Below are 55,311 nucleotides of genomic sequence, written 5' to 3'. Positions count from 1 at the left end.
AAATCCAGATCTCTAACAATTGCACTGCTTGGCGGGAATCCGAAATCGAAACGTGGTGCGCAAACCCAGCGTGACACATTCTCGCGATCAAAGCGGTTTTTCGCACTACCCCGAGGCGAAGCCCGGCATCAAAGCTGATACTTAGTGTACTTCGCCCCAGCATTCGAGCAGCCGCTAAATCTGCGCGAGAATTCCGTCGAGGTTGATCGCGGTCACGAAGGGTACGTCCAGCGCCTTGAAGAGGGCCTTGCCGCAAGCGATCTGCGCCTTCTCGGCTTCGCGGAGTGTGTTCAGGTCGCCCTTGCTCTCACTGACCAGATAGACGTCTTCTCGACCATCATACTGGCGGACGATGGCCCAGTCTGGATTATACGTGCCCAACGGCGTGGTGAATCTTGAAGCCCAGCGCAAGCTTGGCGAACACCTTTATCGCGCCGCTGATGTCGAGCGCCTTGGCGAGCTCGGCCTCAATGTTCAAGTCCGTGACGATGTGATCGAGCGGCGCGTGCTCGACCGAGACCAGTGATCGACCGACACATGGTCTTCGGGCGCGAACAGGTCCTGGGCCCACCATTCGTCCAGCGGCTTGTAGATGATGCCGTTCGTCATCATCAGCCGTTTGCCCGCCTGGATGATCGCTGTCACCGCGTCGACGAAGGCGGACGGGTTCACCGCCGCGTCCGCCAATCGACCGGACTGAACAAGGATGTCGGCCAGCGCCTTGCGCGGCAATTCGGTGCGGTTCTGTAACCCGCCCAAAAGATCGGGGACGTCGAGGTGCGTGACAGCAAGGCGTTGCGGCTGTGAAGTCCCGACCTCCGGGGTTACCTCTTCTCGCCCTATCAGCATCTCGGCCAGCTCGAAAGTGACGCGTGCTTCGCCGGGGCGCGGCATATCTCGGAGCGCTTGCGCGCATCGCGCGACCAGCGCCGGGCACGATCAATTGCATCGACCCGCCACCTCGCATCTTCTCGATGATGCCGATGCGGTATCCGGTATAGATTGTCCGTCCGCCGGAGGCCTGATCGATCCTCGGTCAGTTCGGTCCCGTCATAGACCCAGACCGACTGGCGCGACACGCCGCCCTTCATCTGCTTGGCGATCTCGACACGGGCACACGGAAGCTGGCCCTTCTTGGCCTCCACCTCCAGCAGCTTCACATAGGGCTGTTGTCAGCAAGCTTATCTAGCAGAAAAACCAATCGCGGTCATTCGCTCCGATTGCGCTCACGCGCCCCGAATCAGACGAATTCGTGCGCCGATATCACGGTGTCGTAAAGGCCGACGTCCGCTCCCTCGTGGCGGTTCAATCCAGTGTAGGAAAGACTGGCATCCTCATACCGCTTGAACTTGTAGACCGCGTCATTCATCAGTCCGCTGTTGAAGACACCCAGGCTCACCAGGAGTTCGAAATCCGGTATCCCCAGCCCGGTCACCTTTCTGAATAGCCCCGGCTCGAGTTGCGTGATTATGTCTCGCAAACACTTCTCGCGGTAATCCGTCAGATACATGAAGATCGGGATGCGCGTCGCGAACTTGACCAGCTTCGTTTGGATCTCCTTGCGAGCATTCTTGTATTCCTTCTCCTCCTCGCTGAGCTGCTTCTTTTCCTTCGCTGTTAGATCACGATCACTGGCTTCAGCCTGCGCTTTCTTTACCGATTCCGATTTGTTGATAATCGTCTCGATTTCCTGGTTGAGATTACGGAAACCTTCGATCTTCATCAGCGCTTGCATGGCGGCGTCGCTGTTCATCAGCCGCTGCAGGGTGTTGTTGTCCACATTCACCAGCAAGGCGCTCTCCCAGCGCCGCGCAAGCAGCGTGGCGGTGGTCCCGCTCATCGCCATATCGAGCACGCCGGCGGCATCGATCTGGCGCATGGAGCTGCCATCGTAAGCAAGGACAGGGAGAAAGTGGATGAACTCCTCGACCTTCTTCTCAGGATTTGTCTCATCGACATTTAGACGGCAGCTGTAGTCGGCTACCTGCTTCAGCGCGCGATTAGGTGCGAAGTCGAAGACATAGCATTCCTTCTTCACGATCTCCCGCTTCGATGAAGACACGGAATCGGGGTTCTGGATGACCCAGGGTGTCTGCACACGGAACGCTGCTTGGAAATAGCTCTCCGGGCTGGAAATGTTACGAAGCATCAGGATGCCTGTCCAAGGCTTTACGGACACACCGGTGGTCAGCTTTCCGCATGACAGCGTGATGGATTTGGACTTGAGCGGGTCATCCATGCCATCCAGAACGGGCTGGAGCGCAGCAACGCCGATGCCCGCCCGGCTGCCGGCGCAGACCATGACGTTGTAGTCATGGTAAAAGCGGTTCTGCCGCTCGGACATCAGGTTCCTCATCGCGTGGCACGACGCCACAGACGGCAAATACCAGAAGGTGTGCGACAAAAGATTAAGGAGGCGCACGTCTGAAAATGGCATCGGCGGCCGTTCGTTACCAAGCCGCAGATTGTCTACGGCCGTCTCCTCGTAGGACCCGCGGATGAGATCAAGCCAGCTCTGAACCTCGTTCTTGTATTTGAAACGTGCCCGATCGCCTTCGCCGTCGGCCGAAAAGAAAACATTGAGGTCAAACTCGTCGAACTCGCCCTGCATGGCGATTTCCCGGATCGCATCAGGCAACTGGTAGGTCAGCATCACCATTCGCGGCAAAGAGGCATATGGATTGTCTACGTCTTCCCACTGCTCCTTCGCCCGCTGTTCATCGGAATAGGTCCAGTTATAGATCTGCTCCTCAATGAACTCCCCCGATGCAATCGCGCGGAAAGGGGTTCCTGAGAGATACAGGTATGCGCCCGTGGTAATCGGCATGTTCTCCTCGGAGAAGTAGTCGAGACCATTGCCCTGGGCGAATTCCAATTCCCTGCGATCCTCGGCTTCGAACAATTCTTTCGCGTTCTCGCGCCAAGCGCCGTAATGATATTCGTCGAAGATCACACAGTCCCAGTTGGTAGCGTGAACCCACTCGTTCTTGGCCTTGATACCGCCGGCGGAGTTTTTGCCGAGGAAGTCCTGGAAAGACCCAAAGCACACTATCGGACGGGACATATCGACGTCAGCCTCGGACAGCCCCCCCCGTGACACGAACTGCCACCCCTCGAAATCGATGTGGCTTTTGAGGTCCTCTTCCCAGGCATTCTGCACGGCAGGCTTGAAGGTGAGCACAAGCACCTTGTTCCATCCCATGCGCTTCGCAAGCTGATAAGAGGCGAACGTCTTCCCGAAGCGCATCTTGGCGTTCCAAAGGAAGTGTGGAGTATGGTTGGTGCCTTCGTCATCGACGCTGGCAAAATACCGCGAAGTCTTCTCCACCGCAGCCGCTTGCTCCGGACGCATCTTAAAGTTCTGCGTACGGTTGTCTTCGTTGTCGATACCTTCACGAACCGCTAGGACGGCGGCGCGAACATCATCGACATCGCACTCGAACCATTCACCAGCGGGATTGCGGACTCCCTTTTTTCGAAGCTGACGATGGATATCATAATCGGTGAAAGAGCCTCCGTCATTCCAGACAGCACTCTCCTCGAGCACGATCTCGTAGGGCAACTCACCTGGGCGCTTGGTCGGATACTGCTGCGCTACGCGGCCCTCGACGTCGCGCGCCGTAAAACCGACCTTGAGCATGCCTTCGTAAGCAGGGCTCTTATCCCGATAGGCGTAAATTTTGGGGCTGATTTCGGGCTTGGGCGGAAAAAACGGATCAGGCATCGCCTGACTCCAGATCGAATTCCAATTCGATCGGCGCCACTGTCTCCTCAATGTAAGCGATTTCGGCCTCGGTCAGGCCGTAGCGGTTATAGAGGGCCTCATCATTCCACATACGATCGAAGGGGACCACTGGCACAAAGCTGTAGACGTCCTTGGACGCATGGACAGAAATCTTACGCAACGACACCAAGAACCGGACAAAACGGGTCTTGAGATAACTCGCGCAGCGTGATGCAGAATCCCGGTCGTCGAATCTGCCGGCCACATTGTAGGTTTCCGAACAAATCTCACCGGGGGCGATAATCTTGGGAGCGCTCAGGAACTTCGTTTCAATGGCAGCGCTGGTTCCCTGCACGGCAGACATCAACACTTTCCACTGATCGATCCATCCAGCGTTCTGCTGAACCTGGCCTCTATCAATCCAGCTGACCTTCTGTGATCCGTAGAGCTTTACTGGATCGGCCAATCCACGTCGATGAGCCCGCCCATGGAAGTTGGTCCTGAACCCGAACGGTTTTGAACTGGACACCACGGTATCGTAGGTGCCCTCCAACTCCCCGTTTTCCCTGAACGCTTTAACCTTTTCCAAGATCGAGATTGCTTCGTTGCGCCGAACCAAAACATCGTATTGATTGAGATGGCGTTCCATCGGATCGCCGAGGGGGAGGTTATCCCACATCGTCTGAACCACGCACGGACCTTGGTAATTCTTGTCGCGGAGAAAGTAGCATACGCCTCCACGGATTTTGACGCCGGGGAAGGCGTCATAGAGCTTCGGGTAGTCGACGAGCTTTTTAATCGATTTGTCCGCCAGCATCTCAGCCCGAAATCCGTCCAGGCCTTTGCCGCCGGAATACCAGCGCGCTGGGATGATCATGATCAGATAAGAGGGATTTAGCTTCTTCGCCTGCTCCACGAACTTGTGATAAATCGGGCTCGCACTTGCGTTGTGCCCGCCGTCCGAGAGTTGGTATGGAGGGTTACCAATGATGACGTCGAACTTCATGTCGAAGAGGCTTTCGGGGTTGTCAGTGTGAATGAATCCATAGGCATGCGTTTCGAGATCATTGCCACGCTCCATCACAGATTGTGAAGCACCACAGTATCTGCAGCGATTGCCATCCCATGTGTGCTCGACCCGGCTAAACCGGATGTTGCCATCTGGACCATCGAAATCGGTGCAGACGGAGAAGGGGCTGTTTGCGTTCTTGGAGCAGTAAACCGATCTACGGGCCAGGAGCGCAGTGAGCTCGGTGATAGCAATCCCATACAGCTGGTTTTTGAAGATGTGATTGACCCGCTCCTGCTCGTCTGGGAACTCCCCCTTCAGACCCTCGACTAGGCGCTTTGCGATTTCGCGTAAAAACACCCCGGATTTGGTGACTGGATCGAGGAAAGTGGCGCCGCTGTCAGACCACAGGCTCGACGGGAGCTGGTCGAGGATTTCGTTCGCTAGCTCCGGCGGCGTGAACACCTCGTCGTTGCTCAGGTTCGCCAGGCAGCTGAGGACGTCGGGATTGTAGTTGATCTCAAGCATGCGCGGCCTCAGCCAGCTTCAAGTAATGAGTTAGAGGGAATTCACGAACGGGCTTCGGGATAAAGGCCTCCTCTCCCAAATCTGAGAACAGACTGGGGCCTTCCATCGGCTGATACACCAGGAGGTGTGCCAGAGAATAATCGCGGCGCTTCACGAGGCTACCATTGACCGGAGACCACTCCGAAAAGACGATCGGTTCAGGCCGACGGCCTACGGTCGTCATCGTGAGCGCGTCACCGCAAACGATGTTACGATCCAGAACATATCTCGCCGAGGAACGGCATTCATCACGGCATTTCGGGCCGAAGCACCGCGAGTAAATGTCGTTGAAATGATCGTAGAGCCGGTCACGGCATTCAGATACGTTGTCCTCCAGCAGGTCGACGCCATAGATCGAGCCAAGCGCCAGGATGGAGTATCTTTCAAATTCGAGCTGCCCCCGTCCGTAGCGCTCCTCAACGATCTCGAGCTTCCGACGAAGGACCTCGATCAAGAAATTTCCCGATCCGCATGCTGGTTCAAGGAACCTGCTGTCGATCCTTTGCGTCTCGGATTTGACCAGGTCGAGCATGGCATTCACCTCACGTTCGTCGGTGAACACCTCCCCATGGTCAATGACCCGCTGTCTGGTCTTGATCATCTGGCCATTCCTCCTTCGCCTGGCGCGCGAGGGCCTTTCGCGAGATGCTGCGCACCTGCCTTTCCGGATGCCTCATCAAGCGACTTCGGGACCTGTAACCACTCGACACCCAGCGCCATGAAGCACTGCAAAAGGAAGACTGCGCTGAACTTGCCGCGACCTACTTTGTTCTTTACGTTCAACTCGTTGTCGCCGACACCAATGCCGGAAAGCATCTCTGCCAAAGTCGCATAGGAAATACCGCGGCGCATCATTTCGGCGCGCAGCATGTTTTTTGCGGTCTCTTCCCAGGCTTTGTCGTCGAAGATGGGCGCTGGATCGGAATCGTCATGGCTGGTCATGAAGGACGTTATAGGACCAACGGCTCAAACCGCAAAGCTCTTAGCACTGCTTCTAGTGCTGAAAGCATAGAATATGATGCATTGGCCTGTGCGCGTGGGCGTAAAGCATCGTATATAGCGCATAGAGCATCTTATACGTGGCCCAGCGCTCCCTCCTTTCCCGCGCGGCGGTCAATCTGACGATGGAAGAGGTGTACGCGCTTTCCGACGACGAGGCCCCCGATCTCTTCGTGGCTATCCGATGACCGTATGGCATCCCCACGTGTCCGGAGTGCGGGTGCAAAGAATCGTGGACGCTTATCGAAACCGGAAATGGAAATGCAGGGGACGATCACGAACGAGATCGTTGGCGAAACCAGCACTTGCTATCTGCAATATACCGTCACAATCCGCACCCATCTGCATAGCCGCAAACGGTCGTTCCGCCGCATCCTGGCTGCCACGCTGCCTTTCGCCAACGGGGTCATGGGTTTCGCCGCCTTACATCAGCGGCGTCACATCAAAAATTCCTACTCGACTCCATTCGTCTTCCAGCACCGGATCAGAGCAGCCATCCAGACAATCAACGACAGAGAACTTGAAAAAGGCCCTATCATGGAGGGGGAGGTCGAGATCGATGGCATGTTCGTGACCGGGAAGAAGGTGAAGCCTAAAAAGCCGATCACAGACGAGAAGGAGCTCGAAAAATTCTTCGACAAGTATCGCGAGACCCACACCGCATTAGTTGATCACCGCGTGTTAGATTTTGAGCGCCTTATACCCCCTAAAAGATCACGGGCGGCAACTTGACCTCCCATCAACATATCCGCCCATTGTTGCACGAGTTCTCTTCTCCGTTCCATGTAGGCGGCACGATTATATATCAGCTCGCTACCCGACATTCCTGCCGGGATGTGCGCTAGCATCAAATCGATGATGAGGCGGTCGATCACGAGGCGGTCTGAACCTGGATGCGATCGCTCCGCAAGACCATTCATCATAGTTGAAAAGGATGAACGCCATCCATGCGGAACGTGGCGTCCCTTGTAGCCGATCCGATTGTACAAATATCCTACGGCATTCTCACTCAACGGCTCCAAGCCGCTCCGCGCCCCTGGAAATACCAAGGGTCCTCTACCCGACAGACGGCGAGCAACATGCAGAACCTCGACAGCTTGATGCGACAGCGGCACGATGTGCTCGAACGCCTGATCTTCACGGAGTTCCAGCACGAGTTTGATGCGGGAAGCCGAGATACGCCACTGCGGTTTATCCGCCATCTCATCAGGCTTGTTCCAATCAATCCCCTCAAACTCGCTCCAAGGCGCGGTTCTTATCATCCCTGGTCGCTGAGCAGTCAGCGCCATCATTCTCGACGCAAGACGGGTAATCGGATGGGAAGTGGAGCAATCTACGGCGCGAATCAAAGCCTGAAGCTGATCTAGTTCCGTCAGCGCAGGCCACCGGCGTGCGGGCGGAACCGGTTTGAGGCTGACCTTCATGTCAACGGCAGGGTTCTCACGGCAGGCGCCAATGCCCTTGCCATATTTGAATATGGATGAACACCGCTGCAGCAAGCGGTGCGCGGTCTCAATGGCCCCTCGCCCTTCTACCTTCTTAAGCGTTGCGAGAAGGAGGGGCTCGTCAATATCGGTTATCGGAAGCCCTCCCAAGACAGGAAAAATATCTCGGTCCAGGCTGGTGATGACGTCCGCAGCGTGGACAGGCTTCCAGCGAGCCACTTGGTCGGCATACCATTGCCGGCCCACCTTCTCGAACGTGTTTTCCATCTGAACGACGTTGGCAAGCTTGCGCTTCTTCGCCTCGACCACTGGATCGCGGCCATCACGTAACATCCGCTTGGCGTCGTCCCGCAGATCCCTGGCTTCGGCCAACGACAGATCGGGGTAGCTTCCCAATACCAAGCGCTTCTCTTTATCTGCGAAACGGTATTTGAGCCGCCAACTACGGTGGCCTGTTTTCGTCACGAACAGGTACAACCCCCCGGAGTCGGCCAGCTTGTAGTCCTTTTCCTTGGGCTTAGCCTTGCGAATTGCCGCGTCGGTCAGCATGCCCCCAAATCTCCAATTCGATGCCCCCAAAATGCCCCCAAATAGCGTTGGCTTGGACTGGATATCGCTGGATGCGCTTGGACACGAGAATCACCTAAAATCCCGTTAATACGGGATTTTATGGATGATCTTGGATCCGGTTGGATGACTAAGTGGCGGAGAGGGAGGGATTCGAACCCTCGGTACCGTTGCCGGCACGCCGCATTTCGAGTGCGGTGCATTCGACCACTCTGCCACCTCTCCGCAGAAGGTCCGGCGCATGCCGTTCCGGTCGAGCGGCGGCCATTAGCGAATGATTTCACCCTTGCCAAGCAGCGACGAGCATTTTTCTTGTTTCGCACCGCAAGCATCCTAAATTGCGTCATATGAACGATATGATTCAGATTTTCGGACCCGATGTGACCCCCCCGCCGATCGTCCACGCCCGCTTCAGCATCGGGGACGTGGTGCAGCACCGCCTCTTCGGTTTTCGTGGCGTCGTGTTCGACATCGATCCGGTCTTCGCCAATAGCGAGGAATGGTATCAGGCCATTCCCGAGGACATCCGGCCGGACAAGCATCAGCCCTTCTACCATCTGCTCGCTGAAAATGGCGAAAGCAGCTATGTCGCCTATGTCAGCCAGCAGAATCTGGTCGCGGACGACAGTGAGGAACCTGTCGACCATCCCGCCATTTCCGGCATGTTCGGCACCTATGCGAACGGCAAATATCAGCTCCGCCCGCTGCATCGGCACTAGGCGCGGCCTCAAGGCGGGCAGGGCGCTGATCGGCCTTGCCCTGCTGCTGGGGTCCGGCGGCCTGCTGCACGCCGCCACGCAGGCGCCGGCGCTGAAGGTCAATCCCGACCCCAGCTTTCCTTTCTCGCGCGAGATCGAGGCATTCGCCAGGGCCAATGAGGCCGGTCCCCCGATCACCGACGCCACCCTGTTCCTGGGCAGCTCCAGCATCCGCCTGTGGGACATAAGCGGCAGCTTCCCCGACATCGGCACCGTCAACCGGGGCTTCGGCGGCGCGACCACGCCGGATGTGCTGCATTATTACAAGCGCCTGCTGCCCAAGGCGAAGCCGCGCTCCATCCTCGTCTATGTCGGGGAAAACGACCTGGCAGCAGGCGCCACCCCGGCCGAGGTCGCGAACAACGTCCTGACCCTGCTCAGGCAACTCCGATCCGACTATCCCAAGGCGCATATCGCCTATCTGTCCCTGAAGCCCAGCCCGATCCGCTGGACGCTGTGGCCGAAAATGGCCGCGGTGAACATGACGGTCGCGGCACGGGCGCGGGTGAGCCGCTTCGATTATCTGGATGTCGGTCGCGTGCTGCTCGCCCCGGATGGCCTGCCCGATGCGTCGCTGTTCCGACCCGACGGGCTGCATATGAACCCGCGCGGCTACACGCTCTGGACGCGGCTGGTCGACGCCTATCTGGATGCCGCCGCCGCAGCCGACCTGAAACCCGGCGCCTCCTCCTGACGCCTCTGCGCGCACTTTCCGATTGATCCAAGGCCAAGCAACATTATTACCGGACGCTGATAAAACAGCCGCAGGCAAGGGGACAGACGAGTGACAAGTGATTCGGCCAAGGCGGCCCCCATGGCGGAGCTGACGCTTCGCGGCGTCATATTGGGCGCGCTCATCACCCTGCTGTTCACGGCGGCCAACGTCTATCTGGGCCTGAAGATCGGGCTGACCTTCGCCACCTCCATCCCCGCGGCCGTCATTTCCATGGCCGTGCTGCGGCTGTTCGCAACCGGCACGATCCTTGAAAACAACATAGTGCAGACCATCGCGTCGGCGGCGGGCACGCTGTCGGCCATCATCTTCGTGCTGCCCGGCCTGGTCATCATCGGCTGGTGGCAGGGTTTCCCCTATTGGCTGAGCGCCTTCACCATCGCGCTGGGCGGCATATTGGGCGTCATGTATTCGGTGCCGCTGCGCCGGGCGCTGGTGACGGGGTCCGACCTGCCCTATCCCGAAGGCGTAGCTGCCGCCGAAGTGCTGAAGGTCGGCGCGGGATCGCGCGAGGGGCTGGAGGAGAACAGGCGCGGCCTGGCCGCCATCGTCGCCAGCTCGATCGCCGCCGCGGCCTTCGCCATCCTCGCCAAGACGAAGCTGATCGCGGAGGAGGCCGCGACCTTCTTCAAATTCGGCGCGGGCGCATCCAGCGTCTCCACCAGCTTTTCCATGGCGCTGATCGGCGTCGGGCATCTGGTCGGCCTGTCGGTCGGCATCGCCATGTTCTTCGGCCTGCTGATCAGCTGGGTCGGGCTTGTCCCCTATCTCACCGCGCCGCTCGCGGCCGGCGCCGATCTGGCCGATCTGGTCGGCACCACCTTTCGGATGAAAGCGCGCTTCATCGGCGCCGGCACCATCGGCATCGCGGCGATCTGGACCCTGCTCAAGATATTGGGACCGATCGTCAGCGGCATCCGGTCGGCCATGGCCGCGGCGAAGGTCCGCAAATCGGGCAATGCCGGCCTGCTCGACCTTACGGAACGCGACCTTCCCATCGGCATCGTCGGCGGCACCATAATCGCTTCGCTGCTGCCGATCGCGGTGCTGCTGTGGATCTTCGCGCAGGGCGGGCCGATCGCGGCCAACCCGGTGCCGATCATCGTGCTGACGCTGGCCTATATCCTGGTGGCAGGCATCGTCATCGCCTCGGTCTGCGGCTATATGGCGGGGCTGATCGGCGCGTCGAACAGCCCCATCTCCGGCGTCGGCATTCTGGCGGTGCTGGGCGCCTCGCTGATACTGGCGGCGATCTACGGATCGGGCGGCGACCCGAAACAGGCACAGGCGCTGATCGCCTATGCGCTGTTCGTGACCGCCATCGTCTTTGGCGTCGCAACCATTTCCAACGACAATCTCCAGGACCTGAAGACCGGCCAGCTTGTCGGCGCGACGCCGTGGAAGCAGCAGATCGCGCTGGTGCTGGGCGTGATCTTCGGCGCGCTGGTGATCCCGCCCGTACTGGACCTGCTCAACAGCGCCTTCGGCTTCGCGGGCGCGCCGGGCGCCAAGGCGACCGCCCTCCCCGCCCCGCAGGCTGCGCTGATCTCCGCCCTGGCGAAGGGCGTGCTGGGCGGCGATCTCGACTGGGGCCTGATCGGCTTCGGCGCAGGCATCGGCGTGCTGGTGGTCGCCATTGACGAACTGCTGGGCAAGGCGGGCAAGCTGCGCCTGCCACCCCTGGCCGTCGGCATGGGCATTTATCTGCCGATGGCGCTCACCCTGCTGATCCCGGTCGGCGCGGTGATCGGGCATCTCTACAATCGCTGGGCGCTGCGCCAGTCCAACCCCGAATTTGCCGAGCGCATGGGCGTGCTGATGGCGACCGGCTTCATCGTCGGGGAAAGCCTGTTCGGTGTCGCCTTCGCAGGGATCGTCGCGGCGACGGACAGCGACGCGCCCATGGCGCTGGTGGGGGAAAATCCGTGGGCCGTGGTGCTTTCGGTGATCGCCTTCTTCGGCATCATCACAGCGCTATATGCGCGGTTGCGGCGGTGGGCGAGTGCCCCCTTGGGGTGAAGCTTACCGCCGCCCGTGGGAACCGGGATGACAGAATAGGGGGGGCCGCCTCAAGGCCGCCCCCTCTCCCTCAAGCCTCCGCCGGATCAAAAGTTGAACCGGATGCCGCCCGTATAGCGACGGCCGAAGCGTTCCCACTCGATCGTCTGGTTGCTGCTGTCGGGCGCCTGCACGCCGCTGGCACGCAGCAGGCTGCCCGGGTCGGAGAAGCGGCGGCCGGGATGGTTGAGCAGGTTCGAGGCGTCGAAGTAAATCTCGAAATTCTTCGTGATCGCATAGCGCGCCGAGAAATCCAGCTCGTCGTCCGAGTCCCAATAAGTGTCGCCAGCGTCCGCCAGCGTATCGGAAACCGTGTCCAGCCATTTGCTGCGGTTCTGATATTGCAGGCGGATCGACAGGCCGTATTTCTCATAATATCCGCCGATATTGTAGACGAAGTCGGACGTGCCCGGCAGGCGCACTTTGCGCGCCGGAATGCCCTCGACGGCAGGCTTTTCGACCTTGCTGTCATTGAGGGTAAGATTGGCCGAAATACCGAAGCCGCCCATGAAGGAAGGAAGACCCAGATTCTCCGTCCAGGGTTCGAGCTGGAGCTGCGCGGCGGCTTCCATGCCATAGATGCGGCCCGAACCGCCATTGGTGATACGGGTGTAGCCATAGTCGGAGCGGTCGATCCCGCCGGAATTGAGGTCGGTCAGGCCATAGGTGCGCCGCTGATTATACAGCACGTCCTCGACATGCTTGTAGAACAGGCCGACCATCAAATAGCCCTGAGGCTTCACATACCATTCGAAATAGGTATCGACGCCATAGGCCCGTTCCGGCTTCACATCGGGGTTGCCGCCCGAAATCACGCGGTCGCTGTCGTTCACGACGAAGTTCGGCCGCATCTGATCATAATCGGCGCGCGCCGCACCGCTGTTGAAGGAGAAGCGCAGCTTCTTGCTGTCGTCGATATTGTAATTGATGTGCAGGCTGGGGAATGCCAGCGTCTGGCTGGATTCCCGCGTTTCCGGCGTGGAAACCGCCGGTCCGCTGACAGGCGTGACCGTGGCGATCGCAAAGCCATGGTTCTTGACATGCTCGACACGCACGCCGCCCACGACCGAGCCCCAGTCGTAGTGGACAGTGCCCATCAGGAAGCCGGCGAGCACCTCTTCCCGTACCCTGTAGTTGTTTCCGGTGTTGGGTGCGAAGGCATAAGCCGCCTGCGCCGCTTCGGAAGCCGCCCGCATCTTGTCGGTATCGAAATAGCGGAAGGTGTAGCCCATGGGGATCTTGCCCAGGAACTTCCGGTCGATCGAGAACTGGTTGTAGTCGGTCGGCAGGACGGTCGCGGCCTGCGCGGCATTCAGCGTGATCTGCTGCTCGTCGGCGGTCTTGGTGCGGCGGTCATACTGGAACCCCGCCTTCAATGTCGCATGCTCCAGCTCGCGCGCCACAACCAGGCGGCCGGTATAGGCCTTGGTCGTGTCCACCGCGTCGAGGACGGTGAAGCCTGAAAGCGGCTTGGTGAAATCGTCGACCGCCGTGACCTGCGCGCCCGCCGTGTAGCGCGTCGGGCTGGCGAGTTGCAGCGTGCGGTAGAGCGTCAGGCGCGAAAGATTGGGATCGCTGAAGTCATAGGCCACGGTCGGCCGCAGCGTGCGCGTGCTGGGGCTGTCCCAGGTCGCTTCGCCGACGATCGATCGGTCGTCCTTGGATTCGGTGTAGTTGCCGACCCAGCTCAGCTTCCAGCCATCGGCAAATTCATGATCGCCCGCCAGCGTGTTGGTGAAGATCGACTGGCGGAAAGCGCGCAGGGTCGAGCGCTGGCGGATGTCGATGCCATAGATCGTGCCCTTCTGCGGCGTGTTGCCGATGCAGACATCCGCATAGCCGGTGGTGGTCGGCGTGGTGTTCACCGCGGTCGGACAGGCGGCCGAGCCGTTCGACAGGTCCGACTGGCGGTCGTCCAGGTCGAAGCGGTAATTGTCCCGCGCTTCATCGTCGGTGAAGATGGTGTAGACCGACCGCAGCGAAATGCTGTTGGCCTCGTCCGGTTTCCAGTCGACCCGGCCCGAAACCGACCAGTTCTTGCGCGTCAGGCGGTACAGCTTGTTCTCCGCCTCATGCGCCCAGAAGCGGGTGGCGTTGCCGGGGCGCTGGTCCTGCGACACCCGCTCATAGTCGGTCTCGAAATTGTCCGTGACCATGTTGCGCTCATAATAGCTGCCTGACAGCAGCACGCCGATTTCACCGATGCCCGTCTGGAATCGGTCGGAAACGACCAGCGCGCCTTCATATTCCTTCTTGTCGCCCAGTTCGGCAAAGCCAAGGCCGCCCTTCCCCGCCAGATGGAAGCCGTCATAGTCGAAGGCCGAACGGGTGATGACGTTCACATTGCCCGCGACCGTCTCGCCCGGCATGTCGGGCGTCACCGCCTTGGACACGATGATCTTGCCGGCAATGGCGGACGGGATGGAATCGAAGCGGGCGTCGCGGCCCTCGGGGCTCACCACATTGATGCCGTCGAACGACAGGGTGGTCCAGGTCTTGGGCGCGCCGCGCAGGTTGATGTAGCGGGCCTGGCCCTGGTCGCGCTCGACGCTGATGCCCGGCAGACGGCTGGCGGCCTGGGCGATATTCTGGTCGGGCAGGCGGCCCACGGAATCGGATGCGGCGACCGTGACCAGCGAGTCCCAGTTCTTCTGGATTTCCAGCGCGGCGGCTTCGGATTCAGCGATCGGGCGGGTGCCGGTGACGACGATCGCTCCCATATCCTCTTCCGCGGCAGGAACCTGCGCCATGGCTTGGGTCGACGCCAGGGCCCAGCCGGCTATGCCGCAGGCCAGAGCCAGACGAACGGACGGCACGCCGGCGCGCTGCCGGATGAAACTATGCTGCATATGATCCCCCTGTTGGAACGGCCTTGTCGAATAGGCTTGGCGGGGCACCTAGATCGGCGGGAATACAATCGCGTGAAATTATGGTGACAGAACAGTGACATGCCGGGCGATATTCCGGCTGTGCCTGTCACATCATCGTCATGAAGCGCGTCCAAGAGGCGCCGCGAACGGGGGAACTTCATGACGAGACCTTTATCCGTCGCCCTTTGCGCGACTCTTCTGCTCGCCGCTTGCGCCGCGCCAGCGCCCGAACGCCCGCTGGCCCAGCGCATCGCCAACGCCACTCCAGCCGCGACCGTCACCGCGCGCGGGGAAACCGCCCCGGTCGGCACCCCCAATGCCGACGCGGCGGACGATCCGGCGATCTGGCGCAACGCCGCCGATCCAGGGCAAAGCCTGATCGTGGGCACCGACAAGAAGGCGGGGCTCTATGTCTATGGGCTGGACGGCAAGACCCGCGACTTTCTCGACGCGGGCCGGGTCAACAATGTCGACCTGCGGGACGGTGTGGGGATCGCCGGTCAAAGCGGTATATTGGTGGCCGCCAGCGATCGCAACGACCTTGCCCATGCGAAGCTGGCCCTGTTCCGCCTCGATCCCGCCACCGCGAAACTCTCGGCGCTCGGCAAGGTCGATGCCGGGCGGGGCGAAGCCTATGGCGTCTGCCTCTATCGCGCGGCGAGTGCGACCTACGCCTTCGTCGTGCTGAAGGACGGCACGGTGAACCAGGTCGCGCTCGACATGTCCGACGCCACGCCCAGGGGCAGCATCGTCCGGACCTTGAAGCTTGGCTCCCAGGCGGAGGGCTGCGCGGTGGATGACCGCACCGGCATGGCCTATGTGGCGGAGGAGGATGTCGGCCTCTGGCGCTTCGATGCCCGCGCCGGCGGGTCCGCGACGCCCGCCAGGATCGCCGCGGCGGACGGCAGGAACCTCGTCATGGATGCCGAAGGCGTCGCCATCGCGCCGATGGGCGAGAAGGACGGCTATGTCCTCGTCTCCAGCCAGGGGGACAATGCCTATGTCGCCTATCGCCTGAGCGACCACAGCTATGCCGGCCGCTTCCGCGTGGTCGACGGCGCCATAGGCGGGTCGGAGGAAACCGACGGCATCGACCTGATGCTGGGCGATTTCGGGCCGGACTATCCCGGCGGGCTGTTCGTGGCGCAGGACGGCCACAATGCAACCGCGGCCCAGAATTTCAAGCTGGTCGCATGGGACGACATCGTCCGGGCGCTCGGCCTCGCCCGCTGAAAGCTTCCCCGGCTTGCGCAGGGGGCGTGCAAGCAAGACGCCCCCCTACTTTCGTCGCCATTGCACTCCCGCGCCAACGGCGCGACAATCCCCCGAAAGCCGGGGAGAGAAGGATGCCCATCACAGAAAAATATCGCGCCAGGACCATGTCGGCGGCTGAGGCGGCCGCACTGGTCCCGGACGGCGCGAAGATGGTCGTCGGTCTCGGCGTCAGCTACCCGCCCGCGCTGATGGATGCGCTGGCCGTCCGCGTCCGCTCGGGCGATCTCACCGGCGGCACGCTTTACTGCATGCTCGCCTGCGCCGCGGCCAGCGAGTCCATCCTCGCGCCCGACCTTCACGACCGCATCCGCCATGTCAGCCTGTTCCACGGTGGCGTCGAACGGGGGAACGACGCCCTGCGCGCCGGCAGCGCGCAAGGCCTGGTCGAAACCCTTCCTGTGCAATTCCACCAGATACCGCGCATCCTGACCGAGCATCTGCGCGTCGATACGCTGTTCGTCACCGTTTCGCCCATGGATGCCGACGGCTGCTTCAGCCTGGGCACCAACACCGATTACGCACTGATGGTCGCGCGCAGCGGCGCGCGGCTGATCGTGGAGGTCAATCCCGCCATGCCCTATGTCCATGGCGACTGCAAAATTCCGCTCTCGGCGGTCACGGCCATCGTGGAAAACCATGTCCCCCTGGTGCAGATTCCGCCCCTTCCGCGCACGCCCAATGACGATGCCATCGGCGCGATCATCGCCGGCATGGTGGAGGACGGCGCCTGCCTGCAAATGGGCATCGGCGCCGTGCCGGACGCGGTCTGCGCCGCGCTGATGGATCATCGGAACCTCGGCATCCATACCGAACTGCTCACGCCCGGCCTCGTCGGCCTGATCAAGGCCGGCGTGGTCGACAACAGCGGCAAGAAAATCCATCCCGGCCGCTCGGTCTTCACCTTCGCCATGGGCGACCAGGGCCTTTACGACTTCCTGCACGACAATCCGGCGCTGGAGGCGCATCCGGTCGAGCATGTGAACGCGCCGCACATCATCGCGCAGAACGACAGGGTGATTTCAGTCAACGCCACGATTCAGGTGGACCTCAGCGGCGCCTGCAACTCCGAATATATGAACGGCCGCCAATATAGCGGCACCGGCGGCCAGCTCGATTTCGTGCGCGGCGCCTATGCGTCGAAAGGCGGCCGGTCGATCATCGCCTGCCACTCGACGGCGGCCAAGGGGACGGTCTCGCGGATCGTGCCATGGCTCGACGGCCCCGTCACGACGCCGCGCACCGACACCCACATCGTCGTCACCGAACATGGCTGGGTCGACCTGAAGGGGAAGACGCTGTCGGAACGCGCCCGCGCGCTGATCGGGATCGCCCATCCCGATTTCCGGGAGGAACTGGAACGCGGCGCGTTCGAGCGGCGGTTGCTGTAAGAATTCCTCCCCATCGAAAGATGGGGAGGACCAAAAAAAGGCGGTGGATCGCTCCACCGCCCCCCATCTCACTTCCTGGCGAACCAGGCGAGCAGCGCAGGCTTCAGCCGCGCCCGCGTCTCGATCCGCGTCTTGATCGCGGCGATGGAGCGATCCACCACCTTGCGCGATTCCGGCGTCAGATATTGGGTCGCATAGGCGTCCAGCTTCGTCACCATCGCCGGATCGGCGGAGTTGCCGCCCAGCCGCGCAATCGCCTGGCTCCGCGCCGACACGTCGATCATCGCCTCATATTGCTGGCGGTGCGCCAGCACATAGTCGACGGCAAGCATCGAATGCTCCCCGCCCACGGCGGAGATGATCGCCGCGCTGGTCGTCTTGCCCGGCTCGTCCGTCATGGCGAGGTCCAGCGCCTTCTTCGCCAGCGCCTCATCCTTGGCGACGCCCAGCAGCGCGAAGACCGTGCTCTTTTCGAGGTCCGTCTTCGCCCCATTGGCCATGGCGCGCAGCCTGTCCCAGGTCGCGGCGTCGGCATTCTCGGCAATGATCCGCAGCCAGACATTGCGCAGCGGCCCGTCCAGCGCCGCCGGATTGCCGGCCAGCGCGGCGAAGCGCCTGTTCGCCTCCGCCACCACGGCCTTGTCGCCCATGCCGCCCAGCGTCGACACCAGCGCCGACCGCAGGACCGGCACCTGCGGATTCTCGCCCGGCCTGGCGTCGAAACCAACGGTCGCCAACACAGGGCTCAGCTTTTTCGAGGCATAGGCGGCAACCCGCGCCTGCGCGGCCTTGTCGCTCTCCAGCATCATATGGGCGCTGTCGAGATAGTCCGGCACCTCCGCCAGCACGGCGGGGCTGGCCGTCGCGGGCACGGCGTCGATCAGGTCGAGGGCCAGTCCCATGGGCTGATAGCCGCCCAGACCAAGCTGGAAATTGTCCGCCAGCAGGCCGATCTGGTCCATGGAGGCGAGCTTGGTGAAGTCCTTCGCAAGGGCCTTCACATTCGCCTCCGGATAGAGCGAGCGATAATAGCCCGTCTGCCCCGCATTGATGATATAGGCGCCGCAGCCCGGCAGCGTGACCTGCGCCGAGCCATTGAGGATCAGCCGCTGCTGCGCCCCGCCGCCCGCTTGACCGATAGCCTGGGCCATCACCGGCACATTCCATTTGAGCGGCACCTTGTCCTTGCGATCGCGGCTGAACTCGCCCTGCGAAAGCGACAGGATGGTCGAACCGCCCTGGCACTGGGCGCTGTCCACCTTCACCAGCGGAATGCCCGGCTGGCTGGTGAAATCATGCGCGATGCCCACCACGCCCTTGGCGCCCGCGCCCTCGACCGCTTTCCAGAGGTCGTCGGTCACGGTGTTCCCATAGGCATGCTGCTTCATATAGGCGCGGATGCCCGATCGCCACGCATCCTCCCCGGCAAAGCCCTCCAGCATGGTGATGACCGCCTCACCCTTTTCATAGGTGATGTCGTCGAACGCCTGGTTCACCTCATCGACGGTGTGGATCTTCTGGAGGATCGGGTGGGTCGTCGCCAGCGAATCGAGGCTCATCGCCCGCTCGCGGCCATTGACGCGGGAAAGCAGCATTTCCCATTCGGGGTTGAGCTTGTCCGTGACCTTGGTCGCCATCCAGCTTGCGAAACCCTCGTTCAGCCAGAGGTCGTCCCACCAGGCCATGGTGACGAGATCGCCGAACCACTGGTGCGCCATTTCATGCGCGACGATGGAATAGATGGTCCGCCGCGTGCTTTCCGACGTGAAGCGCGGATCGACCAGCAGCGCGCGTTCGAAGGTGAAGATCGCGCCCCAATTCTCCATGGCGGAGAAGAACTGGCTCTGTCCCGGCCCGGCGACATTGTCCAGCTTGGGCAGCGGGAAGGGCACGCCGAAATAGTCGTTATAATAAGGCAGGATCGCCGCCGAAGCGTCGAGCGCGAGTTGCGCCTTCCCCGTATTCCCCTTGCCGGTGATCACGCCGACCTCGGTCGCGCCCGCCTGTTTGGTGGCGCGCTCCAGTTCGCCCAGACCAAAGAACAGCAGATAGGAGGACATTTTGGGGCTGGTGCCGAAAGTCACCAGCTTCTTCCCCGATCCGGCGTCGCTGCTGCCCTTGACCGGCATGTTGCTGACCGCAAGCTGGTCGGCGGGGATGACGGCGGAAAGGTCGAAGGTCGCCTTGTAGCTCGGCTCGTCGAAGCTCGGCACGAAACGGCGGGCGTCGGGCGCCTCGAACTGGGTGAAGAGGGCGCGCTTCGCCTGACCCGCATTGTCGGTATAATCGAGCGCGAACAGGCCATTCGCCTGCGTATTGATGATCCCCGCATAGTCGATGGCAAGCTTGTAGCTGCCCGGCTGGACCGGCTTGCCGAAGTCGAAGGTGACGGTCTGCGCGTCGGCGTCGATCTTCGCGGTTCCCTTTACCGCCTTGCCCTTTGCGGGAGTCAGGGTGACGCTGCTCACCGTCAGGTCGGCGGCGTTCAGCACCAGCGCAGGCATCGCCTGCGTCACGGTGACGTCGATGGTCGTCTTGCCCGTGAACTTCAGATTGGCCGCATCGGGGGTGACGGTGATGGCATAATGGCTTGGCGCGGCGCCACGGGGCAATTGGGTGGTCACGCCCGCGGCGGGTCCGGCAGGCGCCGTCTGCGCCAGCGCCGGCATCGCCATGGCAAGCGGCGCGGCCGCCAGCATCAGCGGAAGGATCTTCGAAAAGGACATGAGGTTCGCAACTCCGACAGGTTGGAACGGCGCGGCAAAAGCTTCGCGCCAGGATGACAGGGGGATCGCCCCTTTCGCTTCACCGGTCAAGCCGGGCGTCCCACCGATGATGTCGTTGGTCGAATGTTGTTGTTCGTTTGTCAAACAAAGAGCTTCGTCATCCCAGCGAAAGCTGGGATCTCAGGCCGCTACGCGATGAAGTCGGACAAATCCCGCCACTCAGGATTGCTCTGCTCGATCAACTGAAGCTTCCAATCCCGCTTCCAGGCCTTCAGCGCCTTCTCCCGGGCGATGGCGTCATCGACCCGGCCATGCTCCTCGGCCAGCACCAGCCGATGCAGATTATATTTGCGACAGAAATCCGAACCCATGCCGCGACGGTGCTGATCGACGCGAACGGCAAGGTTGGTGGTAATCCCTACATACAACACGCCACGGGGCTTGTTTGTCATGATATAGGTCCAGCTTCGCCTCGCGGTCACGCATTGCCTCCTGAGATGCCAGCTTTCGCTGACATGACGACAAGGGCGGCTCAACCCCGCCCGCGATAGCCCGGCACATCCTGCGACGGCAGCCATAGCCCCGCCGGCGGCTCGCCCGATTGCCAGAACACATCGATGGGAATGCCCCCGCGCGGATACCAGTATCCGCCGATGCGCAGCCAGATCGGGTTCATCTCCGCGAACAGCCTCTCCCCGATCCCGACCGTGCAATCCTCATGGAAGGCGGCATGGTTGCGGAAGGAGCCCAGGAACAGCTTCAGCGACTTCGATTCGACGATGGTTGCGGCGGGCGCATAGTCGATCACCAGATGGGCGAAGTCCGGCTGCCCCGTCACTGGGCAGAGCGAGGTGAATTCCGGCGCGGTGAAGCGCACCAGATAGGGCTTTCCCGGCCGGGGATTGGGCACATAGTCGAGCACGGCGTCTTCGGGACGCGCAGGCAAGGCACTGGCCTGGCCCAGATGAAGTGGAGTCGGCATGTCAGTCATGGCAGGCCATCTACGCCATTGCACGGCAGATGTCATCGCCGCGCCTCTCTTGCCTTTCGTTCATGGCGGGTTCACTTGGGCGGATGCCTTGGCTGCCACCCATGGGGTTCCGCTTCTCGCTTCTGTTCGCCGCGCCGCTGCTGCTGGCCACGCCTGCCTTCGCCCAGCAGGAAAATAGCGCCGATCCGGTCTTCAACCTGCCTCGCACCCAGCCGCAGACCCAGACCAATCCCAATGCACAGGGGCCGGAACTGGACGTGTTTCGTGGCGCGCCCACCACGGTGACGCCGCCGCCGGTCGTCGCGCCGACGATCCAGCTTCCGCCCATCGCCGCCCCGGCGCCTGCCCAGCCGCAGCCGCAAAGCCAGCCCACCCGGCCATCCTCCCGGCCGGAGCGCGCGCCGCAAGCTGCACCGCAAGCTGCACCGCAGAGCCAGACCCCGGCCGAAAAACCCGCCCCCGCGGAGACGCCTCCGCCGCCATCCCCCATCGAAAACCAGAGCCTCCCCCCTGCCGACAACGCCACCGTCCCCAGCCCGACGCCGGCGCCGCTGGGCCCGCCTCAGCAGCCCCCCGCCCCCACATGGCCCTGGATCGCCGCCGCCGCAGCGGTCGCCGCCGTCCTGCTGATCGGAGCCCGCTTCCGGCTGCGCCGCCGCAAGCAGGGCGCGGCGGAGGAACCGCCCTACGAAGCCGAAGCCGCGCCGCCGCCCGTGCCGGCTACACCCCCGCCGCAAGCCAAGGCAATGCCTGCCCCGCCCGAACCCAAGCCCGCGCCCGACGATGCCGACCGCCCATGGATCGATCTCGCCATGGACGTGCAGGCCGCCCGCCTGACATTGCTGGGCGCGACCATCGCCTACCGGCTGACGCTCCACAATCGCGGCAGCCGCACGGCGGAGGACATCCTCGTCCGCAGCCTGATCGCCAATGCCGATGCGCAGCAACAGGCGCTGTTCCAGCCATTCTTCGCGGGCGAAACCGGCCTCCCCGTCCATTCGGTGGTATCCATCGCGCCCGGCGAGACGCAGAAGCTCAGCGGGGAAATGCGCCTGGACGCACAGGCGATCGCCGCCATCCCCATGGGCCAGCGGGCCCTGCTGATCCCGCTGATCGCCTTCGACGCCCGTTATAGCTGGACGGGCGACCGCGAAGGCACGGGACGCAGCGGCAGCGTCTTCATCGTCGGGGAAGAACAATCGCCCCCGGTCGAGCGCCTCTCCCCCTTCCGCCTTGACCTTGGCCCGCGCCAATACCGCACCCCCGGCAGCCGCGCGACCGCGCTCAACCTCTCCAGCTAAGGCCAATCGGCCCTTCCCACCTCCGCCCGCCGCTCCTAGAATGGCTCTGCGCCACCCATGCAGGTGGCCGAACGAGCGAGGGAGCAAGGGCACGCATGGACATATTGGTATCGACCGACTGGCTTGAGGGAGAATTGGGCAAGCCCGACCTCCGGATCGTCGACGCCAGCCTGTTCCTTCCCGGCGTGCCCCGCGATCCCGGGGCCGAGTTCGAGGCCGTCCATATCCCCGGCGCCGCGTTCCTCGACCTGCCAAGCCTGGCCGACGCGGAAGATCCGCGCCCCGGCATGCTGCCGACCGACGATTTCATGACGGAGCGCTGCCGCCGGCTGGGCATCGACGCGGACAGCCGGATCGTCGTCTATGACAACAGCCCCACCCACAGCGCGGCGCGCGGCTGGTGGATGATGCGCCTCTATGGCGTGGGCAAGGGCGCGGCGATCCTCGACGGCGGCCTGCCCAAATGGCTGGCGGAGGGACGGCCGACGGAAAGCGGCATGCCGGCGCCACCGCCCGGCAATGCCGTTGCGAAACGCGCCGTCGGGCAGGTCCGCACCAAGGAGGATCTTCTCGCCAACCTCGAAAGCCAGGCCGAACAGGTGCTCGACGCACGCGGCGCGGCACGCTTCACGGGGGAGGAGAAGGAGCCCCGCCCCGGCATGGCGTCGGGCCATATTCCGGGCAGCCGCAACATTCCCTCCTCCGCCTTCTATCATGCCGACAACAGCATGAAGCGGGGCGAGGACCTTCGCCGCCTGTTCCTGGACGCCGGGACCGATTTCGACCGTCCGATCATCACGAGCTGTGGCAGCGGCGTGACGGCGGCGATCCTGCTCGCGGGCCTCGAACTGCTCGGCAAGACCGACGTCACCCTCTATGACGGAAGCTGGTCCGAATGGGGGCTGGACCCGGCCACGCCGAAAGCGACCGGCCCCGCCGCATGAGCCAGGATGCCGACAAGCGGCGCGACCGCAAGCCCCTGACCCAGATCGCACAGGCAGGCCGCAAGCCCGAATGGACGGGCATGCCGGGCCAGCCCGGCGGCATCGTCAACCCGCCGGTGTGGCGGGCCTCCACCATTCTCTACGACGATGTCGCGCATCTGCGCAGCGCGGCGGGGCGCAGCACGCATGAACGCCTGTTCTACGGGCGCAAGGGCACGCCAACGGCATGGAGCCTGTCGGACGCCCTCACCGAAATGGAGCCGGGCGCCGAAGGCACCATGCTCTACCCATCGGGCGTGGCGGCCATCGCCTGCGCGCTGATGGCGGTGCTGAAACCCGGCGACCAGCTCCTGATGGTCGACAGCGCCTATGATCCGACCCGCAATTTCTGCGAGCAGATGCTGCGTCCGCTCGGCATAGAGACGGTCTATTACGACCCGGCCGTGGGCGCCGGGATCGCGGACCTCATCACCGACGCCACCCGCGCCATCTTCCTGGAAAGCCCCGGCAGCCTGACCTTCGAGGTGCAGGACGTTCCCGCCATCACCGCCATAGCCCGCGACCGGGGCGTGGCGACCCTGATCGACAACACCTGGGCCACGCCCTGGTTCTTCCCGGCGCTCAGCCATGGCGTCGACATCAGCATCCTCGCCTGCACCAAATATATCGTCGGCCATAGCGATGTGATGATCGGATCGGTGACGGCCACCCCAGCCTTCTTCCCGAAAATCCGCCAGACCGCCTATCTGTTCGGCCAGATGACCAGCCCCGACGACGCCTGGCTCGCCGCGCGGGGCCTGCGCACCCTGGGCGTCCGCCTCAACCAGCACCAGGCGAGCGCCCTGCGCATCGCGCAATGGCTGTCGCAGCAGCCCGATGTCGCCCGCGTCCTCCACCCGGCCCTGCCCTCCTGCCCCGGTCATGCCCTGTGGCAACGCGATTTCACCGGCTCCAGCGGCCTGTTCAGCTTCGTCCTCAAGGGCGGCGATGAAAAGGCCCGCGCCGCCCTGATCGACGGTCTCGCCCATTTCGGCATCGGCTATAGCTGGGGCGGCTTCGAAAGCCTGGCCCTGCCCGTCGATCCTGCGCGCTACCGCACCGCCACCGCCTGGCAGGCGGAGGGGCCGCTCGTCCGGCTCCAGATCGGGCTGGAGGACAGCGACGACCTGATAGCCGATCTCGACGCGGGCCTTGCCCGCTTCCGGGCCATGCGCGGATGACGCCGGGCTTGCCCGATCTCCTGTCCCTGTTGCCGGGCGATCCCGCCATCGTCCATCCCCTGGTCGCGCTGGCGCTGGCCGTCGCCATCCATCTGGTCGCCAGCGCCGTCGCCCGGTTCGCCTCGCCGCGCCTGCGCCACCGCTTCCGCGCCCTGGGGGAGGCGCTGGCGGGGCATCTGCGCCCGATCCTGCGCCACGCCATCGCCGCCCTCGTCATGGCCCTGGCCGTCGCCTTCTGGCCGATCGGGGACTTCGCCCATCTGATCCTGAGCGCCGCGCTCGCCCTGTCCCTCTCGCTGCTGGCCGTCCACATATTGCGCAGCCTCGCCATAGCGCGCCTTGCCGTGCTGCCGATCGCCCTGCTGCTGTTCGTGATGGTCCTTTCCGGCAGCAGCGGCGGCTTCGCCCCGGTGGCGGACATGCTGGACGGCGTGGGCCTCGACCTCGGCAGGCGGCGCGTCACCCTGCTCGGGCTGGTCAGCATGGCCGCGATCTGCGTCGCGCTGTTCGCCCTGGTCCGCCTGGCCAACCGCATCGTCGGACGCAGCATCAGCCGCGCCCATGGACTGGACGCCACGCAGAAGCTGCTGGCGCAGAAGCTGGCCGCCATCGTCGTGGTCGTCGCCGCCTTCTTCATCGGCGTCGACCTGCTGGGGATAGACCTCACCGCCTTCACCGTCTTCTCCGGCGCGCTGGGGCTGGCCGTGGGTTTCGGCCTGCAGAAGACCTTCGGCAATCTGATCGCCGGGATCATCCTGCTGATGGACCGATCGATCAAGCCGGGCGACGTCATCGTCGTGGGCGACAGCTTCGGCTGGGTGAACAAGATCGGCGTGCGCGCCGTCAGCGTCATCACCCGCGACGGCAAGGAACATCTGATCCCGAACGAAAACCTGATGACGCAGGAGGTGGAGAACTGGTCCTATTCCGACCGCAACGTCCGCGTCCGCATCCCCGTCGGCATCGGTTATGACAGCGACCTGAAGCTGGCGCAGGAACTGATGCTGCGCGCCGCGCAGGAAAGCCCCCGCGTGCTCCGCAATCCCAAGCCCAATGTCTGGCTCACCGCCTTTGGCGAGAACCGGGTCGAACATGACATATTGGTGTGGATCAGCGACCCGGAAAGCGGCGTCGGCAATGTGAAGTCCGATGTGCTCGGCCGGCTCTGGCTGCTGTTCCGCGAACATGGCATCACCATCCCCTATCCGCAGCGCGTCATTCACGCGGCGCGGGATTCAGCGCCCCTTTTCCCCTAGCCGGCCAGTCCCGAATTGCGGCGAAAACCGTGCGCGGCCGCGCCCGGTGCCATAATCATGCCTGATTTTGTTGCAGACCAGCAACATTACAGCAGCAAACTTCATCGACCAGCAATAAAATCTTGTGCGCCGCAGCGGGGAAAGGCATCCCTCCTTCGTTGAGGCAACCCGGTCCATCCCGTGCAGGGCGATAGAGATCCGGGACCATGACGCAGGTGGGACGATCGCAGATACCATCAAGGGGAAATCATATGCGTAAGTCCATACTCGGCCTCTCGGCCCTTGCCCTTGCCGCCATGTCGGCACCGGCCTTCGCTCAGGACGAGCCCACTCCGGATCTCACCGTGACCGGCAACGCTGCCGTGGTCACGGATTATCGCTTCCGCGGCATTTCGCAGACGGACAAGCGCTTCGCATTGCAGGGCGGCCTCACCGTGACGCACAGTTCGGGCTTCTACGTCTCGACCTGGGGCAGCTCGATCGATGACTATGTCGCCGCTGGCAGCGATCAGGAACTTGACCTGATCGCCGGTTACTCCAAGACCGTCGGCGCGGCCACGTTCGATGTCGGCGTACTCTATTATTACTATCCCGGCTCGGGCGGCGGCAACACCGACTTCGTCGAGCCCTATGCATCGATCAAGGGCACCTTCGGCCCGGCGACCGCCAAATTGACCGCCAACTATGCTCCCAAGGCCAAGGCGCTCACCGTCGACGGCGTTCACAAGGAAGACAATCTGTACCTTGCCGGTGACCTGTCGGCCAGCATTCCGAATTCCCCGCTGGGCGTGTCGGCACATCTGGGCCACAGCTTCGGGCCGAGCTATCTCGTTCCCGTCGGCAAAGGCTATACCGACTGGAGCATCGGCGCGACCTACACCTGGAGCCATTTGACCTTCGGCGTCAGCTATGTGGACACCGACACCCATTTCCGGCCGAATGCTGGCGCTGGCAACTTCCGCGATGCCGCCAGGGGCGGCGTGGTAGGTTCGGTTACCGCGTCCTTCTGATCGCACGACAAGTTACGAAGGGCCGCGATCCATTTCGGTCGCGGCCTTTTTTTGTCCTTTGCAGCTCGCCTGCATGCAGGTCGCAACCTATAATGCGCCGATGACCGCCCTTTCGCTCATCCTCATCTTCCTCGCGACAGTCGTCGCGATGGAGGGCTTCGCCTATGTCATGCATCGCTGGGTGATGCACGGGCCGGGCTGGTTCCTGCACGCCAGCCACCATCGGGAACGCACCGGCCGCTGGGAAGCGAACGACCTCTATTTCGTGATCTTCGCCATGCCCTCCATCCTGCTGCTGCTGGGCGGCGTGCAGTGGCAGTGGGGCGACTGGGCGACGGCGATGGGCGCCGGCATCGCGGCCTATGGCGCCATCTATCTCGGCTTCCACGACATCATCGTCCATCGCCGCATCGGCCATCGCCACGTCCCCCGCTCCGCCTATATGAAGCGGATCGTCCAGGCCCATCGCCTGCACCATGCGGTGGAGACGAAACAGGGCTGCGTCAGCTTCGGCTTCCTCGTCGCGCCAAGCCCGGAAGCGTTGAAGCGCACACTCGCGCGGAACGGCAAGGCGGGGCTGCGCGCCGCCAAGGGCGCTTTGGAGAGCTGAACGGGCGAACGGAAGCTGCCCCGCCTTCTAAGCACTTCCCACTCCGCCGAAACCCCGGTAAGTGCCGGCAATGGCTTCGCATCCCGCGCCCATTGCGCGTTCGCTTTTCGTCTTTTCGATCTTCTATGGCGGCATGGTCTGCATTGCGGGCGTGCTCGGCAACAAGCAGGTGACGCTGGGGCCGCTGTCCGCCATCGGTCCCTGGTTCGGCCTTGGTCCGCTGGCGGTGGAGGCAGGCATATTCGCCTTCCTGCTGCTGGTGACGATTTCCAGCGCCGTGGCGGAACTGCATGGCCGCGCCGTCGCCAACCGGCTGGTGCAGGTGGGCTTCCTGCCGCTGATCGCCTCCATATTGCTGTCCATCGTCGTGCTGTCCGTGCCCGCCGCCAGCGACATGGACCCGGCAAGGCGCGACGCCTTCGCGCTGATGATGGGCGGCACGCCGCGCATCTGGCTGGGCGGGATCATCGCCTATGGCATTTCACAGACGCTGAACGTCACCCTCTTCGCCGCGCTCAAGGGGCGGGAGGGCAGCCGCCTGCTCTGGCTGCGCGCCGCGGTCGCAAGCATATTGTCGCAGATCGCGGATACCCTGCTCTTCGTCTCCATCGCCTTTTACGGCGTGTTCCCGATCGGAGAGCTGCTGCTGGGCCAGATGCTGGCGAAGATCACGCTGTCGGCGCTGCTGGTGCCGCCCGTCATCTATGCGCTGGTCGCGCTGGGGCGGCGGCTGGATCGTTAGCTTGCGGCTGGGCGCATAGTGCCCTATGCGCCCGCGCATGAACAGCAAGCACGCCCCCGATCCGGCGCTCCTCGCCAAGGCCGAAACCCTCGTCGAAGCATTGCCCTATATGCAGCGATATGCGGGCAAGACCTTCGTCGTGAAATATGGCGGCCATGCCATGGGCGATCCGGAGGCGGCGCGCGATTTCGCGGAGGATGTCGTGCTGATGAAGGCGGTCGGCATCAATGTCGTCGTCGTCCATGGCGGCGGACCGCAGATCGGCGCGATGCTGAAGAAGCTGGGCGTCGAATCGCAGTTCGTCGGCGGCCTGCGCGTCACTGACAAGGAAACCGCGCAGATCGCGGAAATGGTGCTGGCCGGATCGATCAACAAGGAGATCGTGGGCTGGATCTCCGGCGCTGGCGGCCGCGCGGTGGGCATTTCGGGCAAGGATGGCGGCCTGGTCCTCTGCGAAAAGGTGCTGGGCAAGCGGGAGGCGGACCCCAATTCCGGCATAGAACGCAATGTCGACCTGGGCTTTGTCGGCGATCCGGTGCGGGTCGACCGCAGCATCCTCGACACGCTGACGCAGAACGGGATCATTCCGGTGGTCGCGCCGGTAGGCATCGGCGCGGACGGGCACACCTACAATGTCAATGCCGACACCATGGCGGGCGCCATAGCGGCGGAATTGCAGGCGGCGCGCTTCTTCCTCCTCACCGACGTGGCGGGCGTGCTGGACAAGCAGGGCCAGTTGCTGACCGATCTCGACCCGGCGGCGATCCAGGGACTGGAGGAGGACGGCACCATCAGCGGCGGCATGATCCCGAAGCTGGAAACCTGCGTCCGTGCGGTGGAAGGCGGGGTGGACGCCGCCGTCATCCTCGACGGCCGGGTGCCGCATGCGATGCTGCTGGAAATCTTCACCGATCGCGGTGCGGGCACGTTGGTGCACCGGTGATCGGACGGTAAGGCCATGTGCTCCCGCCCGCGCAGGAGCACACTCATCTGCCTCTTCAACGTCCCTTGAGAAGCAGCGCCGGATCGGCCCAATGATAGCGCTGCTCCGGCAAAGTGCGCCCATCGGGACCGGCTTTGGCCGTATTTTCCACCACCAGCCCGCCGCGATGCCCATAAAATCCCCTCGCCGCATGATTGTCGGCATAGCACCAGAGGTACAGGCCGCTTCCGGGGAAATGCTCCAGCGACCATCGGGCCGCCTCGGCCAACAAGGCGCTGCCCAGCCCCTTGCCCCTGGCGTCCGGCAGGGCATGCAGATTGTCGACCAGCGTGCCCCAGCGCGGATGATCCGCGCCGACCAGGCAGGCGAAGCCGACCGGCCGCCCCTCCTCTTCCACGACGATGATCCGCTGTGTGGGCGCTGCTTCGGCCAGCCGCCGCCTCCAATGCGCCAACCGCTCCGCCTCGATCCCGCCCGCCAGATAGGCCGGGTCCATGAAATGCGCATAGGCGCTGCGCCAGCTTGCCACATGGCAGGCGGCGATCAGGGGAGCGTCCTCAGGCGTGGCGTCGCGAAATTCCATGGGGCGGGGTATAGCGGCGGGGCTGGCGAAATCCATGCCGCTGGCCGAACGGGCCTTGCATCTGGTGGAATAATCCCCCACCGCGCTGGCGATGCGGGCATCCCCTCGGCTCCATCGGCTTTGCTTTCCGCGATTTCCGGGCCGTCTGATGTTCCATCCGGCTTGAAATCGCTCTAGAGCGAATGCCCATCAGTTCGGAGATCGCATGGCCTACGCCCTCTATCAGATCATCGTCATCCTGCTCGATGTGCTGTGGTGGATCATCATCATCCAGGCCATCATGAGCTGGCTGATCGCCTTCAACGTCGTCAATCTCTCTAATGATTTCGTGCGCACCGTGATGGTCGCGCTGGATCGGATGACGGCGCCCATCTACAATCCCATCCGCCGGGTGCTGCCGGACCTGGGCGCGCTCGACCTGTCGCCCATGGTCGTGCTGCTGGGCATTCTCATCATCCGCCAGGCCATATTGCCGCCGCTGTTCGGGCTGGTGTGACGGTCTGGAGCCGGGACGGCGACGATCTCCTCCTCTCCGTCCGCCTGACGCCGGGCGCGACGCGGGAGGAGGTCGGCGGCGTCTGGACGGACGACAGGGGCGCGGCGTGGCTGAGCGCCCGCGTCCGCGCCGTGCCGGAAAAGGGCAAGGCCAATGCGGCGCTGATCGCGCTGCTGGCGAAGCGGCTGGATTGGCCCCGCAGCGCGATTTCGCTGGAATCGGGCGACACCAACCGGCTAAAGCGGCTGCGGATCAAGGGGGGCGGTGAAGCGTTGGCCTATGGCCGGCTCTCCACCATTATCGAAGAACAGGGTGAAGCATCATGACCATCGGCAAGATCATCGACGGCAAGGCCTTTGCGGAGACGCTTCGCGGCAAGGTCGCGGACGGGGTCGGCGCTTTCATAGCGAAGACGGGACGCAAGCCAGGTCTGGCCGTGGTGCTGGTGGGCGAGGACCCGGCCAGTTCCGTCTATGTCCGCAACAAGGGCAAGATGACCGTCGCCGTGGGCATGGAAAGCATGGAGTTCAAGCTGCCCGCTTCCATAGGCGAGGAGGAATTGCTGGACCTGGTCGAGGAACTGAATGCCGACGACCGGGTGGACGGCATCCTCGTCCAGTTGCCGCTGCCGTCGCACATCAACGAAGCATCGGTGATCGGCACGATCGATCCCGCCAAGGATGTGGATGGGTTCCATGTCGTCAATTCGGGCCTGCTCGCCACCGGGCAGGAGGCGCTGGTGCCCTGCACGCCGCTGGGCTGCATCATGCTGCTGAAGGATGAGCTGGGCGACCTTTCCGGCCTGGAGGCGGTGGTCGTCGGCCGCTCCAACATCGTGGGCAAGCCGATGGCGCAATTGCTGCTGGCGGAAAATTGCACGGTCACCATCGCGCACAGCCGCACGCGGGACATCGCCTCGGTGGTGCATCGCGCCGACATCGTCGTCGCCGCCGTGGGCCGGGCGGAAATGGTGAAGGGCGAGTGGATCAGGCCCGGCGCGACCGTGATCGACGTCGGCATCAACCGCGTCACCGATACGGATGACGGCAAGAGCCGGATCGTCGGCGACGTCGCCACGGCCGAGGCGCTGGCGCATGTCCGCGCCATCACCCCGGTGCCGGGCGGCGTCGGGCCGATGACCATCGCCGTCCTGCTGCGCAATACGCTGGTGGCGGCGCATGCGCGGGCCGGACTGCCCAAGCCGGAGGGGCTGTGAAGGCGCGCGCCGCGCTTCTTGCCCTGACATTGCCGGCGCTGGTGGGCGCGCGCCCGCCCATGCGTTATCAACCCGATCCCAGTTCCGTGTTCGCCGCCGAACTCGCCTTCAACCGGCTGGCGCAGCAGAAGGGGCAATGGACCGCCTTCCGCGCAACGGCGGCGGACGAGGCGGTGATGTTCGTGCCGCAGCGGGTGCTGGCGAAGCAATGGCTGAAGGGCCGCGCCGATCCGCCCGCCCCGGTAAGCTGGACGCCGTCGGCCATCTATGTGTCCTGCGACGGCAATCTGGCGGCCAGCACCGGCGGCTGGAAGCGGCCGGACGGATCGGTCGGCTATTTCACCACCATCTGGCAACGGGACAGGAAGGGCGAATGGAAATGGATCATGGACCATGGCGACACGCTCGCCAGCGCCCGTGAAGCGCCCGAATTCCTCATCGGCAAGGTCGCGACCTGCAAGCGCGGCCGCGCCGGCGACGGCCCCCGGTCGGCCGTTCCCCCTCCGGATCGCAAAACGGGCGGGATACAGCCGGTTCCCGGCGACGAAAGCCTGAGCTGGAGCGCAGAAGCCGCCCCGGACGGCAGCCGCCGCGTGACCGTGCGCATGTGGAACGGCACCGGCTATGAAACGGTGATCGACGACAGGGTGGCCGCGGCGCCATGACGGAACTGTTCATCTCCGCCTTCGTCACCCTGTTCGTGGTGATCGACCCGCCGGGCTGCGCGCCGATCTATGCCAGCCTCACCACCGGCGCGACGCAGATCCAGCGGCGCGGCATGGCGATCCGCGCCGTGGCCATCGCCGCAGGCATCCTGCTGCTGTTCGCGCTCTGGGGCAAGCAGTTGCTGGGCGTGCTGGGAATAGAGCTGGACAGTTTCCGCATCGCGGGTGGGATCATGCTGTTCATCATCGCCATGGACATGGTGTTCGAAAAGCGCACCCAGCGGCGAGAGGACCGGGCCCAGAAGATCGCGGAAACGCCCGAGGTCGAGGATGTTTCGGTCTTCCCCATGGCGATGCCGATGATCGCCGGGCCGGGTTCGATCGCCACGGTCATGCTGCTGATGTCACGGGCGGAAGGGCTGAGCGAGCGGCTGGTGGTGATCGGCGCGGTGGTCGTGACGCTGGTGCTGATGCTGGGGTCGCTGCTGGCGGCGGGGCCGATCATGGCGCTGCTCGGCGCCAAGATCGAAGCGGTGATCACGCGGCTGCTGGGCGTCCTGCTGGCGGCACTGGCCGCTCAGTTCGTGATCGACGGGCTGAAGGCCAGTTTCTAAAGCGCACCGCGTTAAATCGGGCGCGGGCAGGAGCCGGTCGACACGTCTGGACCGCGCAGACGGAAGAAACTTCAGCCGCCCGTCGCCCAATGACGGAATGGACTCAGCGGCTCCACCGGGCCCAGATCGCGGTGGGCAGCATCAATCCGCGCGCCTCTTCGCGCACCGCCAGTTCGCCCGCTTCCACGGTGCCCGGCAGATCGGCAAAGGCCTGGCGCAGCAATTCCCCGATGGCCAGCGCCGACATGCGCACGGCATAGACGGTCAGGAACAGAAAGCGGCTGTCCGCATCCAGCAATTGCCGGCAATGGGCGATCAGCCCCGGCAGATCCTCCTCCAGCCGCCAGACCTCTCCATCGGGCCCACGGCCATATTTGGGGGGATCGAGCAATATGCCGTCATAGCGCCGCCCGCGCCGCACCTCGCGCGCGACGAACTTCGCCGCATCGTCGACGATCCAGCGGACCGGCCGGTCCTCCAGCCCCGACAGCGCGGCGTTGGCCCGCGCCTGCGCCACCGACTTCTTGGAGGCATCGACATGCACCATCTGCGCGCCCGCCGCCGCCATGGCCAGCGTGCCGACGCCGGTATAGCCGAACAGGTTCATCACCTGCGCCTGATCCCCGGCGCTGACCTTGTCCGCGACCTTGCCGCGCATCCAGTCCCAGACCGGCGCCATGTCGGGAAAGAAGCCCAGATGGCGAAAGGGCGTGCAACTCGCCTGAAACGTCACCTCGTTCCAGCGCAGGGGCCAGCCTTCGGCCGGCACGGGGCGCTCGTAGAACCAGCGCCCGCCGCCCTCCTCGTCGGAACCGGGGACGAATTCGCCGTCGGCCTGCCAATCGTCCTGCGCGGGCGCCCACATCGCCTGCGGCTCCGGCCGGATGAAGCGGTGACGGCCATAGCGCTCCAGCTTCCGCCCATGACCCGAATCGATCAGGCCATAGTCCGGCCAGGGCTCACCGATGAGGGTCTGAAGGTTCACCTCAGCCCCTCGGCGTCGCCCGCTCCGCGACATAGGCCGTGACCGCGTCGAAGGTGCCGGGCAGCTTGGCATAGGCCTCTTCCCGCGCGAACAGATCGCCCACGCGCGAAGGCAGCGAGGGGCGGATTCCCGTGGCCCGCTCGACCGCCGTGGGGAACTTGGCCGCATGCGCCGTCGCCAGCGTGACCACCGGCACCGCCGGGTCGAGGTCGATCGCCCGCGCCGCCGCCAGGCCGACCGCGCTGTGCGGATCGATCACCTGCCCCGCCGCGTCATAGGCCCAGCGCATCGCCATGGTCATGGCGTCGGCATCGACCCGCGCCGACGCGAACAGCGCCGATGCGCCGTCCCGCTGCGCATTGGTGAGGCGCATCGCCTTGCTCGCCTCGAATCCCTTCATCTGCTCCGCCAGCGCCCTGCCGTCGCGCCCGCCCGCGTCGAACAGCAGCCGCTCGAAGTTCGAACTGACCTGAATGTCCATGCTGGGGGTGGCGGTCGCCACCACCTGCCCCTGGCTATAGTCACCCTCCGACAGCGCGCGGTGGAGGATGTCGTTGACGTTGGTCGCGACCATCAGCTTCGCGACCGGCAAGCCCATCTTCGCCGCGACATAGCCCGCGAACACATCACCGAAATTGCCGGTGGGGACGGAGAAGGCGATGGCGCGTTCGGGCGCGCCCAGACGGACCGCGGCGTAGAAATAATAGACGACCTGCGCCATCAGCCGGGCCCAGTTGATGCTGTTCACCGCCGACAGGTTGAAACGGCGCGCGAAGCCGGCGTCGTTGAACATCGCCTTCACCAGCGCCTGCGCGTCGTCGAAGCTGCCGTCGATGGCGATATTGTGGACATTGGGCGCCAGCACCGTGGTCATCTGCCGCCGCTGCACGTCCGACACGCGGCCGTCCGGATGCAGCATGAAGATGTCGATCTTCTCACGTCCGGCGACCGCATCGATCGCCGCCGATCCGGTGTCGCCGGAGGTCGCGCCGACGATGGTCAGATGATCGTCCCGACGCGACAGGAAGCGCTCGAACAACTGGCCCAGCAGTTGCAGCGCCACATCCTTGAACGCCAGCGTCGGCCCGTGGAACAGCTCCAGCAGCCAATGCCGGTGGTTGAGCTGCACCAGCGGCGTCACCGCGTCATGGCTGAACCGGCCATAGGCGGCGGTGCACAACTCCCGCAATTCCTCTTCGCCCAGCGATCCGGCGACGAAAGGCGCCATGACCCGTACCGCCGTTTCGACATAGGAAAGGCCCGAAAGCGCGCGAATCTGGTCTGCGGAGAAGCTGGGCCAGCTTTCCGGCACATAGAGACCGCCATCGGACGCCAGCCCGGCCAGCGTCACATCCTCGAACCCGAGCGCAGGCGCGCTCCCTCTGGTGCTCACATAGTGCATGATGGGGTAGCGCGGTAACGCCGGACGCGCCTTCGGGCAAGCATTAAGGTCGCGGCGTCCGTCTGCGCAACGCGAGGAGGTAGATGACCGCCGCGATGCCGGCGAAGAAGAACCATTGCACGGCATAGGCCAGATGGTTGTTGGGCACGTCGGCGGCGGTGGGCGGCGCCAGCGGCTTGAGACCCGGCACCGGTTCTCCGGCGATCAGCATGGGCCGCAAGGGCATGGCCCGGCCGCCGATCCGCGACAGGAGCGAGCGGTGATCGGGTTCCTCCCCGATCCAGCCGCGCATCTGACCGCCCTGCCATTGGGGCTTGGCGTCCGGCGTCCTGGCGACGCCCGCCGCCACCAGCACACCCGGCCCCTCGATGCCCGTCGCGCATTCGGCAATATAGCGGTAGCCGACCGATCCATCGGCGGCCCGCCCGGCTTCGCTGCGCCAACGGACGACGCGAAGGCAGTGGGCGGAGGAGCGCCGGAACAGAAGTTCGGGCGGCACGGGCGGATGGGCGGGAAAGGCGATGGCAGGCTTGGACGGATTCGCCGCGACCAGGCTCAGCGTCGCCTCCTTCTCCGCCCGGCGTTGAAGCTGCCAGACGCCAAGACCGATCATCACCAGCACCGCCGCCGCGACAATCAGCGTCGGGACAAGAGGCAGGCGGCGGCTCATGCCTCGCGGTCCCCGGCGGTCAACCGTCCCTCGCGCGCCTTGTTGCGATATTCCAGGATGAGCAGCGCGCCCTTCGCCACCCGCAGGCTGCCGATCACGGCCAGGACGGTCAGCGGCGTCCAGAGCAGGATGTGCAGCCAGAGTGGCGGGTGGACCTTCAATTCCAGCATCAGCGCCATCGCCACCATCAGCGCGCCGATGATCAGTGTCAGGAAGGCGGCAGGGCCGTCCCCGACATTGAACTGGCCATAGTCCAGCCCACAGGACCGGCACGAAGCGGCAAAGCGAACGGGCCCCGCGAACAGCGTCGACGCGCCGCATCGCGGACAGGCGCCCATGGCCGAAGCGATCAACAGCGGCTGCGGCATGGGGGATTGGGGATCTGGCGAGGACATGGGGTCAGGCATAATGCCCGCTGCCGAAAAAGAAAACGGCCGGAACAGGTCCGGCCGTCTTTCGCAAATCCATCGGCGGAAGGATCAACCGCCGTGGACCGGCGCGCCCCAGCCGCCCCAGACATAGATGGCGACGAAGAGGAACAGCCACACCACGTCGACGAAATGCCAGTACCAGGCAGCCGCCTCGAAACCGAAATGCTGGCGCGGGGTGAAGTCGCCCCTGTGCGCGCGGATCAGGTTCACCAGCAGGAAGATGGTGCCGATCAGCACGTGGAAGCCGTGGAAGCCCGTCGCCATGTAGAAGGCGGAGCTATAGGGGCTGCCGCCGAAGGGGAACGGCGCATGGGCATATTCATAGGCCTGGATGGAGGAGAAGAGGACACCCAGGATGACCGTGAGCGTCAACCCCTTCTTCAGCCCCTCGCGGTCGCCGTGGATCAGCGCATGGTGCGCCCAGGTGACGGTCGTGCCCGAGCAGAGCAGGATCAGCGTGTTGAGCAGCGGCAGCTCGAAGGCGTTCATCACCTCGATGCCCTTCGACGGGAACAGGCCCTCGATCGGCGCCAACTGGCTGGGGAAGAGCGAGAAGTCGAAGAAGGACCAGAACCAGCCCACGAAGAACATGACTTCCGACGCGATGAACAGGATCATGCCGTAGCGCAGGTGAAGCTGCACCACCGGCGTATGATCGCCCGCATGCGCCTCCGCGATGACATTGGCCCACCAGCTGTACATGGTGAACAGCACACCCGCGACGCCGATCAGGAACACCCAGCCGCCGCCGGCGGGCAGCGCATCGGGATGCATCCACATGATCGCGCCGAAAGCCATGACCAGCGCCGACATGGAGCCGAAAAAGGGCCAGATGCTGGGCGGAAGAATATGATAATCGTGGTTCTTGGCGCCTGCCATGACGTTTCTCATCCCCGTTCGCGTTATGATTGTGCCTTAGCTTGGCTTCTTGTCCTGCTCAACAGGATAGAAGGTGTAGCTGAGCGTGATTTCCTGCGTGTCCTTATTGTCGGCGTCCGTCAATATCTTCGGGTCGACATAATAGATCACCGGCATGCGCACCTGCTCCCCCGGCTGCAGCGTTTGCTGGGTGAAGCAGAAGCACTGGATCTTGGTGAAATAGGCGCCCGCCTGGAGCGGCGTGACGTTGAAGCTCGCGGTCCCCGTCACCGGCTTGTCCGACATGTTCTTCGCTACAAAGATCGCCATGTTGCGCGCGCCGACCGTCACGGTCTGGGTGCGGCGTTCGGGATGGAACTGCCACGGCATGCCCGGCGCCACATTGGAATCGAAGCGGATCGACATGCGGTGGCCCACCGCTTCCCTGACCTGCACATCGGCGGCCGCCCGCTGCGTGGTGCCGCCGAAGCCGGTCTGCTCGCAGAAAATGCGGTAGAGCGGCACGGAAGCGAAACCCAGGCCCAGCATGGAGAGACCGACGCCCGCCATGCCGATCATGGTCCGCCGGTTGCGGCGGTCCCGGTCGAAAGGCGATGGCGGCAGGCTCGCCATCACTGGCCGCCGCCGATCTTGGCGATGGTGATCGCGTAGAAAAGGATGACCAGCGCGCCCAGCAGCACGCCCGTCACGATGGCGCGGGATTTCTGCCGCGCGCGGACCTGCCGGTCTTCCTCGGGGGTCATGCGGCCACCCAGCGGTCAACGACCACCGCGCCGAAGAGGAGGAAGAGGTAGAGGACCGAATATTTGAACAGGCGCTTTTCCGGGGTCATGCGCGCGGGATCGCTCTCGCGCCGGCGGAACACCTGAAAGGCCAGGGCCACGAACAGCGCCGTGCCGAGCAGGGCCGTGGTGCCATAGATGGGCCCGGTAAGGCGCAGCAGGACCGGCGCCATGGCGGCGACGGCCATGATCGCGGTGTAGAACCAGATCTGGCGCCGCGTCGCCACCTCGCCGGACACGACCGGCAACATGGGAATGCCGGCGGCGGCATAATCCGTCTTCACGAACAGGGCCAGCGCCCAGAAATGGGGCGGCGTCCAGAAGAAGATCAGCATGAACAGCGCAACCGGCAGGGCGCCGATGTCGCCCGTCACCGCCGCCCAGCCGATGACGGGGGGGAAGGCGCCCGCCGCGCCGCCGATGACGATGTTCTGCGCCGTCCTGGGCTTGAGCCAGATGGTGTAGACGAAGACGTAGAAGAGGATCGACACGGTCAGCACCGCCGCCGCCAGCCAGTTGGTCGCGACGCCCATCAGCAGGACCGAGAAGAAGGAGAGCCCAACACCGAAATGCAGCGCCGACTGGCGGTCCATCCGCCCGGCCGGCAGCGGCCGGTTGGCCGTGCGCTTCATCTTCGCGTCGATGTCGGCTTCATACCACTGGTTGAGCGTCGCCGCGGCGCCCGCGCCCAGCGCGATGCAGAGAATCGCCGTGAAGGCCAGAACCGGGTGGATATGCCCCGGCGCCGCGAGCAGACCGCACAGCCCGGTAAAGACGACCAGCGTCATCACCCTGGGCTTGGTCAGCGCGACGAAGTCCCGCCAGTGCGCGGGAATCACAGGAGCCGAACCTTCGGTCATGATCGGCGTGCTTGCCATAATCTCCTCATGCGGTAACCCGGCGCGACGGCCGCGCCGGGATCGCCCTGATTCCGGAATTGGCGGCCTTTACGCCAATCCGGGCGTCCCGGCAAACCGGAACGCCCTTGCCTGCGGTCAGTCGATGACCGGCAGCGTCTCGAACTGGTGGAAGGGCGGCGGGCTGGACAGGGTCCATTCCAGCGTCGTGGCGCCTTCGCCCCACGGATTGCCCTCCGCCTTCTTGCCGGCGACCAGCGACCAGACAAGGTTGACGAAGAAGATCAGCATGCCGGCCGCCATGATCTCATAGCCGTGGCTGGCGACCTTGTTCCAATAGGCGAAGGCTTCCGGATAATCGGGATAGCGGCGCGGCATGCCCGACAGGCCGAGGAAGTGCATCGGGAAGAACAGCATGTTCACGCCGACGAAGAACACCCAGAAGTGCAGATGGCCGAGGAACTCGTTGTACATCCGGCCCGACATCTTCGGGAACCAGTAGTAGAAGCCGGCGAACAGCCCGAACACCGCGCCCAGCGACAGCACATAGTGGAAATGCGCGACCACATAATAGGTGTCGTGCAGCACGTCATCCACGCCGCCATTGGCCAGCACCACGCCGGTGACGCCACCCACGGTGAACAGGAAGATGAAGCCCAGAGCCCAGACCATCGGGGTCTTGTAGCTGATCGACCCGCCCCAGATCGTCGCGATCCAGGAGAAGATCTTGATGCCGGTCGGCACCGCGATCACCATGGTGGCGGCGGTGAAGTACATCTTCACGTTGACCGACATGCCGGTGGTGAACATGTGGTGCGCCCAGACGACGAAACCGACGACGCCGATCGCGACCATGGCGTATGCCATGCCGAGATAGCCGAAGACCGGCTTGCGGCTGAAGGTCGAGACGATCTGGCTGATGATGCCGAAGCCCGGCAGGATCATGATGTACACTTCGGGGTGGCCGAAGAACCAGAAGAGATGCTGGTACAGTTCCGGATCGCCGCCGCCGGCGGCATCGTAGAAGGTCGTGCCGAAATTACGGTCGGTCAGCAGCATGGTGATCGCGGCGGCAAGCACGGGAAGCGCGAGCAGCAGCAGGAAGGCGGTGACCAGCACCGACCAGACGAACAGCGGCATCTTGTGCAGGGTCATGCCCGGCGCGCGCATGTTGAGGATGGTCGTGATGAAGTTGATCGCGCCCAGGATCGAGCTGGCGCCCGCGATGTGCAGCGACAGGATCGCCATGTCGACCGCCGGCCCCGCCGAGCCGCTGGTGGAGAGCGGCGCATAGACTGTCCAGCCGGTGCCCGCGCCGTTTCCGGTGCCGCCGGGCACGAAGGTCGAGCCGAGGAGCAGGACGAAGGCGGGGATGAGCAGCCAGAAGCTGATATTGTTCATCCGCGGGAACGCCATGTCCGGCGCGCCGATCATGATCGGCACGAACCAGTTGCCGAAGCCGCCGATCATCGCTGGCATCACCATGAAGAAGACCATGATGAGGCCATGGGCGGTGATCAGCACGTTCCACAGGTGATAGGCCTGGTCCAGCGTCGCTTCGGGACCGTCGCTGAACTGCGCCCAGGTCTGGAGATACTGGATGCCCGGCTGCGCCAGTTCGGCGCGCATCAGGCCGGAAATCGCGCCGCCGATGATGCCGGCGATGATCGCGAAGATCAGGTAGAGCGTGCCGATGTCCTTATGGTTGGTCGACATGAACCAACGCTGGAAGAAGGCCGGCTTGTGGTCGGCGTCATGATGCTCATGAGCATGATCGCCGTGATGATCTGCGGTAATGGTGGTCATGGCGTCTATGCCCTTACATCAAAGCTTGGCGGCAGGAGCGGCGGCGGGCGCGGCGGCTTCGGCCGTGGCCGCGGGTGCGGCGGCCTTCAGCGTGCCGCCCTGCGACAGCAGCCACTGGTCGAACTGCGCGGGCTCCAGCGCCTCGATCGCGATCGGCATGAAGCCGTGGCGCGCGCCGCAAAGCTCGGAACACTGGCCGTAATAGACGCCCGGCTTCTCGATGGTGAAGCTCTTCTCATTCAGGCGGCCCGGCACCGCGTCCATCTTCACCCAGAGCGAGGGGACCGCGAAGCTGTGGATCACGTCGGCGCCGGTGATGATCAGCTTGATCGGGCGGCCGACCGGCAGGACCAGACGATTGTCGGGCGCCAGCAGATAGGGCTCGCCATTCGCCTCCGCCTTGTCCTTGGGCAGCATGTTCGAAACGAATTCCGGAATGCCGTTGTCGGGATATTCATAGCCCCAATACCATTGATAGCCGGTGACCTTGACGGTCAGCGCATCCTTGGGGGCGGGCTTGTACTGGTCCGCCAGCAGGCCGATCGACGGCACGGCGATGGCCAGCAGGATCACGACCGGCACCACGGTCCAGATCACCTCGATCACCGTATTGTGCGATGTCTTGGACGGCGTCGGATTGGCGCTGCGGCGGAACCGGACCATCACATAGAGCATCAGGACCAGGACGAAGATCGAGATGATGGTGATGATCGGCACCAGCATCACGTCATGCAGCCAGCGCGCCGTGTGCCCGGTGGGCGAGAACTGCTTCTGGAGGGTGATTTCGCCCGGCATCGGCATGCCGATGCCCGGAGTGGGCTTCATCCGGGGCGGCGCGGCCACCTTCGCCGCGGGCGCGGCATCCGCGGCGGACGCCGCTGCATTGCCGGCCGAATCGGCGGCCGCGGCTTCGTTCCCGGCGGCTGGAGCCGCGACGGCGGCATTGTCCTGGGCCAGTGCCGGACCGTTCATGGCGAGCGTGGGCGCAAAGGCCAACAACCCGGCGAGAACGAGCGATTTCACCTTGTTCATAAGCGTCTTCTTACCCCGTAACCCCTTGGCGCCGCTGCAACGAAGACACACGCATACACGTCCCCCCCGCCCGTATCGGTCTGCCGCGGCTTATAAGCATCTTTTTTTACGCCTCAAGCTTCCACAACCAGATTTTCTTCGCTGTTGCAACGCCTAGTTGGTGAGCCTATCTCGCTCTCCGCGCACAGGGGCGCGATCATGGGGCGACCCATGAAGGGTAAGCCATGGATCGAAGACACGGATGACCGACGAGGAAGTATTAGCGGAATTCAGGGCTGCGGGCGCGTTGCTGGAGGGGCATTTCATTCTGTCCTCGGGCCGCCGCAGCGCCAATTACCTGCAGTGCGCGCGCGTGCTGATGAACGCGGAACGCGCGGGGCGGCTGGCGCGCGCCACGGTGCAGAAGCTGCCGCGCGAACTGCGGCAGGAAATCGACCTGGTGGTCTCCCCTGCCATGGGCGGCCTCATCATCGGCCATGAAATCGGCCGCGCGCTCGACAAGGATGCCGTATTCCTGGAACGCCCCGAAGGCACGTTCGAACTGCGCCGCGGCTTCGCCATCGCGCCGGGGCAGAAGGTGCTGATGGTGGAGGACGTCGTCACCACCGGCCTCTCCTCCCGCCAGGCGATAGAGGCGGTCGAGGCGGAGGGCGGCATCGTCATAGCGGAAGCCGCGCTGGTCGACCGTTCCGCTGGAGAGGTGGAGCTGGGCGTGCCCTTCTATCCGCTCGTCAGCATCAACTTCCCGGTCTACGACGCCGATCAGGTCCCGCCCGAACTGGCGGCGATCCCGGCGATCAAGCCCGGCAGCCGGAAGCAGTAGCCCATGTCCCGAACCCCCGCTCATCTGCGCCTGGGCGTCAACATCGATCATGTGGCGACCATCCGCAACGCGCGCGGGGGAACGCATCCCGATCCCGTCAAGGCCGCGCTGCTGGCGGCCAAGGCGGGCGCCGACGGCATCACCGCCCATCTGCGCGAGGACCGGCGGCATATTCGCGACGAGGACATCGCCACGCTGATGGCGGCGCTCACCGTGCCGCTGAACCTGGAAATGGCGGCGACGCAGGAAATGCTGGGCATCGCGCTCCGGCATCGGCCGCACGCCGCCTGCATCGTGCCGGAAAAGCGGGAGGAGCGCACCACCGAAGGCGGGCTGGACGCGGCCGGGCAGATCGACGCTCTCGGCCCGATCGTCGATGCGCTGGGCAAGGCCGGCGTGCGCGTCAGCCTGTTCATCGAGCCCGATGCCGCGCAGATCGAGGCGGCCATGCGCCTGGGCGCGCCGGTGGTCGAGCTGCACACTGGCCGCTACGCGCATCTGGAGGGTTCCGAGCGGGCGGAGGAACTGCGCAGGCTGGCCGATGCGGCGGCGCTGGCGGCCAAGAACGGCATCGAACCCCATGCCGGCCATGGCCTGACCTTCGACAATGTCGGGCCGGTCGCGGCGATCCCCCAGGTCGCCGAACTCAACATCGGCCATTTCCTGATCGGGGAAGCGATCTTCGGCGGGCTGGAGAGCAGCATCCGCGAAATGCGCCGGCAGATGGATCTGGCCCGTTGATCGTCGGCCTCGGCTCCGACCTCTGCAATATCGAGCGGATCCAGAATTCGCTCGACCGCTTCGGCGAGCGGTTCGAGAATCGCGTGTTCACCGATGTGGAGCGGGCCAAGGCCAACCGCCGCCCCTTCACCAGGGCGGGCACGCTCGCCAAGCGCTTCGCCGCCAAGGAGGCTTTTTCGAAAGCGGTCGGCACCGGCTTCAACCGCGGCGTGTTCATGAAGGACATCGGCGTCGTCAACGGCCCCAGCGGCGCGCCGACGCTGCACCTGACCGGCGGGGCGCTCGCCCGGCTGGAATCGCTGGTTCCCGCCGGGCATCGGCCGGTCGTTCACCTGACGCTCACCGACGATCATCCATGGGCGCAGGCCTTTGTGATTATCGAAGCCCTGCCGTTATAAGCGTCGCACCTCTCCAGCCGGAAATCCTCCCATGACGGCAGCCGACATGACCGAAAACGAATCCGCCCCGTCCGAACAGCCCAGCCCGGCTTCCGAACCGGAAAAGGCATCCCTCGACTGGTGGCACGAGGCGAAGAGCATCGCCCTGCTGATCCTGGCGGTGCTGGCCTTCCACAGCTTCGTCGCCAAACCCTTCTACATTCCCAGCGAATCGATGATGCCGGTGCTGTTGAAGGGCGACCGGCTGGTGGTCAGCAAATATCCCTATGGCTGGTCCTATGTCTCCCCCAGCTTCCACCCGCTGCCCTTCCTGAAAGGCCGGATCTTCGGGCGCCTGCCGGAGCGGGGCGACATCGTCATCGTCTCTCCGCAGAACAAGCGGGAGGATTATATCAAGCGGGTCATCGGCCTGCCCGGCGATATATTGGAGGTGCGCGGGGGCCAGGTCGTGCTGAACGGCGTGCCCGTGCCGCAAAGGGTGCTGAAGCCCATCCGCATTCCCGTGGACGGCAACGCGCCCTGCCCGCCCATGCAATTTCCCGGCGCGCTGGTGACGGACGCCAACGGCAAGAGCTGGTGCGAACTGCCGGTGCGGCAGGAGGTGCTGCCCAATGGCAGGAGCTACGTCACCATCGACATGGGGCCAAGCACGCTCGACTGGTACGGGCCAGTGCGGATTCCGGCGAATCACGTTTTCCTGATGGGCGACAATCGCGACAACAGCGCCGACAGCCGCGCACCGCTGGAGGAAAACGGACTGGGCGGGCCGGTGCCGTGGGAGGCCATTGGCGGCCGGGCGGAATTCATCACCTTCTCGCTCGACGGCGATGCATCCTGGAACCCGCTGAGCTGGCTCCATGCCTTCCGCGGTGGCCGCGCGGGGAACAGCCTGCGCCCGGCGAGCGTTACCCCGCCGAAATAAGCATTTCACGATAGGGGCTTGGGTTGAGCGGGACGAAAATCCACATAGAGGAACCCGGCCCCAGCGAGTTGCGCAGCCCGCTGGTCCAGCATGAGATAAAGCGGGCCGGCGTGTGGTTCGCCATCGGCATCGCCATCGCCCTGCTCGTCCTGCTGGCGCAGCCCATCATGCTGATCATGGGCGCGCTGGTGCTGACGACGATGATGGACGGCGGTACGCGGCTGCTGGGCCGGGTGCTGCCCATCGGGCGCGGCTGGCGGCTGGCCATCGTGCTGATCGCCGCCCTCGCCTTCCTGGTCTATACCTTCTACCTGACCGGATCGAGCCTGGCGGCGCAAGCGCAGGCGATGCGGGTCATCGTGGAGACGCAGGTGAACCGTATCGGCCAGTGGCTCCAGCAACTGGGCGTCACCACCACGCCGGAGGATTTCAAGAGCCTGGCGCAGCAGGCGATGAGTTCGCTCGGCCGGGTGACGGCGGCGGTGGGCACCATGGTCGGCGCAATCACCAGCGGCGTGATGATGCTGGTGCTCGCCATCTTCATCGCGATCGAGCCCAAGCTTTACGAGCGCGGCGTCGCCTGGATGCTGCCGATGGACAAGCGCGGCCGCTTCTACGCCATTGCCGACAGGATGGGCTGGACCTTGCGGCGGCTGATGTTCGGCCGGCTGATCGGCATGGCGGTGGAAGGGGTGGGCACCTGGCTGCTGCTCTGGGCGGGCGGCGTGCCGATGGCGGGGCTGCTGGGCATATTGACCGGGCTGTTCGCCTTCCTGCCCAATATCGGGTCGATCATATCGGGCGTGCTGATCGTGCTGGTCGGCTTTTCCGCCGGCGTGGATGCGGGGCTCTACGCTTTCGGGGTCTATCTGGTGGTGCAGATCGTCGACGGCTACCTGATCGTGCCCATGGTGGCCAAACGCGCCACCGACCTGGCGCCCGCGCTCGTCCTTGCGGCGCAAATCCTCTTCGGCGCGCTGTTCGGGATCATGGGACTGTTCCTCGCCGACCCCATCGTCGCGATGATCAAGGTCTATCTGGAGGAGCGGTCGAAAGCGCTGGAGGCGGAGAATGACAGGAGCGCGGCGGTTCCGGTCGCAGGATAGATGGTCCCCGCGCCTTACCCCTGCATTAGCGGATCATGGCACGGCCTGAACCGGGCTCCCGTCTCCGCAGCAGCGGGTTGCAGATGGACAAGGCAAATCCGCCAGGAAAAAGGGCCGGGAAAATCCCGGCCCCTTTTTCGCTTTTCGACTGTTGCCGACCTTATTGGCCCGGCACGCCCTGCGGCATTCCGCCCTGCTGCTGCATCATCTGCTGCATGCGCATGATGTCCGCCTTGGACTTGAAGTCATGCAACTGGACGTCGAACACCAGCACGGAATTGGCCGGGATCGGCCCCGCCGCCTGCTCGCCATAGCCAAGCTGCGGCGGAATCCACAGGCGATACTTGCCGCCCTTCTTCATCTTCTGCAGACCTTCGGAGAAGCCGGGAACCACGCCGTCCACCGGCATGGCGGTCTGCGGATTCTCGTCGAACACCGTACCGTCGAGCAGCGTGCCCTTATAGCCTACCAGCGCCACGTCGGCGGGCGTCGGGCTGGGACCGGCGCCTTCCTCCAGCACCTTGAACTGCAGGCCCGATTCGGTCGTCACCACGCCCTCTTCGCCGCCATTATGCGCCAGGAAGCTGGCGGGCGAAGGCTTCACGCCCTGCTGCCCGGCCCAGGCCAGGCCACCGGCCGCCAGCGCCACCACGGCGACACCCACCCAGAGCCGCGTCAGCGACCCCTTGGCGATAGGATGAAGGGGAACGGCCGTGGTCGACATGGCTTAAGCCTCGCAAATTGGTGCGGGTGATGTTTTCTGTCAGCAGAGGGACGGGACGATCGGTCGACCGTCCCGACAAAGGCGGTCCTTAACGGACGCCGTCGCGCTCGGCGCGCTTGCGCTCCAGCTTGCGGGCGCGGCGAACGGCGGCAGCCTTTTCGCGCGCGCGCTTTTCGGACGGCTTCTCATAGTGACGGCGCAGCTTCATCTCGCGATACACGCCCTCGCGCTGCAGCTTCTTCTTGAGCGCGCGCAGGGCCTGGTCGACATTGTTGTCGCGAACGATGATTTGCATAAGCCAGTCAAACTCCAGTCGAAAACGGACGGATCGCCAGGAAACATAACCCTTCCCGACGGGCCGCCCGAATGAAATAGCGGTGAGTCGCCGCAGGTCACCCTGCGCCGTGTGGGGCGCGCCCTACCAGCAGAGTCGCGCAAATTCAACCCAAAAGCCGTTTTTCTCGACAGGGGCGCGGGACAGGCAGATAGTCGCCCCATAAACAAGGAGGAGGATCGCCATGGCAACTGCCGCCAGGACCACGGGCCAGCGCCCCGACATGTCGGCCACGGAATGGGCCGCGCGCCAGCAACTCGCCGCCTGTTACCGCATTTTCGACCATCTCGGCTGGTCGGAGCTGATCTACAACCACATCACCCTGCGCGTGCCGGAGGAGGAGAACGCCTTCCTCATCAATCCCTTCGGCCTGCTCTATGGCGAGGTGACGGCGTCGAACCTCGTTAAGATCGACATGGACGGCCATGTGCTGGACGGCAGCCCCTATCCGGTGAACCGCGCCGGCTTCACCCAGCACAGCGTCTTCCACCGCCACCTGCCCGACGCGCATTGCATCATCCACACCCATACCACCGCCGGCATGGCCGTCAGCGCCACGCGGGAGGGGCTGACGCCGACCAATTTCTACGCCGCCGCCTTCATCGGCCGAATCGCCTATCATGACTTCGAAGGCGTCACGATCCGGGCGGAGGAAGGGGAACGGCTGATCGCCCATCTGGGCGAGCGGCGGATCATGATGCTGCGCAACCATGGCACGCTGGTCATGGCGCAATCTCTGCCGGAAGCCTTCCTGATCCAGTGGATGCTCCAGCGCGCCTGCGAAATCCAGGTCGCGACCGGCGCCGCCGGAACGCCGGTCGACATCCCGCCGGAGGTCATCGCCGTGCACCAGCGCGACCTCAGCGGCGTGCAATTGCCGCTCGGCCCGGGCGTGCCCGATTTCGAAGCGATGGTGCGCAAGATCGACCGGATCGATTCGAGCTGGCGGGACTAGACGGTTTCGACCACGGCTTCTTCCTTCGGGAGGGGCGGGCCCGCCAAAGGGTGGCCAAAACCAGGCAGGCCTGCCAGACCTCACCTGATTACAACAGCCTATCGCCGCTTGCTCCCCGCGCCATATTTTCGCATGTTCCACCCCATGCCCGCGATCCGCCCCGAACGGTCGATCTTCCTGCTGCTGTTGGCCTTGCTGATCGTCGGGCTGGCGTTCGGCAGCACCTATTGGCTCTATGCGGTGCAGCAGCGGGTCAACATCTGGGTTCAGCACACATTGCGCGTCGAGAACCAGCTTTCCGCGCTGCTGCTCCACGCGCAGGAGGCCGAAAGCGCGCAGCGGGGCTTCATGCTGACGCGCAAGGATTCCTTCCTCGGCCCCTATGAGGTCTTCCGCGGCCAGTGGCGGCAGGAACTGGCCGCCCTGCGCATGGAGGTGCGCGACAATCCCCCGCAGGCCCGATCGGTGGAGGAGCTGGAGGAGTTGCTCGACGACCGCCTGTTCCTGATGCGCACGGGCATAGAAAGGCGGCGGCGGGGCGAGGTCGTGCCGGCGGGCGACTTCGATGCGGGCATGGTGACGATGGCCCGCATCCGCGCGCTGGTCGCGACGATGCGGGCGCGGGAAGCGCAGCTGCTGAAGGGCCGGACGGCCAATGACAACCGCCTCAGCACCATGGTTTCGGCCGGGCTTGCCGTGTCCGCCGTGCTGATCACCCTGTTGGGCGCGGTGGCGCTGCGCACCGCCTATCGCCGCGTGGCCGAGGCCACCGAAAGCCAGCAGGCGCTGGCCGACATCAACCGGCGCCTGATGAGCGAGGCGCGGGACCGCGAAACGGCCGAGGGGCAATTGCGCCAGATGCAGAAGATGGAATCGATCGGCCAACTGACCGGCGGCATCGCCCATGACTTCAACAATATGCTCGCCATCGTCATCGGCTCGCTGGACATCGTCCGGCGGCGGCTGGCGCCGGACGCCGACACCCGGGTCGTCAGGGGCATCGACAATGCGACCGAAGGGGCGCAGCGCGCCGCCCAGCTTACCGCCCGGCTGCTCGCCTTTTCCCGCCAGCAGCCGCTCGACCCGCAGCCGACCGACGTCAACAAGCTGGTCGGCGGCATGTCGGAACTGCTGCGCCGCACCATCGGGGAGAGCATCCGGGTGGAAACCGTGCTGGCGGGCGGGCTGTGGCGCGCCAGCATCGACGCCAGCCAGCTCGAATCGGCCATCATCAACCTCTGCGTCAATTCGCGCGACGCCATGCCCATGGGCGGCCGGCTGACGATCGAGACGGCCAATGCCCATCTCGACGACGCCTATGCCGCGGTCCATGGCGATGTCGCGGCCGGCCAATATGTGATGGTATCCGTCACCGACAGCGGCACCGGCATGCCGCCCGAGGTGGTGGAGCGCGCCTTCGACCCCTTCTTCACGACCAAGGGCGTGGGGAAGGGCACCGGCCTCGGCCTCAGCCAGGTCTTCGGCTTCATCAAGCAGTCGCGCGGCCATGTGAAAATCTATTCCGAACCGGGCGAAGGCACGGTCATCAAGATCTACCTGCCGCGCCATTACGGGCCTGAACCGGCCGCCGGCACCCTGATGGCGGCGCCTGCCGAACTGCCCCGCGCGCGGGGCGAAGAGATCATCCTGGTGGTGGAGGACGAGGAACGCGTCCGGCACATGTCCGTCGATTCGCTGCGCGAGCTGGGCTACACCATCGTCCAGGCCTCCGACGGCGAACAGGCGCTGGCGATGCTGGCGATCCAGCCGCGCATCGACATGCTGTTCACCGACGTCGTCATGCCCGGCATCAACGGGCGCGTGCTGGCCGACCGGGCGCGGGCAAGCCATCCCGGCCTCAAGATCCTCTACACCACGGGCTACACCCGCAACGCCATCGTCCACAACGGCATGCTCGACCCCGGGGTCTCCTTCCTCGCCAAGCCCTTCACCCTCGGACAGCTGGCGGTGAAGGTCCGCCAGGTTCTGGACGCCGAGCCTGCGCAAGCCTGACTGATCGAGATTATGGACAGGGGAGATCGGGGAACATATGACGAACATTCATGGCCACCCTCTCCACCCGACAGAAGCTGGAAATCCTTGCCGACGCCGCCAAATATGACGCATCCTGCGCGTCGTCCGGCACGGCGAAGCGCGACAGCGCGTCGGGGCGGAAGGGCGGCATCGGCTCGACCGAGGGGATGGGCATCTGCCATGCCTATGCACCCGATGGCCGCTGCATTTCGCTGCTCAAGATCCTGCTGACCAACAGCTGCATCTTCGACTGCCATTATTGCATAAACCGCCGGTCCAGCGACGTGCGGCGCGCCCGCTTCACCGTGCGGGAAGTGGTCGACCTGACGCTCAGCTTCTACCGCCGCAACTATATTGAGGGGCTGTTCCTTTCCTCCGGCATCATCCGTTCGTCCGATTACACGATGGAACAGATGGTGGCGGTGGCCCGCAGCCTGCGGGAAGAGCATGATTTCCGCGGCTATATCCACCTCAAGACCATTCCCGACGCCGATCCGGAACTGGCGCATCAGGCGGGCCTTTATGCCGACCGGCTGTCGATCAACGTCGAACTGCCCACCGAGCAGGGGCTGCGCAGTCTGGCGCCGGAGAAGGACAAGGACCGGATCGAAAGCGCCATGGCGGGGATGCGCGATGCCATGGAGGACGGGTCGGACGCCAGCCGCCGCTACACCCATGCGCCGCGCTTCGCCCCGGCCGGCCAGTCCACCCAGATGATCGTCGGCGCGGACCAGGCGGACGACCGCGCCATCATCCGGCGCGCGAGCTCGCTCTACAGCCGGCACAGGCTGCGCCGCGTCTATTACAGCGCCTTCTCGCCCATCCCCTCGCCCAGCAGCGTGCTGCCCTTGAAGCGTCCGCCGCTGATGCGCGAGCATCGGCTCTACCAATCCGACTGGATGATGCGCTTCTACGGCTATTCGGCGCAGGAACTGGAAAGCGCCACCGATCCCGTCACCGGCTGCCTGCCGCTCGACATCGATCCCAAGCTCGCCTGGGCGCTGCGGCATCGGGATTCCTTTCCGGTCGACGTCAACCGCGCCCCGCGCGAAGCGTTGCTGCGGGTGCCGGGGCTGGGCGTGAAGGCCGTGGACCGGATCGTCGCCAGCCGCCGCCATCGCCGGCTGCGGCTGGACGATGTCGCGCGGCTGACGCAGAGCATCGCCAAGCTGCGCCCCTTCCTGGTCGCGGCCGACTGGCGGCCGGTGCATCTGGCCGACCGGCTGACCCTGCCCATGGCGCCGCCGCCCGCGTCGCAATATGAGCTTTTTCCGTGAGTCGCGCGCATTTTGCCGTTGATCGGACGGGCGGTTCATGTTTTCCTTGTCCGACGCAAGGAAAGGGCCCGGTTTTTGGCGACGAAGTGGAACGATGGCGCAACCCGCCGCACGGGCCATGCCCAGCGGATGAGCACCCATCTGGCCGCCGCTCTCGTCATCTTCTGCCTGCTTCAGATCTTCATCGTCGCCAGGATGGGCGGATCGCTGCTGCTGCATCTCGGCATCATCGTGGCGATCGGCGGCTTTGCCGTCGCGGCGCGGGGACTGGAACGCCGCTGGGAGTTGCTCGACCGCAGCGGCCTGCCCGCGCACAGCCTCGATCTTCGCTTCCGCCGCGATCTGGTGCAGCTCTGGTCCGCCAGCATCGTCGGCGGACTGCTCTGGATTCCCGTCGCGATCATCTTTCGCGCACTGTTCGGCTGAACCCAAAGCCGCGGTCCATCGTTGTTCCTTCTGCAAGAGAAGGAGCATGCCCCATGGCCGACAGCAGCATTTTCGACCGGTTGAAGCAGGACCATGACGCCCATCGGCAGCTGTTCGACAAGATGGCCGATGCGAAGGACGAGCCGGATCGGCTGGAAAAGCTGTTCGAACAGTTCCGGGTGGAGGTGACCGCCCATGCCGCGGCGGAGGAGGAAACGCTCTACGCCACCATGCTGGCGCGGCCCGACCTGCGCGAAGATGCCCAGCACAGCGTGTCGGAGCATAAGGAGATCGACGATTATCTGGAGGAACTGGAAGACCTCCCCTTCAACGGCGATGAATGGAACCGCGTCTTCGCCCAGCTCAAGAAGCGCTACCTCCACCATATCGACGAGGAAGAGGAGGAGATGTTCCCCGACGCGGCGAAGGAACTGACCGCGGAGGAGGAGCAGAAGCTGGCGGCGCTGTTCGCCCGGCGCAAGCCAGCCGAACTGCAACGCGCCGAAGCGGAGACGAATGACTGAAGGCGCTCCTTCCATGTTCCCGCGAAGCCGGGAACCCGGCCCAGATACCGGCCCAGACACCGGCCCGGCGCTCCACGCCCAGGGCAGCCATGCCGAACCATGTATCGCGCAAGGCTGAACGGCCCGGATGATTTCGACGGCTGGCGCGACGCGGCCCGCGCCTTGACGCTGGCGGGCATCGCGCCCGCCGACATCGTCTGGCAGGACGGCGAGGGCGCTGGCGACCTCTTCGCCGCCGACGAACCGCTTCCGGTCGCAAGCGGAGCCGCCTTCTCCGTCCCGCGCGCCTTTGTCGAGCTGGCGGAAACGGCGATCCTGCACCGCGACCCGGAACGTTTCGCCCTGCTCTACGCCTTGCTCGCCCGGTTGCGCGACCGCCCCGCCAGCCTGGAAGATCGCGCCGATCCACTGGTCCGGCGCGTGGAATCGCTGGCCAAGGCCGTGCGGCGCGACATGCACAAGATGCGCGCCTTCGTCCGCTTCCGCGAACTGGCCGATGCGCAGGGGCCGCGCTTCGTCGCCTGGTTCGAACCGGACCATCATATCGTCCGCGCCAATGCCGGATTCTTCGTGCGGCGCTTCGCCTCGATGCGCTGGTCGATCCTGACGCCCGAACTCAGCATCCATTGGGACGGCGAGGCGTTGACCGAGGGACCGGGCGCCACGCGCAGGGATGCGCCGGGCGACGATCCCGTCGAGGACATCTGGAAGGGCTATTATGCGGCGATCTTCAATCCGGCACGGCTCAAGGTCGGCGCGATGCTGTCCGAAATGCCCCGGAAATATTGGCGCAACCTGCCAGAGGCCGCGCTCATTCCCGAACTGGTGGCGGGCGCCCAGACAAGGGAGGCGGCCATGATCGCGACCCCACCCAAACCCGCCGCCCGCCGGGGGAACGCGGCCACGGCCTGGAGCGCGCTGCGCGAGGAGGCGATGGGCTGCACCCGCTGCCCGCTCTACCGCGACACGACGCAGACGGTGTTCGGGGAGGGGCCGGCCGATGCGCCGCTGATGTTCATCGGGGAACAGCCGGGCGATCAGGAGGATCTGGCCGGGCGCCCCTTCGTCGGGCCGGCCGGGCAATTGTTCGACCGCGCGCTGGAAGAGGCCGGGATCGACCGCCGGCGCGCCTACATCACCAACGCCGTCAAGCATTTCAAGCATGAGCGCCGGGGCAAGCGGCGCATACACCAGACGCCCGAAACGCCGGAAATCCAGGCCTGCCGCTGGTGGCTGACGCAGGAGCTGGAGCTGGTCCGCCCCCGGATCATCGTCGCGCTGGGCGCCACGGCGGGGCGCGCGCTGCTGGGGAAGGCGGTGACGATCAGCCGGGTCCGTGGCGCGCCACTGGCGCTGGAGGGCGGCGCGCAGGGCTGGATCACGGTACATCCCAGCTATTTGCTGCGGGTGCCCGAAGAGACGCGCAAGGCCGAAGAGAGAAAGCGCTTCGTAGAGGAGTTGCGGGAGATTGGAGAACGGGTGAAGGCGCTGGTCTAGAGCATCGTGCGCAAAAGTGGGAACCGGTCTTGCGCGGACCCATCCTGTTCCTGCGAAGACAGGAGCAGGATGATGCAAGACGTTAGAGCAAGCCCAGTTTCGACAACTCCCCCAGCAACCGCGTCGGCATGGCGTCCAGATCGTTCGCCTCGCCCTCGCCCAGATCGGGCGGCGCGTCCTTGCCTTCCAGATAGCGCCAGCCCTGATGCGCCCGCTTGGGCAATGCGCGCACCGGGATCAGCCGGGGCTCCAGCCTGATCCAGTAACGGCCCTGCCCGGTCTCCTGAAAGCCCAGCAGAGGACTGCGCCCGACAAGCTGATGCCCATGAATCCAGAAGAGCGAACCGCCCGTCAGTTCATCGACCCGCTTGGGCAGATAGCGCGTCGTCAGCCGCGCCTCCTCCGCATGGCTTTCCAGCCAGGCGCGAAGCGTCGCGGGACTTTCGCTCCGAAAGGCGATCTTGGTCAGGTGAAGCGGCATGGCACGAAGATGGGCGCTGGCTGGCCGATTACAAACCCCAGACCGTGGCAAGGCCAAGGAAGGAGAAGAAACCCATCACATCGGTCATCGTCGTCACGAACACCGCCGATGAAACGGCCGGGTCGATATTCATCCGGTCGAGCGTCACCGGCACCAATATGCCGGCCAGCCCGGCGACCAGATTGTTGATCAGCATGGCGAGCGCGATGACGATCCCCAGATCGTGATTGCCGTAGATGAAGCCCACCGCGACGCCGATCAATATGCCGAGCGCGGTGCCATTGGCGCTGGCGATGCGGAATTCGCGCACGATCTGCCGGATGGTGTTGGAACTGGTGAGCTGGTTGGTGGCGAGCGCGCGCACGGCGACCGCCATGGTCTGCGTCCCCGCATTGCCGCCCATGCCCGACACGATCGGCATCAGCACGGCGAGCACCACATATTTGGAGATGGTCGACTGGAACAGCCCGACCACCGACGCCGCCAGGATCGCCGTGCCCAGATTGACCACCAGCCATTGCAGGCGCGTGCGCACGGTTTCCAGGATCGGCTGGTTGATGTCGCCCTCGCCCGCGCCCGACAGGCGGAGTATGTCCTCGCCCGCCTCCTCGGAGATGATGTGGACGATGTCGTCGACCGTGATCATGCCGACCAGCCGGCCGCTGCCGTCCACCACCGCGGCGGAGATCAGCGCATATTTCTGGAAGCGCAGCGCGACCTCCTCCTGGTCCATGTCGACCGGGATCAGGGTCTGTTCGCGCTTCATCAGGTCCGCCATGGCGACGCTGCGCGGGCAGGTCAGCACCCAGCTCAATTGGCAGGTGCCGATCGGCTTGTGCGCTTCGTCCACGACGAAGATTTCCCAGAAATCGGTCGTCAGGTCGCGATTGTCGCGCAGATAGTCGATCACCTGCCCGACCGTCATATGCTCCGGCACCGCGACCAGGTCGCGCTGCATCAGGCGGCCGGCGGACTCCTCGGGATAGGAAAGCGCGCTTTCGATGGCGGCGCGGTCCTCCGGCTCCATCGCGTCGAGGACGGCCTGCTGGTCGGCCTCCTCCATATCCTCGATGATGGCGACGGCGTCGTCGGTGTCGAGTTCGGCGGCGAACTCCGCCACCTGTTCGGGCAGCAGCGCGTCCAGCAGGTCGTCGCGCACATAGTCGTTGAGTTCGGACAGAACCTCCGCGCCGACCAGGTCGCCCAGCGCGGCCGCCACCTCCCCGCGCCGTTCGGACGGGGTGAGTTCCAGAAGGTCGGCAATGTCGGCCGGGTGCAGCGGCGACACCAGTTCGCGCGCCCGTTCCCTGTCATCCGCCTCCACCGCATCCAGAACGGCGTCGACGAATTCGCCCTTCAGCCGGTCATCCTCATCATGGCGGGATTCGACCTGCTCGGCGGCAACATCCTCAAATTCGTCCGGCCGGGGTTCGGCCGTATCGGCTCGCTCGCTCATCGCGTCCCCTACTGTCCGGTTCCTGTAACATTTCGCTGCTTTTGCCCATGCCCGTCACA

58 protein-coding genes and 1 tRNA gene (1 of these 59 only partly in view) are annotated in these 55,311 nt (G+C 64.5%); 31 read left to right on the top strand and 28 right to left on the bottom strand.

What is annotated here, in order from left to right; translation table 11 throughout:
- Positions 1-74, top strand: partial view of a helix-turn-helix transcriptional regulator gene (locus TZ53_RS27845; RefSeq protein ID WP_335339083.1) — the final stretch only. It extends 319 nt beyond the left edge of the window; only the last 74 of its 393 coding nucleotides appear in the window; its start codon lies beyond the left edge, outside the window; the stop codon is at positions 72-74.
- Positions 75-174: 100 nt separating this feature from the next.
- On the opposite strand, the gene TZ53_RS12185 is transcribed toward TZ53_RS27845, so the two are convergent.
- The 7 genes from TZ53_RS12185 to TZ53_RS27360 form a co-directional block, all read right to left on the bottom strand.
- The gene (locus tag TZ53_RS12185) at positions 175-381 is read right to left on the bottom strand and encodes a restriction endonuclease (protein ID WP_044661435.1); all 207 of its coding nucleotides are present in this window, start codon (positions 379-381) and stop codon (positions 175-177) included.
- Positions 382-474: 93 nt separating this feature from the next.
- Positions 475-894: a hypothetical protein gene (locus TZ53_RS26760; protein ID WP_145902197.1), complete on the bottom strand. Its 420-nt coding sequence runs from the start codon at positions 892-894 to the stop codon at positions 475-477.
- Entirely contained in the window at positions 843-1,160 is a 318-nt protein-coding gene (locus TZ53_RS12175; protein ID WP_044661433.1) for a hypothetical protein, read from the bottom strand. Before TZ53_RS12175 ends, TZ53_RS26760 begins: the two co-directional genes overlap by 52 nt.
- Before the next feature lie 80 nt (positions 1,161-1,240).
- A complete protein-coding gene (locus tag TZ53_RS12170) occupies positions 1,241-3,724 on the bottom strand; it encodes a GIY-YIG nuclease family protein (protein WP_044661432.1) in 2,484 nt (827 codons plus the stop codon).
- A complete protein-coding gene (locus tag TZ53_RS12165) occupies positions 3,717-5,261 on the bottom strand; it encodes an Eco57I restriction-modification methylase domain-containing protein (protein WP_044661431.1) in 1,545 nt (514 codons plus the stop codon). Before TZ53_RS12165 ends, TZ53_RS12170 begins: the two co-directional genes overlap by 8 nt.
- Positions 5,254-5,901, bottom strand: coding sequence for a restriction endonuclease subunit M (locus tag TZ53_RS12160; protein ID WP_044661430.1), 648 nt, complete (start codon positions 5,899-5,901; stop codon positions 5,254-5,256). Before TZ53_RS12160 ends, TZ53_RS12165 begins: the two co-directional genes overlap by 8 nt.
- Complete coding sequence (locus TZ53_RS27360) at positions 5,898-6,242, bottom strand: DUF6471 domain-containing protein (RefSeq protein WP_044661429.1); 345 nt, start codon at positions 6,240-6,242, stop codon at positions 5,898-5,900. Before TZ53_RS27360 ends, TZ53_RS12160 begins: the two co-directional genes overlap by 4 nt.
- Positions 6,243-6,560: 318 nt before the next feature.
- Here TZ53_RS27360 and TZ53_RS12150 point away from each other — a divergent pair, with 318 nt between their 5' ends.
- Positions 6,561-7,031, top strand: a complete 471-nt coding sequence (locus TZ53_RS12150; protein WP_157009802.1) for a hypothetical protein — start codon at positions 6,561-6,563, stop codon at positions 7,029-7,031.
- Here TZ53_RS12150 and TZ53_RS12145 read toward each other — a convergent pair.
- Both TZ53_RS12145 and TZ53_RS12140 read right to left on the bottom strand, forming a co-directional pair.
- Positions 6,971-8,293, bottom strand: a complete 1,323-nt coding sequence (locus TZ53_RS12145; protein WP_044661427.1) for a tyrosine-type recombinase/integrase — start codon at positions 8,291-8,293, stop codon at positions 6,971-6,973. The genes TZ53_RS12150 and TZ53_RS12145 overlap by 61 nt on opposite strands.
- A gap of 153 nt (positions 8,294-8,446) precedes the next feature.
- A tRNA-Ser gene (locus TZ53_RS12140) sits at positions 8,447-8,536 on the bottom strand.
- Between the two features lie 122 nt (positions 8,537-8,658).
- Here TZ53_RS12140 and hspQ point away from each other — a divergent pair.
- From hspQ to TZ53_RS12125, 3 genes are all read left to right on the top strand, one after another.
- The gene (hspQ, locus tag TZ53_RS12135) at positions 8,659-9,030 is read left to right on the top strand and encodes a heat shock protein HspQ (RefSeq protein ID WP_025549362.1); all 372 of its coding nucleotides are present in this window, start codon (positions 8,659-8,661) and stop codon (positions 9,028-9,030) included.
- Entirely contained in the window at positions 8,987-9,763 is a 777-nt protein-coding gene (locus tag TZ53_RS12130) for a GDSL-type esterase/lipase family protein (protein WP_044661426.1), read from the top strand. Before hspQ ends, TZ53_RS12130 begins: the two co-directional genes overlap by 44 nt.
- 120 nt (positions 9,764-9,883) lie before the next feature.
- The gene (locus TZ53_RS12125) at positions 9,884-11,821 is read left to right on the top strand and encodes an OPT family oligopeptide transporter (protein WP_373886354.1); all 1,938 of its coding nucleotides are present in this window, start codon (positions 9,884-9,886) and stop codon (positions 11,819-11,821) included.
- 86 nt (positions 11,822-11,907) lie between these two features.
- On the opposite strand, the gene TZ53_RS12120 is transcribed toward TZ53_RS12125, so the two are convergent.
- Complete coding sequence (locus TZ53_RS12120) at positions 11,908-14,709, bottom strand: TonB-dependent receptor (protein ID WP_044661424.1); 2,802 nt, start codon at positions 14,707-14,709, stop codon at positions 11,908-11,910.
- A gap of 180 nt (positions 14,710-14,889) precedes the next feature.
- On the opposite strand from TZ53_RS12120, the gene TZ53_RS12115 reads away from it, so the two are divergent.
- Together TZ53_RS12115 and TZ53_RS12110 are read left to right on the top strand one after the other, a co-directional pair.
- The gene (locus TZ53_RS12115; protein ID WP_044661423.1) at positions 14,890-15,963 is read left to right on the top strand and encodes a phytase; all 1,074 of its coding nucleotides are present in this window, start codon (positions 14,890-14,892) and stop codon (positions 15,961-15,963) included.
- 113 nt (positions 15,964-16,076) lie between these two features.
- Positions 16,077-17,393 (top strand): acetyl-CoA hydrolase/transferase family protein, encoded by a 1,317-nt coding sequence (locus TZ53_RS12110; RefSeq protein WP_044661422.1) that lies wholly within the window; start codon positions 16,077-16,079, stop codon positions 17,391-17,393.
- A gap of 68 nt (positions 17,394-17,461) precedes the next feature.
- Here the strand turns inward: TZ53_RS12110 and TZ53_RS12105 are convergent, their stop codons facing one another.
- From TZ53_RS12105 to queF, 3 genes are all read right to left on the bottom strand, one after another.
- Positions 17,462-20,119, bottom strand: a complete 2,658-nt coding sequence (locus TZ53_RS12105; protein WP_044663004.1) for a M1 family metallopeptidase — start codon at positions 20,117-20,119, stop codon at positions 17,462-17,464.
- A gap of 188 nt (positions 20,120-20,307) precedes the next feature.
- The gene (locus TZ53_RS12100; protein ID WP_037482640.1) at positions 20,308-20,571 is read right to left on the bottom strand and encodes a GIY-YIG nuclease family protein; all 264 of its coding nucleotides are present in this window, start codon (positions 20,569-20,571) and stop codon (positions 20,308-20,310) included.
- An 80-nt stretch (positions 20,572-20,651) separates the two neighbouring features.
- The gene (gene queF, locus TZ53_RS12095; protein WP_025549356.1) at positions 20,652-21,110 is read right to left on the bottom strand and encodes a preQ(1) synthase; all 459 of its coding nucleotides are present in this window, start codon (positions 21,108-21,110) and stop codon (positions 20,652-20,654) included.
- Positions 21,111-21,211: 101 nt separating this feature from the next.
- Between queF and TZ53_RS12090 the strand changes: the two genes are divergently transcribed.
- From TZ53_RS12090 to argB, 8 genes are all read left to right on the top strand, one after another.
- Entirely contained in the window at positions 21,212-22,411 is a 1,200-nt protein-coding gene (locus TZ53_RS12090) for a hypothetical protein (RefSeq protein ID WP_044661421.1), read from the top strand.
- A 95-nt stretch (positions 22,412-22,506) separates the two neighbouring features.
- A complete protein-coding gene (locus TZ53_RS12085; RefSeq protein WP_044661420.1) occupies positions 22,507-23,355 on the top strand; it encodes a sulfurtransferase in 849 nt (282 codons plus the stop codon).
- The gene (metC, locus tag TZ53_RS12080) at positions 23,352-24,575 is read left to right on the top strand and encodes a cystathionine beta-lyase (protein WP_044663003.1); all 1,224 of its coding nucleotides are present in this window, start codon (positions 23,352-23,354) and stop codon (positions 24,573-24,575) included. The genes TZ53_RS12085 and metC overlap by 4 nt, the downstream gene beginning before the upstream one ends.
- Entirely contained in the window at positions 24,572-25,831 is a 1,260-nt protein-coding gene (locus TZ53_RS12075) for a mechanosensitive ion channel family protein (protein ID WP_044661419.1), read from the top strand. Before metC ends, TZ53_RS12075 begins: the two co-directional genes overlap by 4 nt.
- A gap of 251 nt (positions 25,832-26,082) precedes the next feature.
- Positions 26,083-26,841, top strand: coding sequence for a TorF family putative porin (locus TZ53_RS12070; protein WP_044661418.1), 759 nt, complete (start codon positions 26,083-26,085; stop codon positions 26,839-26,841).
- A 100-nt stretch (positions 26,842-26,941) separates the two neighbouring features.
- Positions 26,942-27,451: a sterol desaturase family protein gene (locus tag TZ53_RS12065; protein WP_044663002.1), complete on the top strand. Its 510-nt coding sequence runs from the start codon at positions 26,942-26,944 to the stop codon at positions 27,449-27,451.
- Positions 27,452-27,521: 70 nt separating this feature from the next.
- Complete coding sequence (locus TZ53_RS12060) at positions 27,522-28,193, top strand: queuosine precursor transporter (RefSeq protein WP_044661417.1); 672 nt, start codon at positions 27,522-27,524, stop codon at positions 28,191-28,193.
- A gap of 25 nt (positions 28,194-28,218) precedes the next feature.
- Positions 28,219-29,136 carry an acetylglutamate kinase gene (argB, locus tag TZ53_RS12055; RefSeq protein ID WP_044661416.1) on the top strand — a complete coding sequence of 306 codons (918 nt, stop codon included), beginning with the start codon at positions 28,219-28,221 and terminating at the stop codon, positions 29,134-29,136.
- Positions 29,137-29,191: 55 nt separating this feature from the next.
- On the opposite strand, the gene TZ53_RS12050 is transcribed toward argB, so the two are convergent.
- Positions 29,192-29,719, bottom strand: a complete 528-nt coding sequence (locus TZ53_RS12050) for a GNAT family N-acetyltransferase (RefSeq protein ID WP_044661415.1) — start codon at positions 29,717-29,719, stop codon at positions 29,192-29,194.
- A gap of 205 nt (positions 29,720-29,924) precedes the next feature.
- Between TZ53_RS12050 and TZ53_RS12045 the strand changes: the two genes are divergently transcribed.
- Genes TZ53_RS12045 through TZ53_RS12025 form a run of 5 tightly spaced genes read left to right on the top strand, consistent with a single transcriptional unit; the run spans position 29,925 to position 32,710 of the window.
- Positions 29,925-30,215, top strand: coding sequence for a YggT family protein (locus tag TZ53_RS12045; protein WP_007688568.1), 291 nt, complete (start codon positions 29,925-29,927; stop codon positions 30,213-30,215).
- Positions 30,212-30,541, top strand: a complete 330-nt coding sequence (locus TZ53_RS12040) for a DUF167 family protein (RefSeq protein ID WP_025549347.1) — start codon at positions 30,212-30,214, stop codon at positions 30,539-30,541. Before TZ53_RS12045 ends, TZ53_RS12040 begins: the two co-directional genes overlap by 4 nt.
- A complete protein-coding gene (folD, locus tag TZ53_RS12035; protein WP_044661414.1) occupies positions 30,538-31,431 on the top strand; it encodes a bifunctional methylenetetrahydrofolate dehydrogenase/methenyltetrahydrofolate cyclohydrolase FolD in 894 nt (297 codons plus the stop codon). The genes TZ53_RS12040 and folD overlap by 4 nt, the downstream gene beginning before the upstream one ends.
- Entirely contained in the window at positions 31,428-32,096 is a 669-nt protein-coding gene (locus tag TZ53_RS12030; RefSeq protein ID WP_044661413.1) for a YybH family protein, read from the top strand. The genes folD and TZ53_RS12030 overlap by 4 nt, the downstream gene beginning before the upstream one ends.
- The gene (locus tag TZ53_RS12025) at positions 32,093-32,710 is read left to right on the top strand and encodes a MarC family protein (protein WP_025549344.1); all 618 of its coding nucleotides are present in this window, start codon (positions 32,093-32,095) and stop codon (positions 32,708-32,710) included. Before TZ53_RS12030 ends, TZ53_RS12025 begins: the two co-directional genes overlap by 4 nt.
- 103 nt (positions 32,711-32,813) lie before the next feature.
- Here TZ53_RS12025 and TZ53_RS12020 read toward each other — a convergent pair whose 3' ends face one another.
- The 10 genes from TZ53_RS12020 to coxB all read right to left on the bottom strand — a co-directional run bounded on the left by TZ53_RS12020 (position 32,814) and on the right by coxB (position 41,554).
- Complete coding sequence (locus TZ53_RS12020) at positions 32,814-33,695, bottom strand: class I SAM-dependent methyltransferase (RefSeq protein WP_044661412.1); 882 nt, start codon at positions 33,693-33,695, stop codon at positions 32,814-32,816.
- A gap of 1 nt (position 33,696) precedes the next feature.
- The gene (gene thrC, locus TZ53_RS12015; RefSeq protein WP_044661411.1) at positions 33,697-35,097 is read right to left on the bottom strand and encodes a threonine synthase; all 1,401 of its coding nucleotides are present in this window, start codon (positions 35,095-35,097) and stop codon (positions 33,697-33,699) included.
- Between the two features lie 43 nt (positions 35,098-35,140).
- Entirely contained in the window at positions 35,141-35,767 is a 627-nt protein-coding gene (locus TZ53_RS12010) for an SURF1 family protein (RefSeq protein ID WP_044661410.1), read from the bottom strand.
- Positions 35,764-36,162 carry a DUF983 domain-containing protein gene (locus tag TZ53_RS12005; RefSeq protein WP_238320052.1) on the bottom strand — a complete coding sequence of 133 codons (399 nt, stop codon included), beginning with the start codon at positions 36,160-36,162 and terminating at the stop codon, positions 35,764-35,766. The genes TZ53_RS12010 and TZ53_RS12005 overlap by 4 nt, the downstream gene beginning before the upstream one ends.
- A gap of 84 nt (positions 36,163-36,246) precedes the next feature.
- Complete coding sequence (locus tag TZ53_RS12000) at positions 36,247-37,077, bottom strand: cytochrome c oxidase subunit 3 (protein WP_025549339.1); 831 nt, start codon at positions 37,075-37,077, stop codon at positions 36,247-36,249.
- Between the two features lie 36 nt (positions 37,078-37,113).
- Positions 37,114-37,689 (bottom strand): cytochrome c oxidase assembly protein, encoded by a 576-nt coding sequence (locus TZ53_RS11995; protein WP_044661409.1) that lies wholly within the window; start codon positions 37,687-37,689, stop codon positions 37,114-37,116.
- Positions 37,689-37,820 (bottom strand): hypothetical protein, encoded by a 132-nt coding sequence (locus tag TZ53_RS27770; RefSeq protein ID WP_255308763.1) that lies wholly within the window; start codon positions 37,818-37,820, stop codon positions 37,689-37,691. The genes TZ53_RS11995 and TZ53_RS27770 overlap by 1 nt, the downstream gene beginning before the upstream one ends.
- Positions 37,817-38,737, bottom strand: coding sequence for a heme o synthase (locus tag TZ53_RS11990; RefSeq protein WP_044661408.1), 921 nt, complete (start codon positions 38,735-38,737; stop codon positions 37,817-37,819). The genes TZ53_RS27770 and TZ53_RS11990 overlap by 4 nt, the downstream gene beginning before the upstream one ends.
- Positions 38,738-38,854: 117 nt before the next feature.
- The gene (gene ctaD, locus TZ53_RS11985) at positions 38,855-40,522 is read right to left on the bottom strand and encodes a cytochrome c oxidase subunit I (RefSeq protein WP_044661407.1); all 1,668 of its coding nucleotides are present in this window, start codon (positions 40,520-40,522) and stop codon (positions 38,855-38,857) included.
- Between the two features lie 18 nt (positions 40,523-40,540).
- Entirely contained in the window at positions 40,541-41,554 is a 1,014-nt protein-coding gene (gene coxB, locus TZ53_RS11980) for a cytochrome c oxidase subunit II (RefSeq protein ID WP_044661406.1), read from the bottom strand.
- Between the two features lie 241 nt (positions 41,555-41,795).
- Between coxB and pyrE the strand changes: the two genes are divergently transcribed.
- Genes pyrE through TZ53_RS11955 form a run of 5 tightly spaced genes read left to right on the top strand, consistent with a single transcriptional unit; the run spans position 41,796 to position 45,544 of the window.
- On the top strand, positions 41,796-42,377 hold the full coding sequence (gene pyrE / locus TZ53_RS11975; protein WP_025551902.1) for an orotate phosphoribosyltransferase: 582 nt from the start codon (positions 41,796-41,798) through the stop codon (positions 42,375-42,377).
- Between the two features lie 3 nt (positions 42,378-42,380).
- Positions 42,381-43,118, top strand: a complete 738-nt coding sequence (locus TZ53_RS11970; RefSeq protein WP_044661405.1) for a pyridoxine 5'-phosphate synthase — start codon at positions 42,381-42,383, stop codon at positions 43,116-43,118.
- Positions 43,115-43,516 carry a holo-ACP synthase gene (gene acpS, locus TZ53_RS11965; protein WP_044661404.1) on the top strand — a complete coding sequence of 134 codons (402 nt, stop codon included), beginning with the start codon at positions 43,115-43,117 and terminating at the stop codon, positions 43,514-43,516. Before TZ53_RS11970 ends, acpS begins: the two co-directional genes overlap by 4 nt.
- Before the next feature lie 31 nt (positions 43,517-43,547).
- Positions 43,548-44,438, top strand: a complete 891-nt coding sequence (gene lepB / locus TZ53_RS11960; protein ID WP_044661403.1) for a signal peptidase I — start codon at positions 43,548-43,550, stop codon at positions 44,436-44,438.
- Positions 44,439-44,461: 23 nt separating this feature from the next.
- A complete protein-coding gene (locus TZ53_RS11955) occupies positions 44,462-45,544 on the top strand; it encodes an AI-2E family transporter (protein ID WP_025551896.1) in 1,083 nt (360 codons plus the stop codon).
- 160 nt (positions 45,545-45,704) lie between these two features.
- Here the strand turns inward: TZ53_RS11955 and TZ53_RS11950 are convergent, their stop codons facing one another.
- Positions 45,705-46,268, bottom strand: a complete 564-nt coding sequence (locus TZ53_RS11950) for an FKBP-type peptidyl-prolyl cis-trans isomerase (RefSeq protein WP_044661401.1) — start codon at positions 46,266-46,268, stop codon at positions 45,705-45,707.
- Positions 46,269-46,356: 88 nt separating this feature from the next.
- Positions 46,357-46,563: a 30S ribosomal protein S21 gene (gene rpsU, locus TZ53_RS11945; RefSeq protein WP_004208618.1), complete on the bottom strand. Its 207-nt coding sequence runs from the start codon at positions 46,561-46,563 to the stop codon at positions 46,357-46,359.
- 223 nt (positions 46,564-46,786) lie between these two features.
- Here rpsU and TZ53_RS11940 point away from each other — a divergent pair, with 223 nt between their 5' ends.
- From TZ53_RS11940 to TZ53_RS11915, 6 genes are all read left to right on the top strand, one after another.
- The gene (locus tag TZ53_RS11940) at positions 46,787-47,557 is read left to right on the top strand and encodes a class II aldolase/adducin family protein (RefSeq protein ID WP_025551892.1); all 771 of its coding nucleotides are present in this window, start codon (positions 46,787-46,789) and stop codon (positions 47,555-47,557) included.
- A 144-nt stretch (positions 47,558-47,701) separates the two neighbouring features.
- Positions 47,702-49,570, top strand: coding sequence for a CHASE3 domain-containing protein (locus tag TZ53_RS11935; protein WP_025549869.1), 1,869 nt, complete (start codon positions 47,702-47,704; stop codon positions 49,568-49,570).
- 50 nt (positions 49,571-49,620) lie between these two features.
- The gene (locus tag TZ53_RS11930) at positions 49,621-50,868 is read left to right on the top strand and encodes a putative DNA modification/repair radical SAM protein (protein ID WP_025549868.1); all 1,248 of its coding nucleotides are present in this window, start codon (positions 49,621-49,623) and stop codon (positions 50,866-50,868) included.
- A 129-nt stretch (positions 50,869-50,997) separates the two neighbouring features.
- Positions 50,998-51,294, top strand: a complete 297-nt coding sequence (locus tag TZ53_RS11925; protein WP_439959177.1) for a hypothetical protein — start codon at positions 50,998-51,000, stop codon at positions 51,292-51,294.
- Positions 51,295-51,347: 53 nt separating this feature from the next.
- Positions 51,348-51,818 (top strand): hemerythrin domain-containing protein, encoded by a 471-nt coding sequence (locus TZ53_RS11920; RefSeq protein ID WP_025549866.1) that lies wholly within the window; start codon positions 51,348-51,350, stop codon positions 51,816-51,818.
- Between the two features lie 99 nt (positions 51,819-51,917).
- Entirely contained in the window at positions 51,918-53,315 is a 1,398-nt protein-coding gene (locus tag TZ53_RS11915; RefSeq protein WP_044661400.1) for a UdgX family uracil-DNA binding protein, read from the top strand.
- Between the two features lie 82 nt (positions 53,316-53,397).
- Here TZ53_RS11915 and TZ53_RS11910 read toward each other — a convergent pair whose 3' ends face one another.
- On the bottom strand, positions 53,398-53,796 hold the full coding sequence (locus TZ53_RS11910) for a DUF1489 family protein (RefSeq protein ID WP_025549864.1): 399 nt from the start codon (positions 53,794-53,796) through the stop codon (positions 53,398-53,400).
- Between the two features lie 28 nt (positions 53,797-53,824).
- Complete coding sequence (mgtE, locus tag TZ53_RS11905; protein ID WP_025549863.1) at positions 53,825-55,252, bottom strand: magnesium transporter; 1,428 nt, start codon at positions 55,250-55,252, stop codon at positions 53,825-53,827.
- Positions 55,253-55,311 lie beyond the last annotated feature (59 nt).

It is taken from the genome of Sphingobium sp. YBL2, from assembly GCF_000943805.1.
Lineage (GTDB): Bacteria > Pseudomonadota > Alphaproteobacteria > Sphingomonadales > Sphingomonadaceae > Sphingobium > Sphingobium fuliginis.
The sequence above is the reverse complement of the archived record's forward strand: the minus strand, read 5'-3'. Positions and strand labels throughout refer to the sequence as shown.

Bases quoted from the DNA above. Each gene is read 5' to 3' on its own strand.
- queF (WP_025549356.1), bottom strand. From the start codon at position 21,110: ATGACTGACATGCCGACTCCACTTCATCTGGGCCAGGCCAGTGCCTTG.
- TZ53_RS11930 (WP_025549868.1), top strand. From the start codon at position 49,621: ATGGCCACCCTCTCCACCCGACAGAAGCTGGAAATCCTTGCCGACGCC.
- TZ53_RS12100 (WP_037482640.1), bottom strand. From the start codon at position 20,571: ATGACAAACAAGCCCCGTGGCGTGTTGTATGTAGGGATTACCACCAAC.
- rpsU (WP_004208618.1), bottom strand. From the start codon at position 46,563: ATGCAAATCATCGTTCGCGACAACAATGTCGACCAGGCCCTGCGCGCG.
- lepB (WP_044661403.1), top strand. From the start codon at position 43,548: ATGACGGCAGCCGACATGACCGAAAACGAATCCGCCCCGTCCGAACAG.
- TZ53_RS11935 (WP_025549869.1), top strand. From the start codon at position 47,702: ATGCCCGCGATCCGCCCCGAACGGTCGATCTTCCTGCTGCTGTTGGCC.
- TZ53_RS12005 (WP_238320052.1), bottom strand. From the start codon at position 36,162: ATGTCCTCGCCAGATCCCCAATCCCCCATGCCGCAGCCGCTGTTGATC.
- TZ53_RS12075 (WP_044661419.1), top strand. From the start codon at position 24,572: ATGACGCCGGGCTTGCCCGATCTCCTGTCCCTGTTGCCGGGCGATCCC.
- TZ53_RS27770 (WP_255308763.1), bottom strand. From the start codon at position 37,820: ATGACCCCCGAGGAAGACCGGCAGGTCCGCGCGCGGCAGAAATCCCGC.
- TZ53_RS12150 (WP_157009802.1), top strand. From the start codon at position 6,561: ATGCAGGGGACGATCACGAACGAGATCGTTGGCGAAACCAGCACTTGC.
- TZ53_RS12170 (WP_044661432.1), bottom strand. From the start codon at position 3,724: ATGCCTGATCCGTTTTTTCCGCCCAAGCCCGAAATCAGCCCCAAAATT.
- pyrE (WP_025551902.1), top strand. From the start codon at position 41,796: ATGACCGACGAGGAAGTATTAGCGGAATTCAGGGCTGCGGGCGCGTTG.
- thrC (WP_044661411.1), bottom strand. From the start codon at position 35,097: ATGCACTATGTGAGCACCAGAGGGAGCGCGCCTGCGCTCGGGTTCGAG.
- TZ53_RS12000 (WP_025549339.1), bottom strand. From the start codon at position 37,077: ATGGCAGGCGCCAAGAACCACGATTATCATATTCTTCCGCCCAGCATC.
- TZ53_RS12105 (WP_044663004.1), bottom strand. From the start codon at position 20,119: ATGTCCTTTTCGAAGATCCTTCCGCTGATGCTGGCGGCCGCGCCGCTT.
- TZ53_RS11925 (WP_439959177.1), top strand. From the start codon at position 50,998: ATGAGCACCCATCTGGCCGCCGCTCTCGTCATCTTCTGCCTGCTTCAG.
- metC (WP_044663003.1), top strand. From the start codon at position 23,352: ATGAGCCAGGATGCCGACAAGCGGCGCGACCGCAAGCCCCTGACCCAG.
- folD (WP_044661414.1), top strand. From the start codon at position 30,538: ATGACCATCGGCAAGATCATCGACGGCAAGGCCTTTGCGGAGACGCTT.
- TZ53_RS12010 (WP_044661410.1), bottom strand. From the start codon at position 35,767: ATGAGCCGCCGCCTGCCTCTTGTCCCGACGCTGATTGTCGCGGCGGCG.
- TZ53_RS12120 (WP_044661424.1), bottom strand. From the start codon at position 14,709: ATGCAGCATAGTTTCATCCGGCAGCGCGCCGGCGTGCCGTCCGTTCGT.
- TZ53_RS11915 (WP_044661400.1), top strand. From the start codon at position 51,918: ATGTATCGCGCAAGGCTGAACGGCCCGGATGATTTCGACGGCTGGCGC.
- TZ53_RS27360 (WP_044661429.1), bottom strand. From the start codon at position 6,242: ATGACCAGCCATGACGATTCCGATCCAGCGCCCATCTTCGACGACAAA.
- TZ53_RS11910 (WP_025549864.1), bottom strand. From the start codon at position 53,796: ATGCCGCTTCACCTGACCAAGATCGCCTTTCGGAGCGAAAGTCCCGCG.
- TZ53_RS11970 (WP_044661405.1), top strand. From the start codon at position 42,381: ATGTCCCGAACCCCCGCTCATCTGCGCCTGGGCGTCAACATCGATCAT.
- ctaD (WP_044661407.1), bottom strand. From the start codon at position 40,522: ATGACCACCATTACCGCAGATCATCACGGCGATCATGCTCATGAGCAT.
- TZ53_RS11940 (WP_025551892.1), top strand. From the start codon at position 46,787: ATGGCAACTGCCGCCAGGACCACGGGCCAGCGCCCCGACATGTCGGCC.
- TZ53_RS12130 (WP_044661426.1), top strand. From the start codon at position 8,987: ATGCGAACGGCAAATATCAGCTCCGCCCGCTGCATCGGCACTAGGCGC.
- TZ53_RS12115 (WP_044661423.1), top strand. From the start codon at position 14,890: ATGACGAGACCTTTATCCGTCGCCCTTTGCGCGACTCTTCTGCTCGCC.
- TZ53_RS12025 (WP_025549344.1), top strand. From the start codon at position 32,093: ATGACGGAACTGTTCATCTCCGCCTTCGTCACCCTGTTCGTGGTGATC.
- hspQ (WP_025549362.1), top strand. From the start codon at position 8,659: ATGAACGATATGATTCAGATTTTCGGACCCGATGTGACCCCCCCGCCG.
- TZ53_RS12145 (WP_044661427.1), bottom strand. From the start codon at position 8,293: ATGCTGACCGACGCGGCAATTCGCAAGGCTAAGCCCAAGGAAAAGGAC.
- TZ53_RS11950 (WP_044661401.1), bottom strand. From the start codon at position 46,268: ATGTCGACCACGGCCGTTCCCCTTCATCCTATCGCCAAGGGGTCGCTG.
- TZ53_RS12050 (WP_044661415.1), bottom strand. From the start codon at position 29,719: ATGGAATTTCGCGACGCCACGCCTGAGGACGCTCCCCTGATCGCCGCC.
- TZ53_RS12160 (WP_044661430.1), bottom strand. From the start codon at position 5,901: ATGATCAAGACCAGACAGCGGGTCATTGACCATGGGGAGGTGTTCACC.
- mgtE (WP_025549863.1), bottom strand. From the start codon at position 55,252: ATGAGCGAGCGAGCCGATACGGCCGAACCCCGGCCGGACGAATTTGAG.
- TZ53_RS11990 (WP_044661408.1), bottom strand. From the start codon at position 38,737: ATGGCAAGCACGCCGATCATGACCGAAGGTTCGGCTCCTGTGATTCCC.
- TZ53_RS12060 (WP_044661417.1), top strand. From the start codon at position 27,522: ATGGCTTCGCATCCCGCGCCCATTGCGCGTTCGCTTTTCGTCTTTTCG.
- TZ53_RS12065 (WP_044663002.1), top strand. From the start codon at position 26,942: ATGACCGCCCTTTCGCTCATCCTCATCTTCCTCGCGACAGTCGTCGCG.
- TZ53_RS12125 (WP_373886354.1), top strand. From the start codon at position 9,884: ATGGCGGAGCTGACGCTTCGCGGCGTCATATTGGGCGCGCTCATCACC.
- TZ53_RS26760 (WP_145902197.1), bottom strand. From the start codon at position 894: ATGCCGCGCCCCGGCGAAGCACGCGTCACTTTCGAGCTGGCCGAGATG.
- TZ53_RS11920 (WP_025549866.1), top strand. From the start codon at position 51,348: ATGGCCGACAGCAGCATTTTCGACCGGTTGAAGCAGGACCATGACGCC.
- TZ53_RS12090 (WP_044661421.1), top strand. From the start codon at position 21,212: ATGGGGTTCCGCTTCTCGCTTCTGTTCGCCGCGCCGCTGCTGCTGGCC.
- argB (WP_044661416.1), top strand. From the start codon at position 28,219: ATGCGCCCGCGCATGAACAGCAAGCACGCCCCCGATCCGGCGCTCCTC.
- TZ53_RS12045 (WP_007688568.1), top strand. From the start codon at position 29,925: ATGGCCTACGCCCTCTATCAGATCATCGTCATCCTGCTCGATGTGCTG.
- TZ53_RS11995 (WP_044661409.1), bottom strand. From the start codon at position 37,689: ATGGCGAGCCTGCCGCCATCGCCTTTCGACCGGGACCGCCGCAACCGG.
- TZ53_RS12070 (WP_044661418.1), top strand. From the start codon at position 26,083: ATGCGTAAGTCCATACTCGGCCTCTCGGCCCTTGCCCTTGCCGCCATG.
- TZ53_RS12165 (WP_044661431.1), bottom strand. From the start codon at position 5,261: ATGCTTGAGATCAACTACAATCCCGACGTCCTCAGCTGCCTGGCGAAC.
- coxB (WP_044661406.1), bottom strand. From the start codon at position 41,554: ATGAACAAGGTGAAATCGCTCGTTCTCGCCGGGTTGTTGGCCTTTGCG.
- TZ53_RS12085 (WP_044661420.1), top strand. From the start codon at position 22,507: ATGGACATATTGGTATCGACCGACTGGCTTGAGGGAGAATTGGGCAAG.
- TZ53_RS12110 (WP_044661422.1), top strand. From the start codon at position 16,077: ATGCCCATCACAGAAAAATATCGCGCCAGGACCATGTCGGCGGCTGAG.